At 63.8% G+C, this 55440-nt stretch carries 59 protein-coding genes, 1 tRNA gene and 2 pseudogenes (2 of these 62 only partly in view); 31 read left to right on the forward strand and 31 right to left on the reverse strand.

Translation table 11 applies throughout. The features are described from left to right. Window positions 1-99 carry the 3' portion of a hypothetical protein gene (locus NKI79_RS14555; RefSeq protein WP_352802264.1) on the forward strand. Its footprint begins 87 nt before the window's first position, so only the last 99 of its 186 coding nucleotides appear in the window; its start codon lies off the left edge, out of view; its stop codon occupies window positions 97-99. 59 nt (window positions 100-158) lie between these two features. On the opposite strand, the gene NKI79_RS14560 is transcribed toward NKI79_RS14555, so the two are convergent. From NKI79_RS14560 to tauA, 4 genes are all read right to left on the reverse strand, one after another. Then, a complete protein-coding gene (locus NKI79_RS14560; protein ID WP_352802266.1) occupies window positions 159-350 on the reverse strand; it encodes a hypothetical protein in 192 nt (63 codons plus the stop codon). Then, entirely contained in the window at window positions 347-1213 is an 867-nt protein-coding gene (locus NKI79_RS14565; protein WP_352648568.1) for an ABC transporter permease subunit, read from the reverse strand. The genes NKI79_RS14560 and NKI79_RS14565 overlap by 4 nt, the downstream gene beginning before the upstream one ends. Further along, complete coding sequence (locus NKI79_RS14570) at window positions 1210-1983, reverse strand: taurine ABC transporter ATP-binding protein (RefSeq protein WP_352802267.1); 774 nt, start codon at window positions 1981-1983, stop codon at window positions 1210-1212. Before NKI79_RS14570 ends, NKI79_RS14565 begins: the two co-directional genes overlap by 4 nt. Before the next feature lie 110 nt (window positions 1984-2093). After that, window positions 2094-3107, reverse strand: coding sequence for a taurine ABC transporter substrate-binding protein (gene tauA / locus NKI79_RS14575; RefSeq protein WP_254817967.1), 1014 nt, complete (start codon window positions 3105-3107; stop codon window positions 2094-2096). 345 nt (window positions 3108-3452) lie between these two features. Here tauA and NKI79_RS14580 point away from each other — a divergent pair, with 345 nt between their 5' ends. The 7 genes from NKI79_RS14580 to NKI79_RS14610 all read left to right on the forward strand — a co-directional run bounded on the left by NKI79_RS14580 (window position 3453) and on the right by NKI79_RS14610 (window position 10386). After that, complete coding sequence (locus tag NKI79_RS14580; RefSeq protein ID WP_352802268.1) at window positions 3453-3638, forward strand: hypothetical protein; 186 nt, start codon at window positions 3453-3455, stop codon at window positions 3636-3638. 147 nt (window positions 3639-3785) lie between these two features. Then, window positions 3786-4238, forward strand: coding sequence for an RrF2 family transcriptional regulator (locus tag NKI79_RS14585; RefSeq protein WP_352802269.1), 453 nt, complete (start codon window positions 3786-3788; stop codon window positions 4236-4238). A gap of 49 nt (window positions 4239-4287) precedes the next feature. Further along, a complete protein-coding gene (locus NKI79_RS14590) occupies window positions 4288-5634 on the forward strand; it encodes an FAD/NAD(P)-binding protein (protein WP_352802270.1) in 1347 nt (448 codons plus the stop codon). Window positions 5635-5954: 320 nt separating this feature from the next. Then, the gene (locus NKI79_RS14595) at window positions 5955-6161 is read left to right on the forward strand and encodes a winged helix-turn-helix transcriptional regulator (RefSeq protein ID WP_352701159.1); all 207 of its coding nucleotides are present in this window, start codon (window positions 5955-5957) and stop codon (window positions 6159-6161) included. 319 nt (window positions 6162-6480) lie between these two features. After that, window positions 6481-7905 (forward strand): pyridoxal-phosphate dependent enzyme, encoded by a 1425-nt coding sequence (locus NKI79_RS14600; protein WP_352802271.1) that lies wholly within the window; start codon window positions 6481-6483, stop codon window positions 7903-7905. After that, window positions 7902-9083, forward strand: coding sequence for a cystathionine gamma-synthase (locus NKI79_RS14605; protein ID WP_352802272.1), 1182 nt, complete (start codon window positions 7902-7904; stop codon window positions 9081-9083). The genes NKI79_RS14600 and NKI79_RS14605 overlap by 4 nt, the downstream gene beginning before the upstream one ends. A 325-nt stretch (window positions 9084-9408) precedes the next feature. Beyond that, window positions 9409-10386, forward strand: coding sequence for a GlxA family transcriptional regulator (locus NKI79_RS14610; RefSeq protein WP_352802273.1), 978 nt, complete (start codon window positions 9409-9411; stop codon window positions 10384-10386). A gap of 150 nt (window positions 10387-10536) precedes the next feature. Here the strand turns inward: NKI79_RS14610 and NKI79_RS14615 are convergent, their stop codons facing one another. Further along, window positions 10537-10824: a GIY-YIG nuclease family protein gene (locus tag NKI79_RS14615; RefSeq protein ID WP_352802275.1), complete on the reverse strand. Its 288-nt coding sequence runs from the start codon at window positions 10822-10824 to the stop codon at window positions 10537-10539. A 267-nt stretch (window positions 10825-11091) separates the two neighbouring features. Between NKI79_RS14615 and NKI79_RS14620 the strand changes: the two genes are divergently transcribed. From NKI79_RS14620 to NKI79_RS14635, 4 genes are all read left to right on the forward strand, one after another. Next, window positions 11092-12396, forward strand: a complete 1305-nt coding sequence (locus NKI79_RS14620) for a M24 family metallopeptidase (protein ID WP_352476857.1) — start codon at window positions 11092-11094, stop codon at window positions 12394-12396. Between the two features lie 20 nt (window positions 12397-12416). After that, window positions 12417-13094 carry an isochorismatase family protein gene (locus NKI79_RS14625; RefSeq protein ID WP_352802277.1) on the forward strand — a complete coding sequence of 226 codons (678 nt, stop codon included), beginning with the start codon at window positions 12417-12419 and terminating at the stop codon, window positions 13092-13094. Window positions 13095-13110: 16 nt separating this feature from the next. Continuing rightward, on the forward strand, window positions 13111-14112 hold the full coding sequence (locus NKI79_RS14630; RefSeq protein ID WP_352802279.1) for an alpha/beta hydrolase: 1002 nt from the start codon (window positions 13111-13113) through the stop codon (window positions 14110-14112). A 212-nt stretch (window positions 14113-14324) separates the two neighbouring features. Then, entirely contained in the window at window positions 14325-15965 is a 1641-nt protein-coding gene (locus NKI79_RS14635; protein ID WP_352802281.1) for an ABC transporter substrate-binding protein, read from the forward strand. Between the two features lie 49 nt (window positions 15966-16014). Here NKI79_RS14635 and NKI79_RS14640 read toward each other — a convergent pair whose 3' ends face one another. Together NKI79_RS14640 and NKI79_RS14645 are read right to left on the reverse strand one after the other, a co-directional pair. Continuing rightward, window positions 16015-17502, reverse strand: coding sequence for a pyridoxal phosphate-dependent decarboxylase family protein (locus NKI79_RS14640; protein WP_352802283.1), 1488 nt, complete (start codon window positions 17500-17502; stop codon window positions 16015-16017). A gap of 25 nt (window positions 17503-17527) precedes the next feature. Continuing rightward, entirely contained in the window at window positions 17528-18613 is a 1086-nt protein-coding gene (locus NKI79_RS14645; RefSeq protein WP_352802284.1) for a PLP-dependent cysteine synthase family protein, read from the reverse strand. 246 nt (window positions 18614-18859) lie between these two features. Here NKI79_RS14645 and NKI79_RS14650 point away from each other — a divergent pair, with 246 nt between their 5' ends. The 6 genes and pseudogenes from NKI79_RS14650 to NKI79_RS14675 all read left to right on the forward strand — a co-directional run. Next, a complete protein-coding gene (locus NKI79_RS14650) occupies window positions 18860-20857 on the forward strand; it encodes a transcriptional regulator (RefSeq protein ID WP_352802377.1) in 1998 nt (665 codons plus the stop codon). Window positions 20858-21681: 824 nt separating this feature from the next. Next, on the forward strand, window positions 21682-22032 hold the full coding sequence (locus tag NKI79_RS14655) for a hypothetical protein (protein ID WP_352802286.1): 351 nt from the start codon (window positions 21682-21684) through the stop codon (window positions 22030-22032). A 101-nt stretch (window positions 22033-22133) separates the two neighbouring features. Next, window positions 22134-22499 carry a hypothetical protein gene (locus NKI79_RS14660; protein WP_352802288.1) on the forward strand — a complete coding sequence of 122 codons (366 nt, stop codon included), beginning with the start codon at window positions 22134-22136 and terminating at the stop codon, window positions 22497-22499. Beyond that, window positions 22496-22732, forward strand: a complete 237-nt coding sequence (locus NKI79_RS14665; protein WP_352802289.1) for a hypothetical protein — start codon at window positions 22496-22498, stop codon at window positions 22730-22732. The genes NKI79_RS14660 and NKI79_RS14665 overlap by 4 nt, the downstream gene beginning before the upstream one ends. Beyond that, entirely contained in the window at window positions 22729-23136 is a 408-nt protein-coding gene (locus tag NKI79_RS14670) for a lysozyme inhibitor LprI family protein (RefSeq protein ID WP_352802290.1), read from the forward strand. The genes NKI79_RS14665 and NKI79_RS14670 overlap by 4 nt, the downstream gene beginning before the upstream one ends. A 70-nt stretch (window positions 23137-23206) precedes the next feature. Further along, window positions 23207-23467: pseudogene (locus NKI79_RS14675) on the forward strand (DUF4087 domain-containing protein); the annotation flags it as partial. A gap of 110 nt (window positions 23468-23577) precedes the next feature. Here the strand turns inward: NKI79_RS14675 and NKI79_RS14680 are convergent. The 9 genes from NKI79_RS14680 to NKI79_RS14720 form a co-directional block, all read right to left on the reverse strand. Next, window positions 23578-23662, reverse strand: a tRNA-Leu gene (locus tag NKI79_RS14680). Between the two features lie 73 nt (window positions 23663-23735). After that, window positions 23736-24356, reverse strand: coding sequence for a 2,3-bisphosphoglycerate-dependent phosphoglycerate mutase (locus tag NKI79_RS14685; RefSeq protein ID WP_254817988.1), 621 nt, complete (start codon window positions 24354-24356; stop codon window positions 23736-23738). Between the two features lie 58 nt (window positions 24357-24414). Further along, window positions 24415-25239, reverse strand: a complete 825-nt coding sequence (gene dapB, locus NKI79_RS14690) for a 4-hydroxy-tetrahydrodipicolinate reductase (RefSeq protein WP_352477091.1) — start codon at window positions 25237-25239, stop codon at window positions 24415-24417. A 20-nt stretch (window positions 25240-25259) separates the two neighbouring features. Further along, window positions 25260-27119, reverse strand: coding sequence for an ABC transporter ATP-binding protein (locus NKI79_RS14695; RefSeq protein ID WP_254817989.1), 1860 nt, complete (start codon window positions 27117-27119; stop codon window positions 25260-25262). 119 nt (window positions 27120-27238) lie between these two features. Next, entirely contained in the window at window positions 27239-28264 is a 1026-nt protein-coding gene (locus NKI79_RS14700; RefSeq protein ID WP_352476847.1) for a glucokinase, read from the reverse strand. A gap of 121 nt (window positions 28265-28385) precedes the next feature. Then, window positions 28386-29471 (reverse strand): penicillin-insensitive murein endopeptidase, encoded by a 1086-nt coding sequence (gene mepA, locus NKI79_RS14705; protein WP_352477090.1) that lies wholly within the window; start codon window positions 29469-29471, stop codon window positions 28386-28388. A 65-nt stretch (window positions 29472-29536) separates the two neighbouring features. Next, window positions 29537-30445: an SDR family oxidoreductase gene (locus NKI79_RS14710; protein ID WP_352802293.1), complete on the reverse strand. Its 909-nt coding sequence runs from the start codon at window positions 30443-30445 to the stop codon at window positions 29537-29539. Beyond that, entirely contained in the window at window positions 30442-31602 is a 1161-nt protein-coding gene (gene queG, locus NKI79_RS14715; protein ID WP_352802295.1) for a tRNA epoxyqueuosine(34) reductase QueG, read from the reverse strand. The genes NKI79_RS14710 and queG overlap by 4 nt, the downstream gene beginning before the upstream one ends. After that, window positions 31583-32275, reverse strand: a complete 693-nt coding sequence (locus tag NKI79_RS14720; protein WP_254817994.1) for a glutathione S-transferase family protein — start codon at window positions 32273-32275, stop codon at window positions 31583-31585. The genes queG and NKI79_RS14720 overlap by 20 nt, the downstream gene beginning before the upstream one ends. Before the next feature lie 161 nt (window positions 32276-32436). On the opposite strand from NKI79_RS14720, the gene NKI79_RS14725 reads away from it, so the two are divergent. Then, the gene (locus NKI79_RS14725; RefSeq protein WP_352802297.1) at window positions 32437-33243 is read left to right on the forward strand and encodes an undecaprenyl-diphosphate phosphatase; all 807 of its coding nucleotides are present in this window, start codon (window positions 32437-32439) and stop codon (window positions 33241-33243) included. Window positions 33244-33337: 94 nt separating this feature from the next. Continuing rightward, window positions 33338-34588 (forward strand): flavin-containing monooxygenase, encoded by a 1251-nt coding sequence (locus tag NKI79_RS14730; RefSeq protein ID WP_352802298.1) that lies wholly within the window; start codon window positions 33338-33340, stop codon window positions 34586-34588. 138 nt (window positions 34589-34726) lie between these two features. Here the strand turns inward: NKI79_RS14730 and NKI79_RS14735 are convergent, their stop codons facing one another. From NKI79_RS14735 to rsmI, 4 genes are all read right to left on the reverse strand, one after another. Beyond that, window positions 34727-34963 (reverse strand): metallothionein, encoded by a 237-nt coding sequence (locus NKI79_RS14735; RefSeq protein ID WP_023678971.1) that lies wholly within the window; start codon window positions 34961-34963, stop codon window positions 34727-34729. A gap of 83 nt (window positions 34964-35046) precedes the next feature. After that, window positions 35047-36018 (reverse strand): complex I NDUFA9 subunit family protein, encoded by a 972-nt coding sequence (locus NKI79_RS14740; RefSeq protein ID WP_352802300.1) that lies wholly within the window; start codon window positions 36016-36018, stop codon window positions 35047-35049. Between the two features lie 192 nt (window positions 36019-36210). Continuing rightward, window positions 36211-36588, reverse strand: coding sequence for a YraN family protein (locus tag NKI79_RS14745; RefSeq protein ID WP_023678973.1), 378 nt, complete (start codon window positions 36586-36588; stop codon window positions 36211-36213). Then, entirely contained in the window at window positions 36581-37507 is a 927-nt protein-coding gene (gene rsmI, locus NKI79_RS14750) for a 16S rRNA (cytidine(1402)-2'-O)-methyltransferase (RefSeq protein WP_352802302.1), read from the reverse strand. The genes NKI79_RS14745 and rsmI overlap by 8 nt, the downstream gene beginning before the upstream one ends. Window positions 37508-37683: 176 nt before the next feature. Here rsmI and NKI79_RS14755 point away from each other — a divergent pair, with 176 nt between their 5' ends. Continuing rightward, window positions 37684-37869, forward strand: coding sequence for a hypothetical protein (locus NKI79_RS14755; RefSeq protein WP_352802304.1), 186 nt, complete (start codon window positions 37684-37686; stop codon window positions 37867-37869). Window positions 37870-38128: 259 nt separating this feature from the next. Here NKI79_RS14755 and NKI79_RS14760 read toward each other — a convergent pair. From NKI79_RS14760 to rph, 5 genes and pseudogenes are all read right to left on the reverse strand, one after another. Next, window positions 38129-38435 (reverse strand): annotated as a pseudogene (locus NKI79_RS14760) (low molecular weight protein tyrosine phosphatase family protein). A gap of 4 nt (window positions 38436-38439) precedes the next feature. Then, window positions 38440-39603 carry a radical SAM family heme chaperone HemW gene (hemW, locus tag NKI79_RS14765; protein ID WP_352802306.1) on the reverse strand — a complete coding sequence of 388 codons (1164 nt, stop codon included), beginning with the start codon at window positions 39601-39603 and terminating at the stop codon, window positions 38440-38442. After that, window positions 39600-40277 (reverse strand): RdgB/HAM1 family non-canonical purine NTP pyrophosphatase, encoded by a 678-nt coding sequence (gene rdgB / locus NKI79_RS14770; protein ID WP_352802308.1) that lies wholly within the window; start codon window positions 40275-40277, stop codon window positions 39600-39602. Before rdgB ends, hemW begins: the two co-directional genes overlap by 4 nt. Continuing rightward, a complete protein-coding gene (locus tag NKI79_RS14775) occupies window positions 40277-40687 on the reverse strand; it encodes a VOC family protein (protein ID WP_254818002.1) in 411 nt (136 codons plus the stop codon). The genes rdgB and NKI79_RS14775 overlap by 1 nt, the downstream gene beginning before the upstream one ends. A gap of 32 nt (window positions 40688-40719) precedes the next feature. After that, window positions 40720-41436 carry a ribonuclease PH gene (rph, locus tag NKI79_RS14780; RefSeq protein WP_254818003.1) on the reverse strand — a complete coding sequence of 239 codons (717 nt, stop codon included), beginning with the start codon at window positions 41434-41436 and terminating at the stop codon, window positions 40720-40722. 145 nt (window positions 41437-41581) lie between these two features. On the opposite strand from rph, the gene hrcA reads away from it, so the two are divergent. The 6 genes from hrcA to NKI79_RS14810 all read left to right on the forward strand — a co-directional run bounded on the left by hrcA (window position 41582) and on the right by NKI79_RS14810 (window position 46983). Continuing rightward, window positions 41582-42694, forward strand: coding sequence for a heat-inducible transcriptional repressor HrcA (gene hrcA / locus NKI79_RS14785; protein WP_254818004.1), 1113 nt, complete (start codon window positions 41582-41584; stop codon window positions 42692-42694). 33 nt (window positions 42695-42727) lie between these two features. Then, window positions 42728-42925, forward strand: coding sequence for a hypothetical protein (locus NKI79_RS14790; RefSeq protein WP_254818005.1), 198 nt, complete (start codon window positions 42728-42730; stop codon window positions 42923-42925). 100 nt (window positions 42926-43025) lie between these two features. Beyond that, entirely contained in the window at window positions 43026-44381 is a 1356-nt protein-coding gene (locus NKI79_RS14795; RefSeq protein ID WP_352802311.1) for a PQQ-dependent sugar dehydrogenase, read from the forward strand. An 87-nt stretch (window positions 44382-44468) separates the two neighbouring features. Continuing rightward, window positions 44469-45086 (forward strand): LysE family translocator, encoded by a 618-nt coding sequence (locus NKI79_RS14800; protein ID WP_352802313.1) that lies wholly within the window; start codon window positions 44469-44471, stop codon window positions 45084-45086. A 162-nt stretch (window positions 45087-45248) separates the two neighbouring features. Beyond that, window positions 45249-46229: a cysteine synthase A gene (gene cysK / locus NKI79_RS14805; RefSeq protein WP_254818008.1), complete on the forward strand. Its 981-nt coding sequence runs from the start codon at window positions 45249-45251 to the stop codon at window positions 46227-46229. A 130-nt stretch (window positions 46230-46359) separates the two neighbouring features. After that, window positions 46360-46983 carry a glutathione S-transferase family protein gene (locus NKI79_RS14810; RefSeq protein WP_352648466.1) on the forward strand — a complete coding sequence of 208 codons (624 nt, stop codon included), beginning with the start codon at window positions 46360-46362 and terminating at the stop codon, window positions 46981-46983. A gap of 15 nt (window positions 46984-46998) precedes the next feature. Here NKI79_RS14810 and NKI79_RS14815 read toward each other — a convergent pair whose 3' ends face one another. Next, window positions 46999-48255 (reverse strand): RNA polymerase sigma factor, encoded by a 1257-nt coding sequence (locus tag NKI79_RS14815; protein ID WP_352648464.1) that lies wholly within the window; start codon window positions 48253-48255, stop codon window positions 46999-47001. Window positions 48256-48262: 7 nt separating this feature from the next. Then, entirely contained in the window at window positions 48263-48631 is a 369-nt protein-coding gene (locus NKI79_RS14820; protein ID WP_352648462.1) for a YciI family protein, read from the reverse strand. Window positions 48632-48868: 237 nt separating this feature from the next. On the opposite strand from NKI79_RS14820, the gene NKI79_RS14825 reads away from it, so the two are divergent. The 3 genes from NKI79_RS14825 (at window position 48869) to NKI79_RS14835 (ending at window position 52368) form a co-directional block, all read left to right on the forward strand. After that, a complete protein-coding gene (locus NKI79_RS14825) occupies window positions 48869-49828 on the forward strand; it encodes a TAXI family TRAP transporter solute-binding subunit (protein ID WP_352802316.1) in 960 nt (319 codons plus the stop codon). 63 nt (window positions 49829-49891) lie between these two features. After that, window positions 49892-51988, forward strand: coding sequence for a TRAP transporter permease (locus NKI79_RS14830; RefSeq protein ID WP_352802317.1), 2097 nt, complete (start codon window positions 49892-49894; stop codon window positions 51986-51988). Continuing rightward, window positions 51985-52368, forward strand: coding sequence for a DUF1850 domain-containing protein (locus NKI79_RS14835; RefSeq protein WP_352802319.1), 384 nt, complete (start codon window positions 51985-51987; stop codon window positions 52366-52368). Before NKI79_RS14830 ends, NKI79_RS14835 begins: the two co-directional genes overlap by 4 nt. Here the strand turns inward: NKI79_RS14835 and NKI79_RS14840 are convergent. The 4 genes from NKI79_RS14840 to NKI79_RS14855 all read right to left on the reverse strand — a co-directional run bounded on the left by NKI79_RS14840 (window position 52257) and on the right by NKI79_RS14855 (window position 54842). Then, window positions 52257-53126, reverse strand: coding sequence for a DUF4166 domain-containing protein (locus tag NKI79_RS14840; protein WP_352802321.1), 870 nt, complete (start codon window positions 53124-53126; stop codon window positions 52257-52259). The genes NKI79_RS14835 and NKI79_RS14840 overlap by 112 nt on opposite strands. Then, window positions 53036-54007, reverse strand: coding sequence for a saccharopine dehydrogenase NADP-binding domain-containing protein (locus NKI79_RS14845; RefSeq protein WP_352802323.1), 972 nt, complete (start codon window positions 54005-54007; stop codon window positions 53036-53038). Before NKI79_RS14845 ends, NKI79_RS14840 begins: the two co-directional genes overlap by 91 nt. 50 nt (window positions 54008-54057) lie before the next feature. Further along, window positions 54058-54501: a thiol-disulfide oxidoreductase DCC family protein gene (locus tag NKI79_RS14850; protein WP_352648455.1), complete on the reverse strand. Its 444-nt coding sequence runs from the start codon at window positions 54499-54501 to the stop codon at window positions 54058-54060. A gap of 194 nt (window positions 54502-54695) precedes the next feature. Next, window positions 54696-54842 (reverse strand): hypothetical protein, encoded by a 147-nt coding sequence (locus tag NKI79_RS14855; protein WP_254818015.1) that lies wholly within the window; start codon window positions 54840-54842, stop codon window positions 54696-54698. 408 nt (window positions 54843-55250) lie between these two features. Here NKI79_RS14855 and NKI79_RS14860 point away from each other — a divergent pair, with 408 nt between their 5' ends. Further along, window positions 55251-55440, forward strand: the start of a protein-coding gene (locus tag NKI79_RS14860; protein WP_254818016.1) for a YciE/YciF ferroxidase family protein. 317 nt of this gene lie beyond the right edge of the window; 190 of the gene's 507 nt are visible here — the first part of the coding sequence; its start codon is at window positions 55251-55253; its stop codon lies beyond the right edge, outside the window.

Consider the following 55440-nt stretch of genomic DNA (forward strand, 5'->3'; position numbering starts at 1 on the left):
AGCTTCATGACCGGCCAGTCGCAATGGCTCTATGTCGGCATCGTCACCGCGCTGGTCGGCCTGGCCGGCCTGGCCTGGGCGAACCGTTCACGCGTTTGAGCAGGCGTCGATGCTCAGGCTCCCGCCAGAGCGGCCACAGCGTACCCGTGGTGGCCGGGTCACCGCGACCAGTATTGCCAGCCCCAGTAGAAACTTTCGTCGCGCGGCGGCAGGCGGTTGCGCTCCGCGTCCAGATGCACCGGCGTTTTGCGTTCGCCGTCAGGCGGCTGTTTGTCCCCGCCCTTGATCAGGCGGAGCAAATGGCCGAAATGCGCGAACAATACACGATGGAATGGGGCATTGTCGGTCACTCCCGCCCTGCCCAGGGGACGAGCACCCGCTCGATCCTGCGGATGATGAATTCGAGCACGAAGGCAATGGCCGCGATCACCAGTATGCCCATCACCACCACGTCGGTGACGAGGAACTGGGCAGCGGACTGGATCATGAAACCGAGCCCGCGCGTCGCGGCCACCAGCTCGGCGGCGACCAGCGTCGACCAACCGGCGCCAAGCGCGATGCGCAGACCGGTCAGGATCGAGGGCAGTGCGCTGGGCAGGGTGACGTGCCTGATCACTTGGCGCTGCGTGGCGCCAAGCGAACGCGCTGCATTGATGCGTTCCTGCGAGACGCCGCGAACACCCGATGCCGTCGACAGCGCAACCGGTGCCAGCATGGCAACGGCAATCACCAGGATCTTGGACGGCTCGCCAATGCCGAACCAGATAATGATCAGCGGCAGATAGGCGAGCGGCGGGATCGGCCGCAGGAATTCGAGCAGCGGATCGAAGAGGCCACGCCCGATCGTGCTGACGCCGATCGCCAGCCCGATGGGAACGCCGACGACGATGGCGACGATCAGCGCTGCAAACACGCGCCACAGGCTGGCGGCGATATGCTGGAGCAGCGTCGCGTCGACAAAGCCGTCACGGGCGACGACGACAAATTTGTTCCAGACTGCCACAGGCGACGGCAGGAAAACCGGCGACACCAATTGCAGGCGGGCCGATACCGTCCACACTGCCAGCACCATCAGAATGGTGATCGCGCTAACCACGCGGGCCGAAACGCGGCTGCGTCTCGGCCGCGGCCGCGACCATGGCACCGACAGCGCGTCGGCTCCGTCGTCGACCTTGGAGCGCCGCGGCCGCTCGGTATAGGAGGTAACGGTCATGCTGCCTCCCCTTCGAAGATCGCGTCGGTCAGCTCGCCGCGCGCCGCGGCGAAGGCGGGATCGGCCTTGATGCTGCGAATGGCCTCGCCGGCTGCATAGCGCCGGCTGAAACCGGCCTCGAAACTCCGCACCACCCGGCCAGGGCCGGGAGCGAGCACAATGATGCGGGTGGCGAGCACCAGGGCTTCATCGATGCCGTGCGTGACCATCAGCACGCCGACCTGGCTTGCCGTCCACAGATCGAGCAGCGTTGTCTGCATGCGTTCGCGTGTCAGCGCATCGAGTGCGCCCAGCGGTTCGTCGAGCAGCAGGAATTGCGGCTCGGCTGCCAGCGCCCGGGCCAGGCCGACGCGCTGGCGCATGCCGCCGGAAAGCTCCCAGATGCGCTTGTCGCCGGCGCCGTCGAGCTTCACCAGCGCCAGAAGGTCGTCGGCAGTCCGCCCCCGTTCGGCAGCCCCTACACCGCGCAGCCTGAGAGCAAAGGCAACATTTTCGCGCGCGGTCAGCCACGGAAACAGTGCGTCGTTCTGGAACACGACGGCGCGGTCCGAGCCTGGCGCCGTGATCGGCCTGCCGTCTATCGTGGCGCTGCCGCGCACAGGCTGGACCAGGCCCGCAGCGACGTTGAGCAGCGAGGTCTTGCCGCAGCCGGAGCGGCCGACCAGGACAACGAAGTCATCCTTGGCGATGTCAAGCGACACGCGTTCGACGGCCGGCGCCGGCTGGCCGTCATAATGAACCGAGACTTGGTCAAGCACGAGATGCGTCATGTGGGGTCGCCGATATTGTAAACCTGCCTGCCCCGAAGCCGTTCCTCGTCAGCGGCTCCGGGGCAGGCAACGCGCGTGTCAGGGAAGAGAGGACGCGCGTATTGAGCCGCCTAATTCGAGGCCAGCGCCTCGCCGACATATTTCGACGACACGTATTTCGAATAATCCGGCAAGACGGCATCAATCTTGCCCTGCTCCTTGAGGAAGGCCGATGTCGCCTCGACCGCCTTGACCGTGCCGCCACCGAGGAACTTGTCCGAGGCCTGCTCCTCGAGCGTCGGGAAGACATAGCCTCTCAGCAGTTGCGGCACGTCTTCGAGCTTGGCCCCGGTGATCCTGGCGATCTTGGCCGCTTGCGGCGAGGACACCGACCATTGATCCGGCTTGGCCAGGAAGTCGGCATAGGCAGCGCCCGTCACTTTGACGAAGTCGCGCACCGCTTCCGGGTTCCTTTCGGCGAAGTCGGTACGCACGATCCAGGCGTCGAAGGTCGGCGCGCCCCAGGCTGCGACCTGCGAGGAATCCAGCACGACCTTGCCCGTCGTCTTGATCTGGCCGAGTGCCGGATCCCAGACATAGGCGGCGTCGATGTCGCCGCGCGCCCATGCCGCCGCGATCTCCGGTGGCCGCAGGTTGAGAATATCGACCGACTTCGGGTCGACACCCTCATGCTTCAGCGCGGCAAGCAGGCTGTAATGCGTCGTCGAAACGAAGGGCACCGCCACCTTCTTGCCGGCAAGGTCGGCGGCCTTCTCGATGCCGGCGCCATTGCGGGCGACAAGGGCCTCGGATTCGCCGATCAGCCCGACAATGAAGATTGTCTGGATGGGAAGCTCGCGGCTCGCCGCCGCCGCCAGCGGGCTCGAGCCGACATAACCGATGTCGACCGAACCGGAAGCGATGGCGGCGATCACGTCGGCGCCGGAATCGAATTTCCGCCAGTCGATTGCCGCCTTGGTCGCGCTCTCATAGGCGCCGTCGGCCTGCGGCACCTTCGAGGGTTCGACGACTGTCTGGTAGCCGATAGTGATCTTGAGGTCCTGCGCATCGGCTGGGCCGAGAAAGACGGCACCTGCCAGAGCCGCCGAGGACAAGAGAACGATACGTCGCGAAATGGTGGACATGAAAGGCTCCTTGGAAACGAGAAAACCCGGATTGCGCTTCATAGTCACCAAACTCTATCGTTCTTGTAGAGTTAAATCCTTCCAATCGGCTCGGCCTTGTTAGAAAAAGTCGTCAGGCTAGGGCAGTTGCCCATTCGCACGCTTCTGGGTGATGGCCCGGGTGAGAACCAGCGTCCTTGCCCGGGAACCCCTTCCACGTCGTCCATGCCCGCAACAAGGATTTTCCCGTTTTCACCCCTGCATCGGCAAACCCATGCTGCGAGCAGCCAAGAAATTGGAAACAAGTTCCCTGTGTTAGCGGTTAAGTCTAGTATCCTTATCGACATTGAAGGATTGGAGAGGACGATGAGCGACGCCACCCTCCTTGTTGCCGTGCGCGGCATGCTTTGGCCTTCAAATTCAGGGGCAGACGCTGCCGTCGGCATTCTCGCCGATCGGGACATTCCTGCCGCCGGCCAGTTTGCCGGTGTGCCATCGGCGGCGGCTCCTGTGCTCGCAAGGGCCCCGGCCAAAATGGCCATTGCGGCTTGAAAATGAAGCAAGATCAACGGTTCTCGGCTTGTATATCATGTCACTAGAATTTATCTGTAGTGACAGCTTGGACGCGGCGGGGAGGCACGCCAGGCGTTTCGCAACCGGTGGCCTTGCGCCATCGCATGACAGAGAAACGTTCGGGTTATGCTCACGAAAAAAGGTAAGTACGGCCTCAAGGCGCTCGTCCATCTGGCGCGCCTGCCGGTTGGACAGCTCGCCTTCGTCAACGACATCGCCACAGGAAACAATATTCCGAAGAAGTTCCTTGATGCCATTCTTGGCGAATTGCGCAATGCCGGGTTCGTCCAGAGCCGCAAGGGCAAGGACGGCGGCTATCGGCTGGCGCGTCCGGCGGACGAGATCAAGGTCGGCCACGTCGTGCGCGTGCTCGACGGGCCGCTTGCCCCCATTCCTTGCGCCAGCCGCACCCAATATCAGCGCTGCGAAGACTGCAACGAGGCGACATGCCAAGTCCGACACCTGATGCTGGAGGTCCGGCAGGCCATCGCCGAGGTGCTGGATCGGCGCAGTCTCGCCGAAATGCGCGATATCGTCGGCGACGAAGACTTTTCGGCGGCGTTGAAAATCCAGGCCTGAACCAATCTCTCCTGAGCCGGCGACGATCGCCAGGACAGCTGGTGTGCGTATGACCGGGCGCGCTACGCCAAATTCGATCATCATTGTCGGTGGCGGCGCCAGCGGCGTCGTGCTTGCGGCGCATCTGCTGAAGTCGCCCAATCCCGATCTCCGCGTCAGCCTGATCGAAAAACGCCCGCATTTTGGGCAAGGCATAGCCTATTCAACGCTGCTGTCGGCGCATGTGCTGAATGTCAGCGCGTCGGGCATGAGCGCCTATGCCGACGATCCCGGCAATTTCTCGCGCTGGCTGCTTGAACGCGGCATAGCGACGCCGGAACAGGCGCCAGTCTATGCGCCGCGCAGCGTCTACGCCCGCTACCTCAAGGAGCTGCTCGACGAGCTCGAGGCGCGTGAGCAGCAGACGGGCCGGCTGCGCCTGATCCGCGAGGAGAGCCTGTCGATCTCGCCGACCGCCTCCGGCGTCGAGGTAGCGCTGGCCAACGGCACCAGCGTGGTTGCGCATCTTGCCGTGCTCGCCACCGGGCATGACGAAGAGCCGGGGGCGGGGCAGGGGCATGCTATCAGGATGGGATCCGAGGCGGACACTGCGCTCGACCCCGAAGCCCAAGTCCTGGTGCTGGGCACCGGCTTGAGCATGGTCGATGCCTTCCTGTCGCTCGAGCAGCGCGGCCACAGCGGCGAGATCGTCGCGGTGTCGCGGCGCGGCCTGCTGCCTTCGCCGCATCGCAAGGGCAATCCGATCAAGCTCGACGTTGCCGATATTCCGCTCGGCACCCAGCTTTCCTATTTCGTCGGCTGGTTCCGCGACCTGATTCGGGAAAACCAGAGGGCCGGCATCGACTGGCGCGACGTCGTCGACGGTCTGAGACCCTTCAACCAGAAGATCTGGCAGAACTGGCCGTCCTCGGCCAAGCGCCGCTTTGTCGAGCACACCAAGGCCTGGTGGGACATCCACCGCCATCGCATGGCGCCGGAAGTCTACGCTCGCGTTGCCGAGGCGGTGCAAGCGGGCCGCATCCGCCTTGTCGCCGGGCGCGTCGTCGAGATCGCCGGCGGCGACGGCTTCAGGGTACAGGTCCAGTCGCGCCACACGCAGCAGCTCGAAAGGTTCGACGTTGCTCGCATCTATGATTGCACAGGCATCGCCAGGGACATCTCGACCACCTCGAACAGCGTGGTACGGTCGCTGGTCGACCGTGGGCTGGCACGGCCGGATCCGCTGCGCCTCGGCCTCGACGTGACCGCGAACTGCGAGGTCATCGCCGGCGACGGCACGGTATCCGCCAAGATCCTCGCCGTCGGGCCACTGACGCGCGGCACCTTCTTCGAGATCGACGCCATTCCCGATATTCGTGTGCAGTGCGCGCGGCTGAGCAAGCGCTTGCTCGGATGAGGCTCCCTTTGTCTTGACGCAATTCGGATGCAAGACCGCCGCCGTCGGGTGAAAAGATCTCGACGGCATAACCGCGTTCGCTGAAGGCGAACCAAGGGTGCGGGAGCTCGCTCCACCAGAGCCAAGCCCGTGGTGGTCGAGACAGCTAAGCGATTACGCCACGTTTCGGCCGTCTTGCATTGACCGGATTGGTGTCGCGCACGCTCGTCTTAGGTCTCCTCCATGGATTTTGTAGTCGGCGAGGCCATAAGCCCCGACCCTGGCCAGATGGCCGGGCAAATTCTGCTTTCGTCGTCACTGTGCCTTGCCTACCATGGCGCATGACCCAACACGGAAGACTCTACGGCTGTCCGGTCGAGTTCGCGCTCGACGCGCTCGGCGGCAAATGGAAGACGGTGATCCTGGCGCGCATCAAGGAACAGCCGATGCGCTATTCCGAACTGCGCCGGCTGATCCCTTCGCTTTCCGACAAGATGCTGAAGACCTCGTCAGCCTCTCGGTCTATATCGCCGGCGACCTGGACATAGGGCCGGCCTTCGGAGCCTGGATGGCCTTCTGGGCAAACCGTGGCGCGCCGCCGATCATCAAGGTGCTGCGCGTCGCCGGCCTCGGCAATCCGGATTTTCTGATCGAGATCGAAGCCCAGGCCGCGATCGCCTGAACCCTAAGCAGGTTCTGCAAATCTTTTGCCTTGCCTGGAGCCGGCGAAGCTTTCGCGAAATTCCATTCCCCTGCTGGCGGCCGGATTGGCACGATCTATCTTCTTTCCAACTGCAAACGGCTGGAAAAGACGGTAGGTTGCCGTCTTCCAGGGCGGTTGCTCATTCTGGCAACGGAGCATCTGATATGAGCAAGCACAAGATCGTGGCACAGGACGATGCGTCGTCCCGCCTGCGCCCGCCCTATGCCTCGGTTCTCGACCTGATCGGGCAGACGCCGATCGTCGAGCTGACCAAATTCGACATCGGCAAGTGCCGGCTGTTCATCAAGCTCGAAAGCCAGAATCCCGGCGGCTCGATCAAGGACCGCATCGCGCTGTCGATGATTGCCGCCGCCGAAAAACAGGGCAAACTGAAACGCGGCGGGACGATCGTCGAGGCGACCGCCGGCAACACCGGTCTTGGTCTCGCCCAGGTCGGCATCCCCAAGGGCTACCACATCATCCTTGTCGTGCCTGACAAGATGTCGCGCGAAAAGATCCAGCATCTGCGGGCGCTCGGCGCTGAAGTGCGCATGACGCGTTCCGATGTCGGCAAGGGCCATGCCGAATATTATCAGGACATGGCCGAAAAGATCGCCGCCGAGCTGCCCGGCGCCTTCTATGCCAACCAGTTTGCCAACCCGGCCAATCCGCATGCCCACGAGACCACGACCGGGCCGGAGATATTTCAGCAGCTCGAAGGCGATGTCGATGCGGTGGTCGTCGGCGTCGGCTCCGGCGGCACGCTGACCGGGCTCGGCCGCTATTTTGCGAAAGTCTCGCCGAAGACCGAAATGGTGCTCGCCGATCCGGTCGGCTCGGTGCTGGCGCCGCTGATCAAGACCGGCAAGATGGTAGAGGCCGGAAGCTGGACCGTCGAAGGCATCGGCGAGGATTTCGTGCCGCCCAATGCCGATCTGTCGCTGGTCAGGAAGGCCTATTCCATCCCCGACAAGCAGAGCATGCTTGCGGTGCGCGACCTGCTTTCGAAGGAAGGCATTCTCGCCGGCTCGTCGTCGGGCACGCTGCTTTCGGCAGCACTCCGCTATTGCCGCGAGCAGACCGTGCCGAAGCGCGTCGTCACCTTCGTCTGCGACAGCGGCAACAAGTACCTGTCGAAAGTCTTCGACGATTTCTGGCTGGCTGAGCAGGGCCTTGCCGAGCAGGAGCAGCATGGCGACCTGCGCGACCTGGTGATGCGCACGCTCCGCACCGGCGATGTCGTGTCCGTCGGCCCCGACGAAAGCCTGCTCAACGCCTATGGCCGCATGCGCCGCTCGGATGTCTCGCAACTGCCGGTGCTGGACGAGGGCAAGCTCGTCGGCATCATCGACGAAAGCGATATCCTGGCCAAGGTCGAAGGCCCCTATGACAGCCGCTGGGACCGCTTCAAGGCTCCGGTTAGGACGGCGATGACCACCAATCTGCACACGCTGCAGGCCAGCCAGACGCTGGACGCGCTGCTGCCGGTGTTCGACCGCAACGAGGTCGCCATCGTCTTCGACGGCGACGAGTTCATTGGCCTGATAACCCGCATCGACCTGATCAACCATCTGAGGCGCGCCCGATGACCATAAAAGCCACTGTATCGGGCAAGAACCGCCTCGCCTTCTCGACCCGCACCATCCATGGCGGCCAGAGCCACGACCCGACGACGGGCGCGGTGATGGTACCGATCTACGCCACCTCGACCTATGGCCAGCAGAGCCCGGGCGTGCACAAGGGCTTTGAGTATGCCCGCAGCCAGAACCCGACCCGCTTTGCTTTCGAGCGCGCTGTGGCCGACCTCGAAAGCGGCACAGCCGCCTTCGCCTTCGCTTCGGGGCTGGCGGCGATCGCCACGGTGTTTGAACTGCTCGATTCAGGCGCGCATATCGTCGCCACCGACGACATTTATGGCGGCACGTTCCGATTGCTCGAGCGGGTGCGCAAGCGCTCGGCCAATTTGCAGGTCGACTTCGTCGACTTCACCGATCTTGCCGCGGTCGAAGCCGCGATTCGCCCCGAGACCAAAATGCTCTGGGTCGAGACGCCGACCAATCCGCTGCTGCGTGTCGTCGATCTGGAAGCGGTCGCAGCACTGGCCAGGCGCAAAGGCGTGCTTTCGGTCGCCGACAACACCTTCTGCAGCCCCTATCTGCAGCGGCCGCTGGAGCTCGGCATCGACATATCAGTGCATTCGACTACCAAATACCTCAATGGCCATTCCGACATGGTCGGCGGGATCGCCGTGGTCGGCGACAACAAGGATCTCGCCGACCGGCTGAAATTCCTGCAGAACGCCATCGGTGCCATTTCCGGGCCGTTCGACAGTTTCCTGGCGCTGCGCGGCTTGAAGACGCTGGCGCTCAGGATGGAGCGCCATTCGTCCAACGGCCAGAAGATCGCGCACTGGCTGGAAAGCCGCCCCGACATCCGTCGTGTCATCTATCCCGGCCTGCCCAGCCATCCGCAGCACGCCATCGCCAGGCGGCAGATGCACGCCTTCGGCGGCATGATCACGGTCGAGCTCGACCGCGACCTCGCCGGCACCAAGCGCTTCCTCGAACACACGCAACTGTTCACGCTGGCCGAAAGCCTCGGCGGCGTCGAAAGCCTGATCGAGCACCCGGCGCTGATGACGCACGGCTCGATCCCGGCGAAAAAACGCGCCGCGATCGGGATATCCGATTCGCTGGTGCGCTTATCGGCCGGGATCGAGGATGGTGATGATCTGATTGCGGATCTGGATCAGGCGCTGGCGAGTTGAGCCCGGCAACAAGAACCTTGCGAGACGTCGGCGGGACAATGCCCCCTCTGCCCTACCGGGCATCTCAGCCACGAGGGGGGAGATTGGCCGTCATCTTGCGCTTTCGCCAACCTCCAACGCTGAAACACGGACGTGACGGCGAAGCTGCCGATCTCCCCACTTGTGGGGGAGATGTCCGGCAGGACAGAGGGGGCGTGAAGGATCGCCAACGAGCGGCGCTTGTTCTGCATCCATCCATGTGTCTTACACTCTATTCCGTTGACCTTGGCGCCATCTGGCAGAATTGTAGCTTCCTGATCCACCTTGCTGCTTGGCTCCGGAAGCTATGAACAACCGACAACGCAACCAACGGACGGCAAGCGATACCCCGCTCACATTCGCTATCCTGGTCTTCCCCGGCTTTCCGATGATGGCGTTCAGTTCGGTCATCGAGCCGTTGCGCGCCGCCAACGTGCTGGCCAAGCGGGACTGCTATCGCTGGATCATCGTCGGCGCCGCCGAAGGCCCGGTGGAGGCCTCGAACGGCGTCGTCATCCAGCCCGGTTTTTCCGCCCATGACGCGCCGAAGGTCGATCGCATCGTCGTCTGCTCGGGCGGCGATGCCGATCATCTCGTCGCATACGATGCCGTGAGCTGGATCCGCAAGAGCCTGCGCGGTGGCGCCCATATCGGTGCTGTGGCGGATGCGGCGTTCTTCCTTGCCCGCGCGGGCCTGCTCGACGGCCATGCCTGCACCTTGCACTGGACCAGCCAGGCGGCCTTCACCGAGGCCTTTCCCGACATCGAGCTCAGGCGCGATCTCTACGTCATCGACCGCAAGCGCTTCACCTCGGCCGGCGGTGTCGGCAGCCTCGACATGATGCTGGAGATCATCACCCGCGATTATGGCGCCGAGCTGTCGGCCGGCGTCGCCGAATGGTTCGTGCACAGCCCGCTGCGCTCCAGCGTCGACCGCAAGCTGATGCCGCTGCGCTTACGCACCGGCGTGCAGAACGAACTGGTGCTGTCGGCCATCGCCATCATGGAGGATGCGGTGGAGGAACGGCTCGGCATGGCGGAGCTGGCGAATAGGCTTGGCGTCTCCTCCGACAAGCTCGAACGCAATTTTCGCTCCGAGCTCAGCATTTCGCCCAACGGCTACTACCGCCGGCTGCGGCTGAAGCGTGCCGCCGATCTTTTGGCGCATTCGACGCTGATGGTGCGCGACGTGGCGCTCGCCTGCGGCTTTGCCTCAATGTCGAGCTTTGCCCGCGCCTTCAGGGAAGAGCATGGGCATGCGCCGAAGGTGATGCGCAGGCATTAGGGGCTTCTGCAAGCCGCAAACGTCGGAGATTGGCCGAACACCCCTCCGTTCGTCATCCCAAGGCGGAGCAAGGAGCGAAGCGACGCGGCGCAGACCCTGGGATCCATGCCGTTACCTCGCGGCAGTGCTCCTGCGGACCAGAACCGAATGCTACCACCCCGTCCCGCGAAAAAGCTCGAACCATTCCGGATTGGTCTTCTCGATCAGCTCGATCTTCCATCGGCGTGGCCAGCGCTTCAGCGACTTCTCGCGCTGGATGGCGTCGACAATGTCGAAATGTTCCTCATACCAGACCAGACGCTGCACACCGTAACGGCTGGTGAACCGCGAGCCCTCGCCGGATTTGTGCTCCGGCATGCGGCGGCCGAGGTCGTTGGTGACGCCGATATAGATCGTGCCGCGCTTCTGGCTTGCGGTCATGTAAACGTAGCCCGTCATGGTTTCAGGGTAGCGAGCATCGATGCGCGCACAAGCGCCATTCCGCCGCATTCTACGACCAATGTCACGGCATGGATCCTAGGGTCTGCGCTGCGTCGCTTCGCTCCTTGCTCCGCCCTAGGATGACGAAAACGTTCGGGCTCACAGTCAATCGCCGAGGTAATTGAAGGGGGCTGCCGCCTAGCGGCATCCGGCACAACACCTGCGGGATTCCGCACAGCCTCTGCGCAACGCATGGCTCATCGTCGCCGCTTCCAGGAGGCACCCATGAGCATTGTCGTTTTTGACCCCGACAGCACCGAGGACGTCGACTTCAAGGACCGCATGCGCCATCCGGCGGCGGCCGATCCGGCCGGCGGCATGTGGCTGTCCGATACCGAGCCGTCCTTCATCGACGCCGACGCGCTGCGCAAGGGGCGCCTTGCCAGGCTGCGTGCCTGGATGCGCGAGGCCGGCTATGGCGGCGTCGTCCTGTTCGACCCCTACAACCAGCGTTACGCCACCGGTTCGCGCAACATGTTCGGCTATTTCCTGCGCAACTCGACGCGCTACTTCTTCATCCCCACCGAAGGGCCGATCGTGCTGTTCGAATATCCGCAGAGCTACCATGTCTCGATGGTGCTCGACACGATCGACGAGGCGCGTCCGTCCAAGCTGGTATGGTCTTCAGTGTCGGGCCGCGACGACGAAACCGCGGGTCCCTTCGCCGACGAGATCGCCGATTTGCTCAAGGCGCATGGCGGCGGCTCGATGAAGCTCGGCCTCGACCGCTGCAGCCATCTGCAGGCGCTGGCGCTCGAAAAGCGCGGCTGCGACGTCCGCGATTGCCAGGGCGAGATTTTGGCGGTGCGTGCGGTCAAGACACCCGAGGAAGTAAAATGCCTGCAGGTGTCGATGGCCGGCGCCGAGGCCGCCGTCTATGCCGTGCGCGAGGCGATCAAGCCCGGCGTTTCCGAAAACGAGCTGTTCGCCATCATGTATGGCGAGGTGATCCGCCAAGGCGGCGAGTTCATCGAAACCCGTTTGCTGACCTCGGGCCAGCGCACCAATCCTTGGTTCAACGAAGCGAGCGGCCGCAAGATCAGGCCGGGCGAGCTCTTGGCGCTCGATACCGACACGATCGGCTGCTACGGCTATTATTCGGACTTCTCGCGCACCTTCCGCTGCGGCCCGGGCAGGCCGACGGATTACCAGAAGTCGCTCTACAAGATGGCGCACGACCAGGTTCAGCACAATATCGGGGTCGTCAAGCCGGGCATGGCGTTTCGCGAGATTGCCGAAAAGGCCTGGAAAATTCCTGACCGCTTCGTCGACCAGCGCTACACCTCGGTCATGCACGGCGTCGGCATGCATGGCGAGACGCCGTTCATCGCGCATGCCATGGACTACGAGACCTATGGCCGCGACGGGGTCATCGTGCCCGGCATGGTGGTCAGCGTCGAGAGCTATATCGGCGAGAAGGGCGGTCGCGAGGGCGTCAAGCTGGAGGACGAGATCCTGATCACCGAGACCGGCACCGAGCTTCTGTCGCGGTTCCCTTATGAGGACGAGTTCCTTGACAGGCAAGTTTGAGTGCTGACAGGCAGTTTTGCATGAAAAGCCCGATCTCGATCAAGTCCGGCAAGGCGGCGGCGGTGTTCATCGATCTCCAGGAGGAGCATCGGCGGGACAAGCGCTATCTGGTCGAAGGCTATGGCGATATCCTCGCCAACGTACAGCGCCTGCAGGCAGCGGCACGGGCCAATCATGTGCCGTTGTATCACTGGGCCTATGTCGTCGATGTCGCCACAGCACGGCCGTTCCACCCGGTCGAGACCAACGGCAAGTCGGCCTTTTCCGACAAGGACGATCCGCTGACGGCGATCTGTCCGGAAGTGGCGCCTGCAGCCGGCGAGACGATGATGGTCAAGACGCAGGCCAGCGCCTTTGGTGGAGGGCCTGCCGCCGGGCGGCTCAAGGCCGACGGCATCGAATGGCTGGTCGTTGCCGGCGTCTGGACCGAGGCCTGCATCGATGCCACCGTCAAAGATGCGGTGGCGCTCGGGTTTCGCGTGCTGCTGGTCAAGGATGCTTGCGGCAGCGGCAGCACGGCGATGCACCAGACGGCCATCCTCAACCTCGCCAACCGGCTCTATGGCGGTGCCGTCACCACCACCGCGGCCGCCTGCCGGCTGCTGGCCGGCGAGACGGTCGATGCCTGGCAGGTCGAGGGCTCGGTGCCGCTGCGTTTCAGCTACGAAAACGCCGCCCGGCTCTACGCCGAGCTCTGAGCGGGATCGCGCCGCGATGGTCACCGAAGCCGAGCGACCCGAAACGACAGACCGCGGAAAATACCTGACGCTGCTCGATCCGGAGCTGTGGGCCTATATCGATCGGGTCAACGAGTGGTATCCGCCCGAAATCGTCTACATGCCGATCGACAGGCAGTGGGCGGTCTATGATGCCATGTGCCGGGCGTTTCGCGAGCCCTATCCACCCGGCGTCAAGGCCAGCGACAGCAGCGTCGGCGACCGTGCGATCCCGGTCCGGCGTTACCATATGGCGGGAACGGCGCCGCAGGCGATGGTCGTCTATTATCACGGCGGCGGTTTCGTGCTTGGCGGGCTCGACAGCCATGACGACATCTGCGCCGAGATCTGCGCCGGCACCGGCTTTGCGGTTCTGTCCGCCGACTACCGGCTGGCGCCTGAACATCTGCATCCGGCGGCCTTCGAGGATGCGCTGGCGGTGTTCGAATGGGCTGCGGCGACGACCGGCCTGCCGATCGTGCTCTGCGGCGAGAGCGCCGGCGGCAACCTGGCCGCAGCAGTGGCGCAGGCGACGCGCCGCCATCCTCGCCGCGCGATCGGCCAGGTGCTGATCTATCCCGAATTGGGCGGTGACGAGCTAGACGGCCCAGAGCTGGACGGCAAAGCGCGCACCGGCTCCTATATCGAGCACGCCGAGGCACCGCTGCTGACGTTGCGGGACGTCGAATTCTACCGCCATATCCGGGCAGCGAAGGGGCAGTCGCCGGACGACCCGACATTTTCGCCACTTAACGATAGCGACTTCTCCGGCCTGCCGCCGACGGTCATCGTCACCGCGCAATGCGATCCGCTGTCATCGGACGGCCAGACCTATCGCGACCGCATCCTTGCCGCCGGCGGTAAGGCATGGTGGCGCGAGGAGCCGCGCCTCGTGCACAGTTTCCTGCGCGCCCGCAAGACCGTGCCGCGCGCCAGCGAGGCCTTTGATCGCATCGTCGCGGCTATAGCCGCGCTGGGCGGGGGTAAGTGGCCGGAGTGACGGCGGAGTGCGGCTCTCATGCCGGCCAGGCAAGCGCAGAAATCCTCTCTCCTCAAGCTCCCCACTGCGGAACAGCGCACAACAACTGCGGAAACCCGAACACTTGCCCGCTCAGGCCAGCATTATCATCACCTCACGTAAGGCGCCCCTGCGAAACGCATCCACCCCCGCGGCGCGGTCGGTCGGAGGCGCCCAACAAAGAGGGAACGACGATGAAGTTCATGCTGACCGATCGGAAATTGCATCCGCAGGCCGCGCCCGTCGCCGACGGCTTCAAGAAGGGCCAGATGAACCGGCGCGAATATCTCGCCACCATGGCCGCGTTTGGTGTCAGCGCTGCCGGCGCGCTGGCGCTTGGCGGGCTTGCTCCGTCACCGGCCAGGGCCGAGGAGGCGAAGCGCGGCGGCGTCTTGCGCGTTGCCATGAACGTCAAGGGCTGGAAGGATCCGCGCACCTTCGACGGCGTCGAGATGTCCAACGTCGCCCGCCAGTGTAACGAATATCTGGTGCGCTGGAACCGCGACTTCACCTTCGAGCCATGGCTGCTCGAGAGCTGGGAGACCAGCGACGATGCCCGCGTGCTGACGCTGCATGTCCGCAAAGGCGTCAACTGGTCGAATGGCGACACCTTCAACGCCGACGATGTCATTCACAATCTGACGCGCTGGTGCGATGCGTCCGTCGCCGGCAATTCTGTCGCCGCGCGGATGGGCGCGCTGGTCAACGCGGACACCAAGAAAGCCGTCGACGGCGGCATCGAACGCGTCGACGACTTCACCGTGCGGCTCAATTTGCCCAAGCCCGACATCTCGCTGATTGCCGGCATGGCCGACTATCCGGCGTTGATCATGCACCGCAGCTATGAAGGCGACGGCGACCCGCTGAAGGCATTGGCGATCACCACCGGGCCGTGCGAACTCGTGGCATGGGACGCCGAGGTCGGCGCCGAAGTCCGCCGCAAGGACAAGCCATGGTGGAAGGGCGAATTCTACCTCGACGGCATCAAATGGGTCGACTACGGCTCCGACCCCAACGCCATGCTGTCGGCCTTCGAATCGGGCGAGATCGACACCGACCACGAAACCGCCTCCGACACGGTTGCGCAGACCGACTCGATGGGCCTGAGCAATTCCGAGATCGCCACCGGCTCGACGATCGTCGCGCGTTTCAATGTCGCCAATCCGCCCTATGACGACATCAAGGTGCGCCGCGCCGCCCAGCTCGCCGTCGACAACGCCGCTGTGCTGAAGATCGGCATGGACAACCGCGGCAAGCCGGCCGAGAACCATCATGTCGGGCCGATGCATCCCGAATATGCCGATATCGGCCCAGCCGTGCGCAACATCGATCAAGCCAAGGCCCTGCTCGCCGAGGCCGGCAAGGCCGATCACGAATACGAGCTCATTTCGGTCGACGTCGACTGGCAAAAGACCACCGGCGACGCCATCGCAGCGCAGATGCGCGAGGCTGGGCTGAAGATCAAGCGCACGGTGCTGCCGGCCGCCACCTTCTGGAACGACTGGAGCAAATATCCGTTCTCCTGCACCGAATGGCTCGGCCGGCCGCTGGGCGTGCAGGTGCTGGCGCTGGCCTACAAATCGGGCGCCGCCTGGAACGAGAGCGCCTACGCCAATCCGGAATTCGACAGCCTGCTCGACAAGGCGCTGGCGATGCCCGATGCAGGCGCCCGCAAGGAGATCATGGCAAAGATCGAGCAGAATCTCCGCGATTCCGGCATCATCATCCAGCCCTACTGGCGCTCGGTCTACCGCACCTACCGCAAGGGCGTGCATGGCTGCGAGCAGCACCAGTCGCTCGAGCAGCATTTCGAGAAGGTCTGGCTCGAGGCGTGACTCGTGCCGCCCGACGGAAGGCCGGCGCGCAAGGCAGCGGAAGCCAGCGTCACCCGGCGGTGCCCGCCCTTGAAATCTCCCGCCCGAGGCGCATCGTTTCCCGGACCAGCAGGTCCAGATCGTCACGCCGGGTACGGTGGTTGTTGATCGCCACCCTGAGGCAATGCTGGCCATGCACCGTCGTGTCGGAAATGGCGGCGATGCCTTCCTCCTGCAGCCTCAGCATGATCTCGGTATTGAGCGCTTTCAGGCGCTCAGCGTCCAGCCCATCGGCGCGATAGCGAAAGCAGACGATGTTGATGTTCACCGGCGCCACCAGTTCGAGCGCCGGTTCGGCCGCGATCAGCGCACCGAGATAATGCCCTTGCGCGATGTTCTGGTCGATCAGCCGGCCGAACTTTTCGATGCCATGTTCTCTCAGAGCCATCCACACCTTCAGCGCCCGGAAGCCGCGTGAGGTCTGCAAGCCGTAGTCGTGCAGCCATTGGCCGGAGGCCAGGCCGCGCGGCGTCGATTCCAGATATTCCGGCGTCACCGCGAACGTGCGGCGATGCGCGGAGTCATCCCGGATCAGCGCGCAGCCGACCTCGAAGGGCGCGTGCAGCCATTTATGCGGATCGAGCGCGATTGAGTGGGCGTGCTCGATGCCGGCAACGCGATGCGAATTGTCCGCCGCAATCGCAAGCAAGGCGCCGATGCAGCCATCGACGTGAAACCACAGATCCTCTTTTGCCGCCAGGTCAGCCAGCGCTTGCAGATCGTCGATTGCGCCGGTGTTCACCGTGCCGGCCGTACCGATTACGCAGGCCGGCTTGAAACCGGCGTCACGGTCCTCGGCGATCGCCGCCCGCAACGCAGCGATGTCGATCCGCAGCCCGGCATCGCTCGGGATGCGGCGCAGCGCCCGGTTGCCGAGGCCGAGCGCCTCCATCGCCTTGCGATGACAGGAGTGAAGCTGGTCGGAGCCGTAGAAACGCAGTGGCTTATCGATGCCGGCAACGCCGTGCTCGCGTATGTCGATGCCGGCCTTGGCGTTGCGCGCCACGGTCAGACCGATGATGTTGGCCATCGAGCCGCCGCTGACCAGCGTGCCGCTGGCCGATTGCGGAAAGCCCATCATTTCCTTGCACCAGTCGACGACCTGGTTGTCCATCAGCGCGGCGGCATGGTTGCCGCCGCCGAGGTTGGAGCCCTGGATCGCCGCCAGGAAATCGCCGAGCGCGCCGGTGAAATTGCTCGAGCCCATATACCAGGACCAGAAGCGCGGATGGATGTTGCCCATCGGATAGGGCATCAAGCTCCTGGTGACGTCGCCATAGATTTCTACCAGCGGCGCCGGCGAACGCGGCAGCGGCGATGCGAAGAAGGTCCTCACATCGACCGGCATCTCCTGCCACACCGGACGCTCTCTGACATCGCGCAGGTAAGCGACGGCATCGTCGACGATCCGATGCGACAGGACCTGCACATCGGCCCAGTTCGAGGGGTCAAGCGTTTCCTCGGTGGCCGTGACGGCCAATCCAGGCTTCGTGTCCATGCGGGCCGCTCCCGATGTGCCGCCGTCACGCCGGAAATTGGCAGCCGGGCGTCGACTGCGAAAGCGCGGTCTCCTCGGCGTCCATCTCCGCTTCGATGCCGTCGAACAGCGGCGTGGTCATGTAACGCTCACCGGTGTCGGGAAGCATGCACAGGATCACCGAGCCGGGCACCGCCTTTTCCGCGATCTGCCGCGCCACCGCGAAGGTCGCGCCACCGGAGATGCCGGTGAAAATCCCTTCCTTCTGCGCCAGCGCCTTGGCCCATTTCATGCCCTCGGGCCCGGCAATCGGCACCACCTCGTCATAGAGGCTTGCGTCGATCGCCTCCTGCAGCACGTCCGGAATGAAGTCGGGCGTCCAGCCCTGGATCGGATGCGGCTCGAACGCTGGATGGCTGGCGGCAGGCGCGCCGCCGGCGCCGCGCTGCTGCGGCTTGCCGCTGCCGATAAGCTGCGCATTGGCCGGTTCGGCGAGCACGATCCGGGTCTCCGGCCGTTCGCGGCGCAGCACGCGTCCGACGCCGGCGACGGTGCCGCCCGTGCCATAGCCGGTGACGAAACAGTCGAGCCGCGAGCCGGCGAAATCGTTGATGATCTCGCGCGCCGTCGTCGCTTCGTGAATGGCGGCATTGGCCTTGGTCTCGAACTGGCGGGCAAGGAACCAGCCATTGGCCTCGGCGAGCTCCACCGCCTTCGTGTACATGCCAAAACCCTTCTGGGCGCGCGGCGTCAGTACCACCTTGGCGCCCAGCATGCGCATCAGCTTGCGGCGTTCGATGGAAAAACTGTCAGCCATCGTCACCACCAGCGGATAGCCCTTCTGGGCGCAGACCATGGCAAGGCCGATGCCGGTGTTGCCGCTGGTCGCCTCGATGACGGTCTGGCCCGGCTTCAAGGCGCCGCTGCGCTCGCCCTCCTCGATGATGTTGAGCGCCAGCCTGTCCTTTACCGAGGCGGCGGGATTGAAGAACTCGGCCTTCACATAGATCGTGGCATGGTCCGGTCCGAGATTATTGATGCGGATCACCGGCGTATCGCCGACCGTGTCGAGAATGCTGTCGAACAGACGGCCGCGCCCGGCGGTGGTTCTGATTTTCTGTTGATGCAACATGTCGATCTCCTCGCGTTGTCGTTGTCTCTTGTCGTCACGGGCCGGTTACAGACCGGTGGCTTGGGCGGCGAGGTTTCGAGACCTTGCCGCGCTACATTTGCACCCGGCAATGCCAGCATCCGGCGCGGGAATTCGCTGCCGGATGCACCGTGTCACGTTTGGTGATAAAACAAAGGCCGACTGGCCAGCGTGGGAGCAGGCGTGGAAACTTACGTGGAATCCGCCCGATCGAGCCTCGGCGGCGAGATGGCCGGTCTTTCCGTGCGTCTGCTCGGACCGCTGACGATCGTACGCAACGGCATCATTATCCAGCTCCCAAAATCGCGCAAGCTGCGTGCGCTGCTCGCCTATCTGGCGCTGGCGCCGCATCCGGTCGGCCGCAGCCGCCTCTGCGAGCTTTTGTGGGATGTGCCGAACGACCCGCGCGGCGAGCTTCGCTGGTGCCTGAGCAAGCTTAGAGGCATCCTCGATGAACCGCACCATCGCAGGGTCGAGACACCAGGCGACACGATCGCGCTTGATCTGAAAGGTGCTTCCGTCGACGCTGTCGACATAGCCTCGACCGCCGCCAAGGGCGTTGAGACGCTCGGTCTGGAGCGGCTGCAGGCTCTTTCCGGAATGTTCGCCGGCGATTTTCTCGATGGGTTGGAGATCGACCGCAGCCCGCATTTCAACGGTTGGCTGGTCGCCCAGCGCCGCCGCTTCAGCTCTTGGCACGCCGCAATCCTGGAACACCTCGTCAACAAGCTTCCGGCGGATGCCGACGAAATGTCCTCGCATCTGGACAAATGGCTGGAACTCGCTCCGTTCGACGGGCGCGCGCATATGGCTCTTCTGAAAAGGCTGGCGCAGCGCGGCCAGTTTGGCGCGGGCGAGGAACATCTCGCTTCCGCGGCGCGGCTGTTTGCTTCAGAGGATCTGGATTTCGGAGCCGTTCGTGAGGCATGGCGCACGATTCGCAGCGAACGACCTGCAGCAACGCTCTGGGCGCGACCTTCAGTCGTGCCGGCGGCCCCTCACGCGTCAATTGTGCCTCCCCGTTCCGATACTGCTGCATCGCAGAAGGCTTCGCTCGCCGTGATGCCGTTTGCCGAAGAGGCGGCTGTCGGCGGCCCGCGCGGTGGATTGGCCGACGGCCTCACCCACGACATCATCACCCGCCTGGCCAAGCTCAGGGACTTTTTCGTCATCGCGCGCGGCTCGGTGTTTGCGCTCGCCGAAAAAAACATTGCGCCGGAGGACGCCGGCCGCCGGCTCAACGTCGACTATGTCGCCACCGGCACGGTACGCTGCCAGGCAGCCCGCGTCGTGGTCAGCGTGGAACTTGTCGAGGTGCGCACGGCCAGGATCGTCTGGGCCGAGACGTTCGAGCGCAGACCGGACGACATCTTTACCGTGCTCGACGACATCGGCAACAGCATCGTCTCGTCGATCTCGGCCGAGATCGAAACCGTCGAGCGCAACCGCGCCATGCTGAAGGCGCCCAATTCGCTGAACGCCTGGGAAGCCTACCATCGCGGGCTCTGGCACATGTATCGCTTCACCCGCACGGAAAACGAGCAGGCCCGGCATTTCTTCGACACGGCCTTGAAGCTCGATCCGACCTTCGCCCGCGCCTATGCCGGCCTCTCCTTCACCCATTGGCAAAATGCCTTCCAGCGTTGGGGCGACCGCGACCAGGAAAGCGCCCTGGCCTTCGAGGCAGCCGGCCAGAGCCTGCTCGTCGACGATCACAATCCAGCCGCTCACTGGGCCATGGGGCGGGCGCTGTGGCTGCGCGGCGAACAGGACGGCTCCCTCATCGAGCTCGAACGCGCCGTAGACCTCAGCCCGAATTTCGCGCTCGGCCACTATGCGCTGTCGTTCGTCCATTCGCAGTCCGGCGACCCGCAGGCCGCGATCGGCTCGTCCGACCATTCCAGGCATCTGAGTCCCTTCGATCCGCTGCTGTTCGGCATGTTGGGCGCCAGGGCGATGTCGCATGTCCGGCTTGGCCAGTTCGATGAAGCCGCCGAATGGGCGCTGAAAGCAGCCGCCCGTCCCAACGCCCATGCCATCATCCTGGCGATTGCCGCGCATTGCCTTGCGCTGGCGGGGCGGCTGAGCGAGGCACGAAGTTTCGCCGCTGCGCTGCGCAAGATGCTGCCGAACTACTGCGCCGACGATTTCATCGGCACCTTTCGCTTCGAGCCGGACGCCGAGGCGCTGTTCCGGCAAGGCGCCAAGCGGATCGGGCTGGGGTGAGACAAGGCGTGGTTCGTCCGGCTCTCTAAACCGCTCATCGCGGCTGGCGCCACGAAACATCGTCATGTCCGCAGCCAAGGCGCATCGTCAGGCTGACCTTGAGAATGTTTGCCGTCGCTTGGCCCGACGGCCAGTACGAAAAGTCGGCAAAGGGGCGGCGTTTCTTTTGGCCCTCGCAACGGGTTGGGCTGGGTTCGAAAAAAAATACCATGATAGATCGCGATTAGGGCGATCTTATAAGAAACGGTCTCGTCGCGTTTTTTTCGTAGAGCAGGCGAAAAGTCACAACGCTATGGAGTATACTTGTATCAATGAGAAACAAAGCTAATGGAATGTTCCGTAATCTTGCGGCAGATGCATGTTTCAGCGTCTGCTAAGATAACCGGTGCTGATTCCGAAATATTAAGCATCTGCCAAATTCAATCCTGCGATATTGGGATTTGTCCTTGTCACAGGCGGACTCGGATGCAATTTCTTGGAAGCACAACCGCGTCAGCGGATTGTTGAAACATGCTTGGGCGGACGGGGCACTAAGCATGGAGAGGAATATTGACATTCGCTAATGCGGCGGCCCCCGCCGGGAGCGTTCCCTCCGACGTTAGAGATTGCGGCAACCATCGGCTAAGTCGTCGAATGCGTCGCCGACAGCCTGGCTCTCGTTCGATGGCCGGCGAAGCTTTGCCCTCCTCCGATTGGCGCCAGACTCCGCGGCAAAGGCGGGGATCGCCGCCTGCAACGGTCTTCCGACATCGACGATGTCCGCCAGCCAGTCGGAGGAATGAACCATGAAATTCGTAATCTGTGCGGCCTTGGCCACTGCTGTGATGGCGATCGCCGGTTGTACCACCGACGATTACGATGATTGTCGCGGAAAGGGCTGCCTGGTTGATCCGTCCCACAAAGGCGGCCGAAAGATTGATGACCGGCCGCAGTTCGACAGGAACGGCAATCCCAACTTCGATACCAGGGGCCGTTACATCGGCTGCCATGGGCTCGGATGTAAAGTCGACGATCCTGATGACGGGGATCAAAGCATCGACGACAGACCGCAGTACGACAAGGAGGGCAATCCGAACTTCGATACGCAAGGCAACTACCAAGGCTGCCGCGGCATCGGCTGCGAGGTCGATACACCGGACGATGACAATTCGTCGGGCGATGACGATTCCGAATAAGGGACTCCGGGGCGAAAAAGAGGAAGCCAATTATGTCTGAATTCAGCGGCCTAGTCCGGCGACATGCCAAAATCGTTATGGTTGGCCTCACGGGGCTGGGAATGACGCTGACATCCGCTTTCGCTGCGGGTAGCGCCTGCGACGGCATAAAGGTCGAAGCGACGACGGCGCGCAAGCAGGAATATGCATCTCTCGTCGCCTCGGCGTTGAACAACAAGGTCAAGCCCGCTCGGGTGAAGTTCATCACGATCATGGAGAACGGCAACTGGAGCGCCGCTTACGTCTCCACGCCGGTGAGCGACGACGGTGTGATGTTCTTCCAGACGGTCGATGGAAAAAAGCAGTTCCGCGACGTCTGGGGCGGCTATGCCGAGCCGTCGGAAAAACCTGAACTGGTATCCTGGGCGAAGAAGCTCGGAGCGCCGCAAGATCTGGCAAAGTGTTTTGCCGAGCAAGTTACGGAATGATGGTGATCGGTGGAGATTTGCCGCCGACGCCGTTGGCGCATGAGGAGAACAACTATTCCGGCGTGACGGAAGTCGCGTCACGGTCTCCGAAGGAGACAAAGCTGATCCAACGAAAACCAGATAATCAGGCCATGGGCACGGCTGACCGTGGCAATGACGGACAGCTGAAGAGAACATGGGGCGGGGCTGAGCAACTTAAGAGCTTGACTGCAACCGGAAAGGGAAATCGATGAAAACCGCAATACTGATTGCTGCCGTGGTTCCGGCCATGCCGACTTTCGCCTTCGCCAAGGACAAGTGCGCCGATGCCAAGGATCAGGCCACCATGAACCAGTGCTTCGGTGCCGAGTTTCAGAAATCCGACAAGAAGCTCAATGAGCTTTACAAGCAGATCGAAGCTCGCCTGAAGGACGATGCGGATACCAAGAAGCTGCTTGTTCAGGCACAGCGCGATTGGGGCAAGTTTCGCGACGCGGAGTGCAGTTTCCAGACCGCGGGAGCGGCCGGAGGAAGCATGATGCCAATGCTCATCGCGCAGTGCATGGACGGCCTTACGCAATCCCGTGCCAAAGATTTCGAAGGCTATCTGAAATGCCGGGAGGGCGACATGAGTTGCCCTGTTCCGGCCGCGAACTGACACACGCCACAGCTGATCTGATCACGATGACGCCGGCGACGAGCGTGGCGTCGCCGCCGGGTATGAAAGGATGCGAGGCGCGCAAGGGCAGTGCGGACAATTTGCTCAACGGCGATTTCATCGACGGTCCACTGTGCGATGTCCAAAGGGAGCCTGTGGCGGCATCGACAATGTGCCGGCCTTTGACAAGCGGCAATTCGTCGAGACCAATGTGCCCGGTTCGGGCCATGGCTACGGATGTGCGTGCATGACCGTCGAGACCAACGCCAAACGGCAAAAGACCACCAGAGCAATCTCGGGCGAAATCCTTCCGCTGATGCGCTGTCGCAACGACAGATCGCTGCCTAGCCCGGGCCGACAATTATTGGATACAAAAAAGCCCGGCAAAACCGGGCTTTTCTTGGGGTTTCTGAACCCTATCAAAAGTTCGAAACAGGAATTTGGTGCCCAGAAGAGGACTCGAACCTCCACTCCTTGCGGAACACGGACCTGAACCGTGCGCGTCTACCAATTCCGCCATCTGGGCTGGTGCGCGCTCATTAAGCGGGCGAGGGATGAGTGTCAACGCGCTTTTTTGAAAGCCGCGTTCCTTCTTCGCCTCAGCCTTCCAGCACTTCCTTCGATGCCACCGTCGAATCGGCGTTGAGCGTGTATATGACCGGCACGCCGGTGCCGAGCTCGAGCTTGACGATCTCCTCGCCCGATTTGCCGTCCAGCGCCATGATCAGGGCGCGCAGCGAATTGCCGTGCGCCGCCACCAGCACCGTGCCGCCGCGCAGCACATGCGGCTGCAGATCGTGCAGGTAATAGGGCCAGACGCGCGCGCCGGTGTCTTTCAGGCTTTCACCGCCGGGCGGCGCCACGTCGTAGGAGCGGCGCCATATATGCACCTGCTCCTCGCCCCATTTCTTGCGCGCATCATCCTTGTTGAGGCCAGAGAGATCGCCATAGTCGCGCTCGTTCAGCGCCTGGTCGCGGATGGTCTCGAGCTCGCTCTGGCCAACGGCGTCGAGAATATGCTGGCAGGTCTTCTGCGCCCGGATCAGCGACGACGTGAAGGCGATGTCGAATTTCATGCCGCGCGCCCTGAGCTTGGCGCCGGCCGCCTTGGCCTCGGCATGGCCCAGTTCGGTCAGGTCGACGTCGCGCCAGCCGGTAAACAGGTTCTTCAGGTTCCATTCGCTCTGGCCGTGGCGCACGAGCACGAGAGTTCTCGACATATTTGCTCCTTCAAATTTTGTGAATCGGCTAATCTTGTGGATCAGCCAAGTCTGTGGATCAGCTTGTCAGGCCGAGCACGTCCCGCATCGAATAGAGGCCCGGCTTGCGGCCGCGCGCCCACAGGGCTGCCTTGACCGCGCCGCGGGCAAAGATTGCCCGGTCTTCGGCGTGGTGGGCGAGCGTGATGCGCTCGCCGGTACCGGCCAGCACCACACTGTGATCGCCGACCACCGAGCCGCCACGCAAGCTGGCGAAACCAATCGAGCCGCTCTTGCGCACGCCGGTATGGCCGTCGCGCACGCGAACATCGTTGCCGGCAAGTGCTACCCCGCGCCCGGCAGCGGCGGCTTCGCCGAGCAGCAGCGCCGTGCCCGACGGCGCATCGACCTTGTGCCGGTGGTGCATTTCCAGGATCTCGATGTCGAAATCGTCGGCGTCGAGCGCGCGCGCCGCCTGCTCAACCAGCACTGCCAGCAGATTGACGCCGAGGCTCATATTGCCTGACTTGACGATCGTCGCGTGCCGTGCCGCCGCCGCGATCCTGGCATTGTCTTCGGCCGAGCAGCCGGTTGTGCCGATGATATGGGCGATGCGCGCCTGCGCGGCGTAGCCGGCGAATTCGACGGTCGCCGCCGGCGTGGTGAAATCGAGCACGCCGTCGGCCTTGGCGAAGGCCGGCAGCGGATCGTCGCCGATTGCCACCTCGAGCCTGCCGACGCCGGCCAGCTCGCCGGCATCCTTGCCGATATGGGGCGAGCCGGCCCGCTCGATGGCGCCGGCGACGCGGGCACCCGGTATCGTGTGGATGGCGCGGATCAGCGCCTGGCCCATGCGGCCGGCCGCGCCCACCACCACCAGGCCCATTTCCCCCGTTTCATTGATGTTGACGGTCGGTGTGTCGCTCATGCATGTCTCCCGGCCGCCTGTTTCGCGTGACCATTTTGCGCCGCAGTCTGGATTGGCTTGGCGTCATCGACAAGCCCCAGCCCTTTCCTGCCCTGCACCCGGTGGAACCGCGCATAGACGCTGTGCGGGTCGGCCATCAACGAGGCATGCGTGCCCTGTTCGACCAGCCGGCCCTGCTCCAGCACGATGATATGGTCGGCATTGACCACCGTCGACAGCCGGTGCGCGATGACGATGGTGGTGCGCCCTTCCATGACATGGGTCAGCGCCTCCTGGACGCGGGCCTCGGCCTCGTTGTCGAGCGCCGAGGTGGCTTCATCGAGCAGCAGAATCGGCGCCTGCCGAACGATGGCGCGTGCAATCGATACACGCTGGCGCTGGCCGCCCGACAGCGTCACGCCGTTCTCGCCGACCGGTGTGTCGTAGCCTTGCGGCTGCTGGCGGATGAAATCGTCGGCCGCGGCCTGTTGCGCGGCGCGTTCAATCTCGGCGTCGGTGGCGCTCAGACGTCCGTAGCGGATGTTGTCGCGGATGGTGCCTTCGAACAGATAGGGCTGCTGCGAAACATAAGCGATCGAGCCGCGCAGCGAATGCTTGGTGACCTTTGAAATGTCCTGACCGTCGATTTCGATGCTGCCCGACTCGACGTCGTAGAAGCGCTGCAGCAGCGCAACCAGCGTCGTCTTGCCGGCGCCCGAGGCGCCGACGATGGCGGTCACCTTGCCGGCGGCGGCGACAAAGCTCAAATCCTGCAGGACCGGCGCTTCTTCGACATAGCGAAAGGACACGTTGTTGAAGCGCACTTCGCCAGAGGTGAATTTCGCCTCGGCGGCTCCCGGCACGTCACCCTGCTGCGGCTCGAGGTCGAGAAGCTCATAGATCATGCGCGCATTGACCAGCGACTTTTCCATGCCGACCTGCATGCGCGCCAGCCGCCTGGCGGGGTCATAGGCAAGCAGCAGGGCGGTGATGAAGGCAAACACCGCGCCCGGCGGCTGGCCGCCGACGGTCGCCCGGTAGCCGGAATAGGCGATGACGCCGGCGACGGCGAAGCCGGCCAGCATTTCGGAGATCGGCGTCAGCCGTTCCGAGACGCGGGCGATCTTGTTTGCCCGCTGCTCGGCGCCCGCGACGAGGCCGCCGATGCGGCGCGACAGCTCGTCTTCCAGGGTGAAGGCCTTGACGATGGCGATGCCTTGCGTTGCTTCCTGCATGGCGCCGATCAGCCGCGAGTTGATCTGCACCGATTCACGGGTGATGCGACGCACCCGGCGCATCAGATAGGTGACACTGTAGATCAAAGGCGGGCCGATCAGCAGCGACATCGCGGAGAGCATCGGGTCCTGCCAGATCATGACGCCGACCAGCGCGACAAGCGATACCGCATCGCGCGCCAGCGATGTCAGCGTCATCGACAGGAGATCGCGGATGCCGTTGACGTTCTCGTTGATCTGCGCGGCGAGCCGGCCCGAGCGGGTGTCGTTGAAGAAGCCGACGCCGAGCTTCATCAGGTGGTCGAAGATGCGGCGTTGATAGCGCGCCACCAGATTGTTGCCGATTTTGGCCAGCGTCACCGCCTGGCCGTAGCTGGCCAGCCCGCGCAGCATGAAGGCGGCCAGGATCGAGACGCTGATCAGCGCGATAAGATCGCCGCGCCGTTGGTAGAAGATCTGATCGATGACATCCTTCATGATCCAGGCTGTGAAGGCGGTCGTCGCCGCGATCGTCACCAGGCACAGCACGGCAAGAGCATAGTACCAGCGATAATCGCGGCTGTTCTCGGCGATGATGCGGCGGATAACAGCCACGATCTCGCTGGGACGGACTTTCCCTTTGGTTGGTGCTGGAAGTGTCACGTTTGAGCGCTTTGTGGTTTCGGTTCGGCCGGGCTGCAATTCGGCAACCTCTTAACGCCCCAATGGCGGCTTGCCTATGGCCGGGGACGGCGAAACTTCGTCGCGGCGCAGCTTGTGTCCTAAACCCGCCAGCGTCGCCCCGCCGTCTGCACGCCGAACAGCGACGGATTTCTGGCATAGGCGGCCAGCCCTAAAAGCGCTGCCAGCGGATGGGTGATGACGTAGACCGGCATGCTGCGCATCAAGGCGCTGTGCGGCGCCTTGTCCTCGAAGGCAGCGCGGAAACTGCCGGTCCGCAGCGCCGGCAGGATTTTTTGCGCGATGCCGCCGGTGAGGAAAACACCGCTGCGGCTCATGAACACCAGAGCGAGGTCGCCGGCGGTGCGCCCCAGACAGGTGACGAAGATCGACAGCGCCTCTTCGGCCACCGGATCGTTCTTTGCCAGCGCCGCGGCGGTGATCTCGGCGGGCGTGGTGAAGGGCGACGGCTTGCCGTCCGCTTTGGCCACCGCCCGGTAGGCGTTTACCAGGCCGCGTCCTGACAGGATCTGTTCGCCGGAGATGCGACCCTCGAGCTTCTCGATATGCGGAAACACCTCGAAATCACGCGGCGAGCGCGGCCCGATATCCATATGGCCGCCCTCGCCGGGCACCGGTATCCAGTGATGCAGCGCATAAACCAGCCCGGCGACACCGAGCCCGGTTCCCGGGCCGAGCACCACCCGCCCGGAATTCGGTTCCGGCTCGTCGCCGCCGATCTTTTCCATGTGCTCTTCGCCGAGCGCGACGACAGCCAGCGCCTGCGCCTCGAAGTCGTTGAGCACCACGACGTCGCCGAGACCGAGACTGGCGAACATCTGTCTCGGCTTGACGATCCATGGGCAATTGGTGAGGGGGATCTCGTCGCTCTCGACAGGGCCGGCCACCGCCAGCACAGCTGAATTCGGCCGGACCGACGAGCGGTCGAGCACGGCCGACTGGATCGCCTCGTCGATCGTATTGAAGTTGGCGGTTTGGACGATGGTTGGCTCGCCGGGCTCGGAATTCGCATCAAGTACGATCGAGAAGCGCGCATTGGTGCCGCCTATGTCGCCGATCAGGATCGGAAATCGCAACAGAGTGTCGTCGTCGCTTACGCCTGGCATGCTCTCGTCCGTTCCCGACGCGTATCGCCGTTCTCTCGTTGACTAGCGCATGACCGCAAAAAGGGAAATCGGTTTTCGAAGTGGAGATGCACGGATACAGACAGCGAACACGCTGCCCGCATCAGTGCCCCGGTCGTGGCCGCGGCAGCGGAATGCCGAACTCGGGCGTCGCCATAAAGGCGTTCGCCGAGGCTGGAAGCGCTGCCGCGCCGGCTGCGAGCGTCGGCGGCGGCGAAGGCTCTGCCGCGGGAGCGGGTGCGGCCGCAACCGGCACGCCGTCGCCATAGTAGGTGACTGCTTCCGCCGAGGGCGGAGCCGGCGCGTCGAGCACGAACTGGCATTGCCTGGGCAGGTTCGCCATCGTCATCACGTCGCGTGCCTTCGGCTTATCCGGGTTCTTGTTGGGGCGCCACGGCTCCTCGGTGAACCACCAGGCCAGCGCCTGGTCGCAGCCATCGCCCGGCGCCGTCGCTTCCTGCGCCTTGCAGTCGGGTGACCCAGGCTGGCAGCCGATGCGAATGTGGAAGTGGTAGTCGTGGCCCCAGAACGGCCTGACCTTGCGCAACCAGCTACGGTCGCCTTTGACCGTGTCGCAGAGCTTCTTCTTGATCCCGGGATTGACCAGGATGCGCTCGACTTCGGGATAGCTCGCGGCGCGCCTCAACAGCCGCGTATGCATCGGCGTCCACAGCCCGTCCTTCACCAGATGGGTCTTTTCGTCGACCATCAAGGTAGCGCTGATGTTTTCGCGCTCTTCGGCCGAGAGCTTGCGGTCGGGCATCGGCGTCAGCCAAATGTCGGCGTCGAGGCCGATCTGGTGCGAGGCATGGCCGGTCAGCATCGGACCGCCGCGCGGTTGCGAGATGTCGCCGATCAACAGGCCCGGCCAGCCGTCGGCAGCGGCATCGCGCGACAGCTTCTCGATCAGCGCGATCATTGCCGGATGGCCCCAGCGGCGGTTGCGCGACGGTCGCATCACCTCCCAGTGCCGGCCATCCAGGGGCAGGGCGACGCCGCCGGAAAAACAGCCTTTGGAATAGAAGCCGATCGATTGCGCTGCTGCGAGTGCCGGCAGCTTTTTGGCGCCGAACAGGTCCTTTGCCCGTTGCTCGGCGCTCCCTGGCTGCGTTGCAAGCGCCGCCAAGCTGGCGACGGCCAGTGCTGCCGTCAGCGGCAGCGTTTTGCCGGGCAAGGCTCGCTTCAACATTTTCCCCAAGCTGGACCCCTCCGCGATTTGAACCGCATCATACCATAGCCCGCGCAACGTATCGATCAGGACCGTTTCATCGGGCTGCGCGCCTCACCGTCGCGCCAGTCGCCGCTCGCCCACATGGCATCGAGCGCCGAGCGATAGTCGGGAAAGCGAAAGCCATAACCGGCCGCCTTGATTGCCGCGTTGGCGACACGCTTGTTCTCGCCATAGAAAGACCGCGCCATGGGCGAAAGTTGGGCGGTCTCGAACGGAATTTCGGGCGGCGGCTCGATGCCTATCAATTGGGCGGCATAGGCGACGACGTCCTGCGGCGGCGCCGGCAGGTCGTCGGTGATGTTGAAGATGCCGCCGCGATTGCCTTCGGCCAGATGCCAGAGCGCGCCGGCAATGTCGTCGCAATGGATGCGGTTGAACACCTGGCCCGGCTTGACCAACCGCCGGGCGGTGCCGTTTTCCAGATTGACCATTGCGTTGCGGCCTGGCCCATAAATGCCGGAAAGTCGCAGGATCGCCACCGGCCGGCCGATGTCGTGGCCCAGTTTCAGCCAACCCTGCTCGGCGGCAACCCTCATTGCTGATCGCTTCGATACTGGCCGGCATTCGGCGGCCTCGTCCACCCAATTGCCGCCATGGTCGCCATAGACGCCGACGGTGGAGAGATAGGCGATCCATCCGAGCTCCGGCATGTTGGCCGCGATCTCCTCACGGGCCGCGCCCAGCACCGGGTCGCCGGCCTCGTCCGGCGCGACCGAGACGACGAGATGGGTTGTCTTCCCAAGGGCATCGCCGATTTCGGAGGTCAGCGTGCCATCGAAACGCAGCGGCACGATACCGGCTTGCCGCAGCGCCGCGAATTTTTCCAGCGACCGTGTTGTACCGAAGATCGTTGTGTCGGCATCCCTGTTGGCGCGGGCGAAGGCCTTGCCCGAATAACCGGCGCCGAAGATGAAAATCTGCTTTTTTGTCATGTATGCGCCTCGATCGGCTTTGGCAGGGGCAGAAGCCATTCGCCTCTCACCGCCTCGTCATCTTCTGCCTGCAAAGCGGCTGCGGCACGTTCGGCAAACTCCCGACCCGGCACCAGCCGCGACAGCGCCCATACCGCGGCTCCGCGAACCAGGGGCGAGGCGTCGTCGAGCAGCGCGCGAACGGCGCCGGCCAGCGACAAGTCCTGGGAATTGCCAGCCGCTATCAGCACGTTGCGGATAAAACGGTCGCGGCCGATGCGCTTGATCGGCGAGCCCGAAAAGAGCGTTCGGAAGGCAGTGTCGTCGAGACGCAGCAGCTCGGCGATCGGCGGTTCGCGCAAGTCCGCGCGGGCGGCAAGCTTTGCCTCCGAAGCGGCTTGGGCGAACTTGTTCCACGGGCAGGCGGCCAGGCAGTCGTCGCAGCCATAGATGCGATTGCCGATCTTTTCCCGGAACTCATGCGGGATCGGTCCTTTGTTCTCGATGGTGAGGTATGAAATGCAGCGCCGCGCATCGAGCCGGTAAGGCGCCGGAAAGGCATCGGTCGGGCAGGCGTCGAGGCAGGCCCGGCAGGAGCCGCAATGATCGTTCTCAGGCGCGTCCGGCACCAGCTCGGCCGTCGTGAAGATGGTGCCGAGGAACAGCCACGAGCCATGCGCGCGGCTAACCAGGTTGGTGTGCTTGCCTTGCCAGCCGAGGCCGGCCGCCTCGGCCAGCGGCTTTTCCATCACCGGTGCGGTGTCGACAAACACTTTCACGTTACCGCCGGCGCGCGCCACTATCTTGCCGGCGATCTCCTTCAGCCGGCCTTTCATCACGTCATGATAGTCGCGGTTCTGCGCATAGGCCGAGATCGCGCCGCGGTCGCGCTTCGCCAGCACCTCGCGTGGGTCGTGGTCGGGGCCGTAATTCATCGCCAGCACGATGATCGAGCGGACCTCTGGCCAAAGCGTCCTCGGTTTGCCTCGCCGCTCGAGCGTTTCGGCAATCCAGCCCATCGAGCCGTGAAAGCCGTCGGTAACGAATTCGGCCAGCCGCTCTGGTGCCTGCGGGATCGCATCGGGCGTGGTGACGGCAACGGCGTCGAAGCCGGCGTTCCGCGCCTCGCGGTCGATGAGCGCGCGCAGCTTTGCCGTATCAGAAATCGAGATCCGCATAATGTGACACCGGCGACAGGCCGCGCACCCGGTCGGACAGAAGCGGCCGGAACGAAGGCCGTGATTTCACCCTTGTATACCATTCGCGCGCGGCGCTGTGTTCGCGCCAGTCGATCTCGCCGAGATAGTCGAGCACCGACAGTGCCGCCGCCGCCGCGAGATCGGCATAGGTGACCTTGTTGCCGGCCAGCCAATGACGGGTGCCGGCCAGCCAGTTGGTGTATTTCATATGCTGGCGGATATTGGCGCGGGCGGCGCGGATCGCCGCCGAATCGGGCGACCCGCCGCCTGCCGTTTCCGGCATGACCGGCTTCAGGACGCGCTCGCGCACCAGATGCCGGGTAACCTCGCTTTCCGCCTTGTTGAGGTACCAGTCGGTCAGCCGGCGGATTTCGGCGCGCTCCATCGGATCCTCGGCGAACAGCCGCTTGTCGCGCTTGAGTACGCCGCGCGTCTCGTCGAGATATTCGGCGATGACCATCGCGCCGACGATCGGCACGTCGCCCTCGGCAAGCAGGATCGGCAGCGTGCCGGCCGGGTTCAGTGCCAGGAACTCCTTGCGCCGCGTCCACGGCTTTTCTTCGATCAGCGCCAGTTCCTCGGCATACTCGCCAAAGGCGAGGCGGACGAAGCGGCAGCTGGCGAACATCGGATGGTGGAAAAGCGTCAGCATGGTCCCGCGATAATAGAGCGCACTGGCAAATCGCCGGCTGCGCCGGTAAGTCTTGGCCGCCCGATTCAGGGGCTGTCAGGGTGCTGCGACCTATAGGGGGAGTTCCGCGCCGTGACAAGCAAACCGTTTTCTCAAGCCCGCCCTCCAACGCCGAGGTTGCCATGGAAAGCCAAACCGTAGTCGAAGCGCTGCTGCTCGGCATGCTCGAGGGCCTGACCGAGTTTATTCCGGTGTCTTCGACCGGTCATATCCTGCTCGCCGGCCATTTCCTCGGCTTTCATTCGACCGGCAAGGCCTTCGAGATCCTGATCCAGCTCGGCGCCATATTGGCGATCCTCAGCGTCTATTTCCGCCGTCTCTGGAAGATGCTGCTCGAGCTGCCCTACGATCGGCTGACGCGGCATTTCGTCCTTGGCATTCTCATCGCATTCCTGCCGGCGGCCATTATCGGCGCACTGGCGCATGACTTCATCAAGACGGTGCTGTTCGAATCGCCGCGGCTAATCTGCATCATGCTGATCATCGGCGGTGTCATCCTACTGCTGGTCGATCGCATGACGCCGAAGCCGTATTACCACGATGTCGAGCGGTTTCCGACCAGGCTTTATCTGCAGATCGGGCTGTTCCAGTGCTTGTCGCTAATCCCCGGCACGTCGCGTTCGGGCTCGACCATCGTCGGCGCGCTGCTGCTCGGCGTCGACAAGCGGGCGGCGGCGGAATTCTCCTTCTTTCTTGCCATCCCGACGATGGTCGGCGCCTTCGCCTTCGACCTGTTCAAGAACCGCAATGTGCTGAGCAGCGCCGACTTGCCCATCATCGCAGTCGGCTTCGTTGCCGCCTTCGTCACCGCGCTAATCGTCGTGCGCTTCCTGCTCGACTACGTCTCGCGCCATGGCTACGCGCTGTTCGGCTGGTGGCGGCTGGTCGTCGGCATCGTCGGGTTGATGGGGCTGGCAATCTGGGGGTGAGCCGGCGCGGATAGCGCAATCCCAGCCGGAACTCTATTCTTGCCCGAAGCCGAGCCATACGATCTTGTGGACGTATGGTTGGCAGGGGGAATGCGTGAGCGAAGTTCTTGACGCCCTCGTTATTGGCGCCGGTCCGGCGGGACTCGGCGTCAGCTACTTCTTGACACGGCAGGGCCGCGACCACCGCGTGCTTGATCGAGGCCGGATTGGCGAAACGTGGCGAACGCAGCGATGGAACTCGTTTCGACTGAACTCGCCGACCATCCGCTCCATCTTACCCGGTGATTCCTACGACGGCCCCGAGCCCTGGGGCGCGATAACCCACCATGAGTTCGTCGCATACCTCGAAGGCTATGCCGAGCGGCACCGCTTGCCGGTAAGCACCCAAACTCCGGTGCAAGAGCTGACGAGAGACGATGGGATCTTTCGCATCACCACGGCGGACGGGGCATTTCTGGCGCGCAATGTGGTGATCGCCACCGGCGACCAGAATCGGCAGGTCCGGCCAGCAGGGTCGGCGGATTTGCCAACCGCAATTCGCCAAGTCGATTCCTCGGCTTATCGCAACCCGGCCGAGTTCGAGAGTGGCGCGGTGCTGGTGGTCGGCAGCGGCCAGTCGGGCGGCCAGATCGCCGAGGATCTGGCGTTGGCAGGACGTGTGGTCTTTTTGGCGACCAGCCGCAACGGCCGTTGGGTGCGGCGCTACCGCGGGGGCAACATACTCAAATGGCTGACGCTGTCCGGTTTTCTCGACGTTCCGCGCAAGGAACTCGTCCTCCCCTCCGGCAAGCTGCAGGCCCGCGCGCTGGTCGGCGCGACTCACACGATCAGCCTGCAATCGCTGAGCGCGCAGGGCGTGGTGCTGCTCGGCCGCTTCAGGGGTGTGGAGAACGGCAACCTCGTCTTCGGCGACGAGCTCGACGACCATATGCGATTTGCCGACAAAGTCTCCGCGAATGCCAAGCGCCTGGTTGACGAGTACATCGAGCGCGCCGGCCTCGATGCGCAACTGGCCGAGGATGATCCGGCCGAGACGATTGAACCGCGCTTGCCCGATCCTCCGATCCGCTCCCTCGACTGGACGGCGAGCGGCATCAGATCAGTGATCTGGTGCACGGGCTTCACCGGCGATTTCTCATGGGTTCGGCTTCCCGGCGCGCTCGATGCAGCCGGCCAGCCCGTCCACGAGGATGGCGTCGGCGCTGTTCCAGGTCTGTTTTTCGCCGGCCTCGATTTCGGATCGACGCGGAAGTCGGGCACCATACCGGCCATTCCAGAGGAGGCGGCCGCCATCGTGGAGCGACTTGTCCAAGCGCGAGCCGACTTGCCACGGAACGGCGTCTAAACCAGCCGTCGAACGCGGGTTCTTGAACTGCAAGAACATGACAGCTCTGGCGCGATCAAGACGACGCACGCTGCCTAGCGGACCGAGCCGGCACAGTCGTTCGGAATGGTCGACCTGGAGACGCCAAAAGGAGGTGCGTCAAGGCGCACGATCGGTCAGCGCGCTCGCGCCTTCTTCCGCGGCGCAATGTGCGCAGCAGTAGATGATGTCATCCTGTTCGACGCCATGTCCGATGATCCGGCATCCGCAATGCGGACACGTCGGAGCAAGTTTCTGGACCGCGCATTCGAAGCTGTCGAATGTGTAGGTCTCCTCGGCCATCGTCACGTTGAAAGCCTTGTCGTAGTCATTCCCGCATTGATCGCATCTGGCCATGGTTCTTTTCCTTCTTTCACTGGCTCCAAGCTCGACCAACCTGCCGCGCGGCGATAGGTTCCCGCCAGGATCAGGGGGCCGTCCTAAGGCGGAGACGACCGCGAGCCTGTGCCACGACGCTGTTCGATCGCACGGATCACCTCGTCGATACCCCGCGGCTCGATGTCGAGTTCCTTCAGGCCAGGCACGTCGATTGCTGCCACATTGTCCTGACGCATGAGATCGACCTGGTTGCGCGTTATGGGGGCAGCCGGGAGGAGTTCCGCGACGCCAGCCAAGGCGTTCCATACCGCAAACGGCACCGGCATCAGCTGGACGTGCGTACCGAGCTGTCGGGCGATCTCCCGAAGCAGTTCCTTATAGGTGTAGATGCGCGGGCCACCGAATTCGAATATGGATGAACCCTTGTGGCTTCGCCCGTCGATCAGCCGGCTCACTGCTTCTGCGACGTCTGCCACATGGACCGGCTGAAGCCGTGTGCCTCCATCGCCGAACAGCGGATAGACCGGCAGGAGGCGTATCAGCCTCACAATGGTTGTCAGGAAAGCGTCGTCAGGTCCTGTCATGACGGCGGGACGCACAATGAAAGCGCCGGGAAATGCGCTTTCCACGGCACCTTCTCCGCGCCCACGCGCCCTTATGTAATTCGAATCCGATTGAGGATCGGAGCCGATCCCCGAAATCTGGACGAACTGGTCGATCGCGCGGTCGCGCGACGCGGCAGCGAGATCGCCCGCGGCTTTCACATGCACGCGTTCAAAGGTCTGGACGCCCTGCTCGACGTAAAGACTGACGGCATTCACGACCGCCCGCGATCCGGCAATGGCCGACCGGATCGAGGACGCATCCGTTATATCCGCCTCGACTGCTTCGGGCATCCTTGTAATCGAGGAGAAGACCAGGGCCACGCGAGCCGGATGGCGAGATGCGGCGCGCACCGTGAAACCTCTTTCCAGGAGCCGCTTCACGATCCTGCGCCCGAGAAAGCCAGTTCCGCCGAACACGGTGACGATCCGTTCCGGGTTGAGATCGTCGGGATCCATTTGCCTCGCCATCCCTTTGTCCTCGCATAGCTGCCACGAGGACTGCCCTGGCCGGCATTTGAACCAGCCCGTCGAACATCAGGACGATTGAGGAACAACGCAGGAACGCTTTTGTTCCAGTCAGCGCTGGGCGGATGTTTGACAGATCGGCAAACCATGATCTGAACCGCAGGCGCAGCAAAACGGCCCCACTTCGAGAATGGCCTAGTTTCGCCCGTAAAACACATTCTCGACATGCACCGGCCAGCGCCACGGCAGCACCGCCACCATGTCGAAGCGCACCGATAATTTTCCGTAGTCGGATTGGCGCGACAGCCAGAAATCGGCGGCGCCTTCGATGCGGTGCTCCGATTCGCGACCGACGGCTTCCATTGCCTCCATCAGCGTGCGGCGCGCCTTGACCTCGACGATCAGCACCAGATCGCCACGCCGCGCGATCAGGTCGATCTCGCCGAACCTGGTGCGGTGGCGGCGGGCAAGAATTCGGTAGCCTTTCAGCATCAGCGCCGCCGCCGCCAGCCATTCGCCGTGATGGCCGCGCCGGTAGGCCTTTTGCCGGCTGGCGCTCGGCCGTTCAGCCATCGCCGTCTCCGCCGGCCCCGTCTCTTCCAGCATTCTTGAGGTCGAGCAGCCGACGATAGAGCGCCTGCTTCTGGCCACCCGTCATCTTGGCGGCTTCCGCCGCTGCCTTGGAGGCCGGCATCTCGGCGGCGAGCGAAAGCAGCAGCCGGTCGATGTCTTCTGGCCCATCAGCGACCGCATCGGCCGGGCCGACGCAGATGACGATTTCACCCTTGGGCGTATCGGCTCCCGCATAATGGCCGGCGAGCGATTGCAGGGTGCCGGTCCGCATCTCCTCGAAAGTCTTGGTCAGCTCGCGGCCGACCGCCGCCTTGCGGGCACCGCCCAGCACCTCGACCATGGCACTGAGCGTCTCGGCCAGCCGGCGCGGCGATTCGAAGAAGATCAACGTTGCCGGCACCGCCTTCAGCGCTTCCAGCCGCGTCAGCCGCTGCCCGGTCTTCACCGGCAGGAAGCCGGCAAACAGAAACGCGTCCGAGGGCAGGCCGGATGCCGTCACTGCGGCAAGTGCTGCTGATGGGCCGGGGATCGGCACGACACGAATGCCGCGTTCCAGCGCCTCACCGACCAGCCGGTAGCCGGGGTCGGAGATGAGCGGCGTGCCGGCAGCCGAGATCAGCGCTACGCTTCGGCCGGCCAGCAGCGCCGCGATCAACTTCGGTCCGGCCTCGCCGGCATTGTGCTCGTGGTAGGCGGTGGTGCGGCGGCGGATGCCGTAGCGGTCGAGCAGCACGCGGCTGACGCGTGTGTCCTCGCAAGCGACGATATCGGCGGCGGCGAGCGTTTCCAGCGCGCGCAGCGTGATGTCAGCGAGATTGCCGATAGGCGTCGCCACCAGGTAGAGCGCCGGCTCGAGCGGCCGGGCGGCGATTTCGGTCTGCCCGACCACATAACTGCGTTTGGCCGATTCGCCGGTCACCTGCACAACTCCGTTCGACCCTGTTTGGCACGGCTCACGCTTGCTTGCAAAAGCCTGGGTTGCAAAGGCCCGGGTTCCAAAAGGGATGCCGACGTGAACCAGCCGCCATGCCTTCGCCATAGTAGGGAACGAAACCGTTGCCGGCGAATTTTACACCTGATCTCGGGAGGAGCAGGATGAACAGCCTGACCATACAGGACGTTTTCGAACCCTACTATGCCGGCCGCAAACGCTTCGCCGCGCCATACGACAAGAGCCTGCCTGCCGAAGCCGCAGATCGCAGAGCCAAGAAGCCGCTTGCACGCCAGCGATCGGCCGAGAGCAAGCAAGCAAACGAAACCGACCGCACGATGGAGCACTGACCGGACGATGCCCAATCGCTTCGACATTTTCATCACCCGCCTCGAAACAAAAAGCGCCCGCGATGGCGCAGCGCCACATTCCACAGACGACCAGCACCGTGCCTCGCGCGACAAAAGCGAGATCAAGCCGGCCCGTTCCGGAGAGACCAGCGAAAAAGATCGCGCCAAACACCGCCACAAGCACGAGGCTTGACCCCGCAAACCTTAGCAATCGGTCGAGACAGTTCTCGAAGCGCGGTTGCGAATGCTCCGCGATCTATCATTCACCCAGATACTTCGAGACACGGGCCTCCAGCAGGCCCACCAGAGCCGGGTCTATGAATGCATAGTCGTCGGGAATATCGAGGCAGATTACTCGAGCCTTTTTCAGGCTTGTCTTGAATTTCTGCTGCAGTTTGGCGCGGTGCGTTTTTTCCATCACGAAGGTGATGTCGGCCCGGGCGACGAGTTCATGCGTCATTAGTGCCGGCCGAAGCGACCTCGATGTCCCGCCGCTTGGAAAACACCTGCTCCGCCGTCGGGCTGCGCAAGCGATTCTGGCTGCAGATGAAGAGAACGTTCTTCAACGTGCTATCTGGCCAAATCCGCCACGACCGCATCGAGCACGATCATGCCGGCCGGCGTGGCGCGCAGGCGGGCATTGCCGATCGGTGCCACCAGGCCTTCGTCCTGCAGCACCGACAGCCGTGCCGTCGACAGGCCGCGCCCTGAAAATGCCTCGTAGCGGGAAAGGTCGATGCCTTCCGCCAGCCTCAGCCCCATCAGCAGGAACTCGTCGGCTTCTTCCGATCGCGTCAGGATCTCGCCGCCGGTAACGCCATGGCTCTTGGCCTCGACCAGATTGGCCCAGGTCTCCGGCATTTTCTCGGCGATCGTCACCACGCGGCGGCCATTTTCGACGAACCGGCCATGCGCGCCGGGACCGACGCCGACATATTCGCCATAACGCCAGTAGGTGAGATTGTGCCGGCTTTCGGCGCCGGGCCTGGCGTGGTTGGAAATTTCGTAGGCCGGCAGTCCGCGCGCGGCGGTGATCTCCTGCGTTAACGCGTAGAGATCGGCGGCAAGCTCATTGTCTGGAATGATGAATTTCCTTGCCGCATGCAGTGCATGGAACGGCGTGCCTTCCTCGATGGTCAGCTGATAGAGCGACAGATGGTCTGCGGCGTGGCCGATCGCCTGCTCGAGCTCCGCCTGCCACGCTTCCGGCGTCTGACCGGGTCGCGCGTAGATCAGGTCGAACGACAGCCGTGGGAATATCTCGCGCGCCAGGCCGATCGCATGCAGGGCCTCATCGACATTGTGCAAACGGCCGAGGAAGCGCAGATCCTTGTCGTTCAGCGCCTGCACGCCAAGCGACACCCGGTTGACGCCGGCCGCGCGATAGCCGCGAAAGCGCTCGGCCTCGACCGAGGACGGATTGGCCTCCAGCGTCACCTCGATGCCATCAGGCACCGACCAGTTCTTCGCCACTGCATCCAGCACCGCCGCCACGGTCTGCGGCTTCATCAGCGACGGCGTGCCGCCGCCAAGAAAGATGCTGGTCACCTCGCGCGGCCCGGTGCGGCCGCGCATCGTCGCCAGCTCGGTCTCGAAGGCGCGGGCAAAACGCTCCTGGTCGACCGGCTGGTGGCGGACATGGCTGTTGAAGTCGCAATAGGGGCATTTGGCCGCGCAGAACGGCCAGTGGACGTAGACGCCGAAACCGGGGCTGCGGTCGAGCAGCATGGTCATGCGCCGGCCAATCGGGCTTGGGCGAATTTCTGGAAAGCACGGGCACGGTGCGACAATGCGGTTGGCTGGCCGGGCTTCCAGCCATGCTTTTCCTCCGCGCTCATCTCGCCGAAGGTCCTTTCGAACCCATCGGGCAAGAACACCGGATCGTAGCCGAAGCCGAGCTCGCCGCGCGGCGGCCATACCAGCGTGCCCACGACCTCACCGCGAAAATATTCCGCCTGGCCATCGGGGAAGGCAAGGCAGATGACCGCGACAAAGCGGCCCTTGCGCTGGGCAGGCGTGATCGCGCCAACTTCTTGCAAGGCCACTTCCGTGCGCTGCATGGCCATGCCGAAGTCGCGGGAGCCGTCCGGCGTCTCGGCCCAGTTGGCGGTGTAGACGCCGGGTGCGCCGTCGAGCGCATCGACACACAGGCCGGAATCGTCCGACAGCGCCGGCAATCCAGTTGCCTTGGCGGCGGCCAAGGCCTTTATGAGGGCGTTCTGCTCGAAAGTGGTGCCGGTCTCGTCCGGCTCCGGCAAGCCGTATTCCTTTGCGGACTTCGCTTCTATGCCGAATGGCGCCATCAGATCGGCGAATTCCCGCAATTTGCCGGCGTTATGGCTGGCGACGACGATCTTATGCCCGTCAAGCGAATGAACAGCTGGCGAATGAACAGTCGGCGAATGCATCAGATGCCCCAGATTCTTGGCTCGGCGAACTCGATCGAATTGCCCGAGGGGTCGCGAATATAGATCGAGCGGCCGCCCTGCGGCCATTCGAACTCGCTTTCGATGGCGATTTTCTTCGCCTCAAGATGCGCTTTCCAGCGTGGGATTTCATCCGCGCTTGCGGCGAAGCAAAGATGGCCCTCGCCGACCGTGCCATGCGGCGGCACGGGCAGCTTGGCGTCGGCCCGCGGCGGCACCTTGGTCGCCTCGGCATTGAAGATAAGCAGCACGCCGTCGCCGCAGCGGAAGAAGAGATGCCTGCCATCGACCTTACCGAGCAGATCGAGCCCGAGGACGCCCGAATAGAACCGTTCCGCGGCAGCAAGGTCCGTCACGTAGAGTGCTGATTCCAGGATTGCTGAAGGGGTCACAGGATCGCCAATCTCTTCAATATTGACCGCAGCTAAGCCACGGCCATCTGCTGCAAGCTGACCAGGCGCTGAATGCCTTTTTTGGCGAGCCCCATCAGCGCCGCGAACTGCTCTTCCGAGAACGGCTCGCCCTCGGCTGTGCCCTGGATCTCGACGATACCGCCCTTGCCGGTCATGACGAAATTGGCGTCGGTGCCGGCCGAGGAATCCTCGATATAGTCGAGATCGATGACCGGCTGGCCATCATGGATGCCGCAGGAGATCGCCGCGACGTGATCCTTAAGCACCTTGCCCAGGCTCGCCATCTGGCGGGCTTCCATCCAGCGCAGGCAGTCGTAGAGCGCCACCCAGCCGCCGGTGATCGAAGCGGTGCGCGTGCCGCCGTCGGCCTGGATCACGTCGCAGTCGACGGTGATCTGCTGCTCACCGAGCGCCTGCAGATCGACCACGGCGCGCAGGGAGCGGCCGATCAGCCGCTGGATCTCCAGCGTGCGGCCGCCTTGTTTGCCGGCCGAAGCCTCGCGGCGCATGCGCTCGCCGGTCGAACGCGGCAGCATGCCGTATTCCGCCGTCACCCAGCCCTTGCCGGAGTTGCGCATCCAGCCCGGCACCTTTTCCTCCAGGCTGGCCGTACACAGCACATGCGTGTCGCCGAACTTCACCAGGCACGAGCCTTCCGCATGCTTGGAGACGCCGCGCTCGAAGGAGATGGGGCGCATTTCGTCGAATTGGCGTTTGGAAGGGCGCATTCAGGCTTCTTTCTTTCTTCGGAATCTTGGCCGGGGAATCTTGGCCGGCTTGTAGCCGCACGGGGCGTGAGGCGCAAAGGAAAATGGACCGGTTGCGCCGACGCCGCGGAAGTCTATATCTTCGGACCGGAGGTTTTTGGCTCGAATGACCAAGGTAGTCGATCCCGGTTCGCAGTCGCCAGTGCTCTCGTCGCCGGCACTTCAACCGCCCGCGCTTCAATCGCTCGATATGCGTTCGCGCGACATCTTCCGGCGCATCGTCGATTCCTATTTGAGGGATGGCGAGCCGGTCGGTTCGCGCAGCCTGTCGCGCATCCTGCCGTCATCGCTGTCGCCGGCCACCATCCGCAACGTGATGAGCGACCTCGAGCATCTCGGCCTGATTTACGCGCCGCACATCTCGGCTGGCCGGCTGCCGACCCAGGCCGGCTTGCGCTTCTTCGTCGATGCATTCATGGAACTCGGCGACCTCTCCGACGAGGAGCGCCGCACCATCGAGGCGCAGGTGCGCGCCTCCGGCTCGGGCGCGACACTGGAGCATATGCTGACCGAGGCCAGCCAGATGCTGTCCGGCATGTCGCGCGGCGCCGGCCTCGTGCTCGCCGCCAAAAATGAGGCGGCGCTGAAGCACATCGAATTCATCCAGCTCGAGCCGACCAAGGCGCTGGCCGTGCTGGTCTCGCAGAACGGCGACGTCGAAAATCGCGTCATCGATCTGCCCGCCGGCATCACCGTCTCGCAATTGCACGAAGCCTCCAACTTCCTCAACGCCCATATCCGCGGCCGCACCCTGGCCGAGGCCCGGGTCGAAATCGCCCGCATCAAGGAAGAGACCAGGGCAGCCCTCGACACGCTGTCGCAGGATCTGGTCGAGAAGGGCCTGGCGGTCTGGGCAGGCGCCGAAAGCGGGGTGCCTGGGCGGCTTATCGTGCGCGGCCGCGCCAATCTCCTGGAAAACGTCACCGCCCAGGCCGACATAGAATTGCTGCGGCATCTGTTCGAGGATCTGGAGACGCAGGATGGGCTGATCCAGCTCCTCGACCTCGCCGAGGAAGGCCCGGGGGTGCGCATATTCATCGGTTCGGAAAACAAGCTGTTTTCGCTGTCGGGCTCCTCGCTGGTGGTGGCACCCTATCGCGACAAGGACGCGCGCGTCGTCGGTGCGCTCGGCGTCATCGGGCCGACGCGGCTGAATTATGCGCGCATAGTACCGATGGTCGACTATACCGCGCAGCTGATTTCGCGCATGCTGCGCTAGGAGCCGCCGCGGCCTGCCGCAAGGAGAAAAAGAATGGCGCTGGAATCGTTCAAGGCCCAGATCAGCCTGCTGCTCGAGGAAATGGTCAATCAGCCTGAGGATCAGCACGAGGTGCAAGAGCAGTTGCGTGAGAAGCTGCAAGAGATGCGGGCCATGGGCCTGCCGCTGCCGGCCGATCTGGTCGCGCTGGAAAAGCGCCTCGACGACGACTTCTACGCCTCTGGCAACTGAACGGGGTTCGGCTTCAAATCCTCGTGTGCTGGACCACCGCTTGGAACGACCAATGCCTGATCCCGTTTGCCCTCTTCGAGGCAAACCTCGGAGGACGTTAATGATCCGATCTGGCGGCTTTGCGGCCGTTGCCGCTGCCCTCCTTGTCGCGACACCGGCAGCCGCCCAGCAGGCGGATCAAAAGGTGCTCAAAGGCGAAGCCGCTTTTGGCGATTGGCACGCCGACAGGCCTGGCGTCCGCCGCCTGATCGGGCCGCAAGACATGCCGGCAGCCGACCCCGCTCAATCCGCTTCGAACGGCGGCGGCGTGGCGGAACGGCCCGAAAGCGCCGAGCCAGAATTGCCGCCGGGCTTTTCGGCCGAAATGATCGCCTCCGGACTCTATAATCCGCGCGTCGTTCGCGTCGCTCCGAACGGCGACCTGTTCATCGCAAACGGCCATGCCGACCAAATACGCGTCTACCGTCTGGCCGAGGGCCGCGCCAAACCCATCGAGAAAGCGATTTTCGCCCAAGGCCTCAACTATCCATACGGCATCGCCTTCTATCCGCCAGGCGGCAAGCCGCAATGGGTCTATGTCGCAAACAGCGACAGCATCGTCCGCTTCCCCTATCGCGACGGTGACCTGAAGGCGTCCGGTAAACCAGAAACCATTGTCGCCAAAATCCCGTCGGGCGGTCACTCGACCCGCGACATCGCCTTCTCGCTTGACGGCAAAACGCTTTTTTTATCGGTTGGCTCGGACTCGAATGTCGCCGAGGACATGGACAAGCAGCCGGATGGCGGCCTTGACGCCTGGGCGAAATCAAAGCCGCTCGGGGCGGCCTGGGGCCCCGAGGAAGGCCGTGCCGATGTGCTCGCCTTTGACCCGGACGGGAAAAATCCCCGAACTGTCGCCACCGGCCTGCGCAACTGTACGGGCATGACGGTGCAGCCCGCCAGCGGCGCGTTGTGGTGCGTCGTCAACGAGCGCGACGAGCTCGGCGACAATGTGCCGTTCGAGTTTGCAACTGAAGTCAAGGACGGTGCGTTCTATGGTTGGCCTTGGTACTACATCGGCAACCACGAGGATCCGCGCCATCAGGGCGAGCGGCCAGACCTCGCCGGCAAGGCCACTGTCCCCGACGTGTTGATGCAGGCGCATTCGGCGCCAATGAACATAGCCTTCTACGACGGCAAGAACTTTCCGGCGGATTACCGGGGTGATGCTTTCGTCACCATGCATGGTTCGTGGAACCGTGGCGCCAGGACCGGCTACAAGGTGGTGAGGCTCAAATTCAGGGATGGCAAGCCGACCGGCGAGTATGAGGACTTCATGACCGGCTTCGTCATCTCGAACGACGCCGTCTGGGGCCGCCCGGTCGGTGTCGCCATGGCCAAGGACGGCTCCCTGATCGTCACCGAGGACGGTAACGGCACCATCTGGCGCGTTACCTACGAAGACGGCCGCTCCTGAGCGGCGGCGTCGCCTGCTGCGCTGGCGCAATAGAATTCGGCCCGAGGGAATTCACCCAACTTCAACATTGTGCGACAAGCGCGAACCATGACGCTCACCGGGTTCCTCGCCTATAGCGCCGCCCTCGGCATCGCCGCAGCCATCCCCGGCCCAGGCGTCACCGCGCTTGTTGCGCGTGCGCTGGGTTCCGGCTTCCGCTCGTCGCTGGCCATGTCGTTCGGGCTGATGCTCGGCGACCTGACCTATTTAACTGCCGTGGTGCTCGGCCTGGCTTTCGTCGCACAGACGTTCGGCATGATCTTCCTGGCCATCAAATGGCTGGGCGTCGCCTACCTCGCTTTTCTTGGCTGGCGTTTCTGGACGAGCGGCATCACGCCCGAAACGGTAGAGGCGAAGAACGGCAAAGGCGGCTTGGTATCCAGCTTTGTAGCCGGTCTCGCCGTCACACTCGGCAATCCGAAGACGATGATCTTCTATCTCGCCATCACTCCGACCATCGTCGATCTGAAGACGATCACGCTGGCCGATTACGGCATCCTGGTCGCGCTCACTATCATCGTTCTGCTCGTGGTGCTGGTGCCCTATCTGGCGCTGGCGGCCAAGGCGCGCTGGTTCCTGAAATCGCCGCGGGCGCTGAGGGCACTCAACCGCACCGCCGCCGGCTTCATGGTCGGTGCGGCGGCGGCAATTGCCGCCCGCCAGTAGATCTCTTCGCCAATCCGCCCAACGATTGTCACGCCCTGCAAGGCGCCGGTATTCAGCACGAACGTCACTCGGATATTTTTCGAACGTGCCTATCTTGCGCGGTGGATGGCTCTATCCTATGCCCGCCCGGCTCTTGCCGCTTGACCTCTGGGAGGAAAACCAATGAACAAGCCCGCCACCCACACACACGTGCCCGGCCGCGGCCGCATCTACAATTCGATCACCGAGACGATCGGCGACACGCCGCTGGTGCGGTTGGATAAATTCGCCAGGGAGAAGGGTGTCGTCGCCAATCTGCTGGCCAAGCTCGAATTCTTCAACCCGATCGCCTCGGTCAAGGACCGCATCGGCGTCTCGATGATCGAGGCATTGGAGGCTTCGGGCAGGATTACACCCGGCAAGACCACGCTGATCGAGCCGACCTCGGGCAATACCGGCATCGCGCTCGCCTTTGCCGCCGCCGCCAAGGGCTACAAGCTGATCCTGACCATGCCGGAAACCATGTCCGTCGAACGCCGCAAGATGCTGGCGCTGCTCGGTGCCGAGCTGGTGCTGACCGAAGGGCCGAAAGGAATGAAGGGCGCCATCGCCAAGGCGGACGAGCTGGCGGCAACACTGCCCGACGCCGTCATTCCGCAGCAATTCGAAAACCCCGCCAATCCGGAAATCCATCGCCGCACCACGGCCGAGGAAATCTGGAACGACACCCATGGCGAAGTCGATATCTTCGTTGCCGGCATCGGGACCGGCGGCACCATCACCGGCGTCGGCCAGGTGCTGAAGAAGCGCAAGCCCTCGGTGCATGTCGTCGCCGTCGAACCGGAAGCCTCGCCGGTGCTGTCGGGCGGCCAGCCAGGCCCGCACAAGATCCAGGGCATTGGCGCCGGCTTCGCGCCAAAAATCCTCGACACGACGATCTACGACGAGATCGTCAAGGTCTCGAACGAGGATTCGGTTGCCAATGCACGGCTCGTCGCTCGGCTCGAAGGTGTGCCGGTCGGCATTTCGTCGGGTGCCGCCCTGCAAGCGGCGATCGTCGTCGGCTCGCGGCCCGAAAACAAGGGCAAGACCCTCGTCGTCGTCATCCCCTCCTTCGCCGAGCGCTATCTCTCGACTATCCTGTTCGAGGGATTGGGGACTTAGAGTCTGGACACGAGAGTGTTTGACCGGTTGTAGCGATCCTTCGCGCTGCCCCTCCGGCATCAAACGTTCTGTATCGACGCTTCGGCGTGGAAACCACCAAATCGTCGCTGCCCGGCAGGTGGAGGACTTCATGTACAAGCTCTATACGCGTGCCAATACCGGCGGCTTTGTCGTCGAGGCGGCGCTCGCTTTGGCGGGCGTGCCTTTCCACCAGGTCGACGTTCCGAAGGGCCGCCTCGATCAGGCCTTTCTTGACATCAGCCCCTTGAACCAGGTGCCGGTGCTGATCTTGCCGGACGGACGCTCGATGACCGAATCCGCGGCGATCTGCATCCTGCTGGCCGAGCGCCACCCGGAAGCAGGACTGGCGCCCGCGGCAAGTTCGCCTGACCGTGCGGATTTCCTGCGCTGGATGGTTTTCATGTCGTCGGTCATCTATCCAGCCAACCTGCGGTTCTTCTACGCACATCGCTACACGGCCGACGCCGGCGGCGTGGACGCCCTCAAACAGGCGGCGGTCTCGGAAATGGATCGCAGCTTCGCCATTCTCGATGCCGCTCTCGACGGCCGCGACTGGCTGGCCGGCGACCAACTCTCGCTGGCCGACATCTATCTCGTCATGTTGGTGGCCTGGCATCCGGAGGTCGCGAAGGTTCCAACCGCTTGGCCGAACATCGAACGCCTGTGGGCCAATTTGCGGGAACATCGGGTGATGAAGAGGCTGAATGCTTCCCACGACATGTGGCCGGCCTGAGCACTCCGCCTTGTCTCAGTCTTTTTCCGCGCGGCCGAGCGCGGCCCGTCGTTCCTGCAGGAACCGGCGCACGGCTGGATCGCGTTCGAGGCCGATAGCCCGGTCATAGGCCTCGCTCGCCTGCGGAACTTTGCCGACCCTGGCCAGCAGGCCCGCGCGGGCGGCCCAGTAAGGTTGATAGTCATACAGCCGCTTATCGCCGCTGAGTTGATCAAGGGCGCCCAATCCTGCCGAGGCACCTTCGGCCTCGGCAATGGCCACCGCACGGTTGATCGAAACCACCGGCGAGCCGGCAATCACCGACAGCGCGTCATAGAGCTCCTTGATCGCGACCCAGTCGGTGCCGCCGGTCAGCCGTCTTGTCGCATGGGCGGACTGCACGGCGGCCTCAAGCTGGTAGCGGCCGACAACGCCCTTGGCCGCGGCGCGCCCAAGCAGCGTCTCCGCTTCATCGATCAGTGTATCGTCCCACAGTGCAAGATCCTGCTCGGCCAGCGGCACATAATCGCCCGCCGCATTGCGCCGCGCCGCGCGCCGCGCTTCGGCGAACAGCATCAGCGCCAAAAGCCCGAGCGCCTCCGGCTCGTCCGGCATCAGCGTGGCCATCAGACGGCCGAGCCAGATAGCTTCGGTCGCGAGGTTGCGGCGCCGCGTTTCGGTGCCGGCCGGGTCGGACCAGCCTTCGGCAAACGCCGCGTAGATTGCTTCCAGAACGGTGCCCAGCCGCTCGCCGAGTTCGGCCCGCTCCGGCACGCGGAACGGAATGCCTGTCTCGCGAATTCGTGTCTTGGCGCGCACCAGGCGCTGGCTCATCGTGGCTGGCGAGACAAGGAAAGCCGAGGCGATCGTCGCTGCGTCGAAGCCCAAGACCGTCTGCAGGATCAGCGGCGCGCGGACGCCGGCCTCGATCGCCGGATGGGCGCAGGCAAACATCAGCCGGAGCCGCTCGTCCGGCAGGTCTTCGTCGACCATGCGTGCCTCCATCTCCTCGGCGATCAGCCTAAGGTGGTCGCGGGCCGCCTCGCTTGTCAGTCGCCGTCTGACCGCGTCGACGCGGCGCTTGCGTGCCACCGCCAGCAGCCAGGCGTCCGGCTTGTCGGGCACGCCCGCCTGTGGCCAACGCTCGAGCGCCGCTGCAAAGGCATCTGCCAAGGCGTCCTCGGCAGCGGCCACGTCGCGTGTGCGCGCGGCGAGATACGCGACCAGCTTGCCGTAGCTTTGCCGGGCGGCCGCTTCCGCCGCCGCCCGCGCGATCTCCGGACGACTGTCCATCACACGGTCACTTCTGGGATGGGTACTCGGTCATTTCCCAGATCGGCCGCACCTCGATCGTGCCGGTGCTGGCACCCGGGCAGCGAGCCGCCCAGGCAATTGCTGCGTCGGCGTCCTCAGCCTCGATCATGTAGAAGCCGGCGAGCTGCTCCTTGGTGTCGGCATAGGGACCGTCGAGCACATTGGTCTTGCCGTTGGCCATCCGCACCGTGGTGGCGGTCTGGGTCGGCTTCAACCGGTCGCCGGCCAGCCACGCTCCGGATTTCTTCAACGCCTCGGTATAGGCTCCATAGGCTGCGCTGATTTCGTAGGTCTTCTCCGTCGGCGCGGCCGCCATCGCGGCTTCGTTCGCATAGATCAAAAGCATGTATCGCATGGTCTTCTCCCGTTTTTCTCGAAGGCCGCTCCGTTGCGGGCCGAACGTATGTCGCGCGGCCTCGCCCGATTTCGACAGGCGCTGCAAAAATCTTTCGGCTGCCATGGCATTTCACGCAAGCTCAACCGTTCGTCTAATGGCGACAATTGCGGGTTGGCATTTCCCGTCCGCTCTCTAAACTCGTCCCGGATCGCGCTGACGAGGAGAGTGCGGCAGATACTTCAGGGAGGAAACGGAATGCTCAATTTCAGGACGAAGTTCGTTGCCGCCGGCGCGATAGCGCTGTCGCTTGGCCTTGGCGCGGCATCGGTCAAGGCACAGGAATTCATCAACGTGCTGACCGGCGGCACGTCGGGCGTCTACTATCCGCTCGGCGTGGCGCTGTCGGAAATCTACGGCAAGGGCATCGAAGGCGCGCGCACCCAGGTGCAGGCGACGAAAGCGTCGGTCGAAAACCTCAACCTGCTGCAGCAGGGCAAGGGCGAGATCGCCTTTGCACTCGGCGATTCCGTCAAGCTGGCCGCCGAAGGCAATACCGAAGCAGGCTTCCCAGGCAAGCTCGACAAGCTGCGCGGCATTGCAGCCATCTATCCTAATTATATCCAGATCGTCGCCAGCAAGGAATCCGGCATCAAGACGCTCGCCGATCTCAAGGGCAAGAGCCTTTCGGTCGGCGCGCCGGCCTCAGGCACCGAGCTCAACGCCCGCACCATTTTCGCCGCTGCCGGGCTGAAATACGAAGACCTCGGGCGGATCGAATATCTGCCCTTTGCCGAATCCGTAGAGTTGATCAAGAACCGCCAGCTCGACGCCACGCTGCAGTCGGCGGGCCTTGGGGTCGCATCGATCCGTGACCTCGCCACCTCGGTGCCGGTAAACATCGTTGCCGTGCCGGCGGAGGACGTCGCCAAGATCGGCTCGCCCTATCTTTCTGTGGTCATCCCCAGGGGCACCTATGAGGGCCAGACCGAGGATGTCGCGACCGCCGCCGTCGGCAATTTCCTGATCACCAGCGCCGATGTCCCTGACGAGACCGCCTACCAGATGACCAAATTGCTGTTCGAGCATCTCGACCAGCTCACCGCTGCCCACGCCGCCGCCAAGGCGATCGACCCCGCCAAGGCGCTCGACGGCATGCCGGTGCCGCTGCATCCAGGCGCCGAGAGGTATTACAAGGAAAAGGGATTGGTGAAGTAAGGAGCCTCGCCTCGCTCCGCACCCTCCCTCGAGGAGGGGAGCGCCCCGCCAGGAACCCCGCTAATGACCGCAACCCCGACCGTTCTTTCCCCCACAGCGGAAGCTCCTGTCGAAGGATTACCGCCGGGCTTCGGCGAAGGCATCACCGGCAAGGCGGCTTTTCTCATCGCCATCGCCTTCTCCATCTTCCAGATCTACATCGCCGCCTATGGCAGCCTGCCGAGCCAGGTCGTACGCGCCATGCATGTCGGCTTCCTACTGCTGCTCGGCTTCGCCCTAATCGCCAATCTGCGCGCCAAAAGCGTCCCGGCGAAAGCAGTGTTCTGGACGCTCGGCGTGCTTGGCTTCGCCACCGGTCTGTACAATTGGGTGTTCTATGCCGACCTCATCCGCCGCTCCGGCTTTCTCACCACGCCTGACCTGATCGTCGGCGCGGTGCTGGTCGTGCTGGTCTTCGAGGCGGCGCGGCGATTGATGGGGCTGCCGCTCGCCGTCATTGCCTTCATCTTTCTCGCCTACGCATTTGCCGGCAATCATCTGCCGCCGCCTTTCATCCATCGCGGCTATGATTTCGCCCAGCTCGTCGACACCTTCGCCTACGGCACCGAAGGCATCTACGGCACGCCGATCTATGTTTCGGCCGCCTACATCTTCATCTTCGTCGTCTTCGCCGCCTTTCTTGAACGCGCCGGCATGATCGCGCTGTTCAACGATTTTGCGCTTGGCCTGGTCGGCTCATGGCGCGGCGGCCCGGCGCAGGTCTGTGTGCTGTCCTCGGCGCTGATGGGCACCATTTCCGGCTCCGGCGTCGCCAATGTGGTGGCCAGCGGCCAGTTCACCATCCCGCTGATGAAGCGCTTCGGTTTCCGCTCGGCTTTCGCCGGCGCCGTCGAGGCGACCTCGTCGATGGGCGGCCAGATCATGCCGCCGGTGATGGGAGCGGTTGCCTTCATCATGGCCGAGACCCTGAACATCCCCTATGCCGCGGTGGTCAAGGCGGCGATCATCCCGGCGCTGCTCTATTTCGGCGCCTGTTTCTGGCAGGTGCACCTGGAGGCAGGCAAGGCCGGCCTGCACGGCATGGCCAAGGCCGACCTGCCCAATCCGTGGGATGCGGTGAGACAGCACTGGCCGCTGGTACTGCCGCTCGCAGCACTGATCTACCTGCTGTTTGCCGGCTACACACCGGTGTTCGCCGGCACCATGGGCCTCGCGTTGACCATCGTGCTCATCCTCGGCACGCCGCTTGCTGCATCGATCGGGCCGCTCGCCTTCCGCATCGTCTTCTGGCTGGCGCTCGGGCTTGCCGCGGCTTCCTTCATGAAATTCGGCGTCGACATCCTCAGCCTGGTCATCGCCGTGCTGGTCGTCGCCTGCCTCACGTTCAAGGGCGGGCGCGAGACGCTGCGCATATGCATCGATTCCCTTGCGGAGGGAGCAAAGAACGCGCTGCCGGTCGGCATTGCCTGCGCCATCGTCGGCATCGTCATCGGCACGTTGACGCTTACCGGCATCGCCTCGACCTTCATCGGCTGGATCATCTCGATCGGCGAGAACAATCTGTTCCTGTCGCTGCTTTTGACCATGCTCACCTGCCTGGTGCTCGGCATGGGCATACCGACCATTCCCAATTACATCATCACTTCGTCGCTGGCCGGGCCGGCGCTGCTGTCGCTCGGCGTGCCGTTGGTGGTCAGCCATATGTTCGTCTTCTATTTCGGCATCATGGCCGATCTCACCCCGCCTGTGGCGCTGGCCGCCTTCGCCGCCGCACCCATGGCCAAGGAAAGCGGTCTCAAGATCGGCATCCAGGCCACCAAGCTTGCCATTGCCGGCTTCGTAGTGCCGTTCATGGCGGTCTATACCCCGGCGCTGATGCTGCAGGACCCCGGCCCGATCGCCGCCCAGTTCGGCTATCCCGTCGAGGTCGCCTATATCCTCATCAAAGCCTGCATGGGCATAGTCCTGTGGGGCGCCGCTGCCGTCGGATTTCTGGCCCGGCGCATGGCCTGGTGGGAACGCCTCATCGCCTTCGCCGCCGGCGTGCTGCTGGTTGCGGCGCTGCCGCTTACCGACGAGGCGGGCTGGGCGCTGTCCCTTGCCTGGATCGGCTGGCACTGCTGGCGCGCGCGGCAGGCTTCGCTGGCCAACTCGGCATGAGCCTCTGCATCGTCGCGGCCGGCAAGACGGTGGCGCTCGCGGTCGCTGCCTTCACGCTCTCCTGGGTGCATTCGGTGGAGAAGACCCAGTGGCAGGAAGACTGGAAGGTGCTGCCGTCCGGCCTGCAGCTGGTCGAGGCCCGCATCAAGGGATCGGGCGCCGGGATGGAGCCGCCGCAAGGCTCGGTGCTGAGAAACAGCTGGTGGGTCTATGCGCCCAAGGTCGGGCCACAGCGGCGCCTCGTGCTCGCCGCGTCGGGCGCTACGGGTCAGGGTTGGACGCTGTGCACGGCGCAGGACTGCCGCGAACTGGCTAAGCTGGCAGGCGACACGATCTCGCTGGAGCCGTGCGGGCCGGAGGGCTCCAGCCAGCCGCGGTAGCAGGCGATCATGCCGGCAAGTGGATGCGAGATCTCGACGTGGAAGCGGAAGCGGCCATCCTCCACCGTTTCGTAGGAAGTCGAGCGTGGACCGAGCCACATCGGCAGCGGCAGGCCAAAAAAGCTCCAGCGGCGCAAGACCAGCGCCAGCCGGCCGTCCTCGGCAACCAGCGCCATCGCGAAGGTCAGCGGGCCGAAGCGTTCGCACAGCAGGCGCTGCGATCGACCCCGGCCTGCGAACTGTAGGCTCGAAAAACTGTGCTTGCCGAATGTCCGCGTCCAGGTCTCGCCGTCCTTCTCGGTGTCGAAGCGGACATGAACCGGGATGTCCTCGCTTGCCCCGGGGAAGCCGACCATCCGGGCCATTAGCCAGCCAAGAACATTGCGCCCGCGTTCGACGCGCGCGCGGCCTGCCGCCATTGTTGTGCAATCGTGCATGGCGCGGATTTCCCGGGGCAGGCCATGCCAGGCGTCGCCGAGCAAGACGGCATAAAGCGACTTGTCCCTGTCAGCGGGCTCATTCCTGAACCCGGTGTAGATTGTCTTGCCGGCGAACAGCGCTTCATAATCCCGGAGCTCCAAATCGCGCACCGCCGCCCGTGCGCCCGGCGCGGGCTGATGTCCGGCCAGCGCTTTGCGGACCAGCGCTTCGACCGCCATCGACGGGATCAGCGGCCCATCATTGCCCTCGGCCAAGAGATGCCACGAGCGCTTGACGATGGCGCCCGCCCGGTCAGATCCCTCCACCTCGACGAACATGCCGCCGCGATGCTCGCCCCGCGCAGCCGGTTCGTTGCCTGATGCATCAGCGGCGCCAGCGGCAAAAGCGAACCGGTCAATCCGGCTCGCACCAGCCAGGCGAGGCAGATCAGGGCGCGGTGCAGCAACTCGGGTACCGGCCCGGCTCCCATCCAGATGGTCCTCGCCTCCGGCCAAAGCTCGGCCAAGGCGCGCAGGTCGGGAACGTCGACAAGCGAAAACAGCGTGTATCGAAGCGGCAGCCGGCCCGGCGGCGCGATGGTGTAGCGCAGTTGTTCGGTGAACGGACGGCCTTGTTCCGGACGGCCATTGCGAACAAGCCGCACCGGCTGACCGGCATAACCGGCGATAGCGTGAATGACGTTTCCGCCGACACCGGCAAAGGGCGACGGCGCGATGCCGCCGCGAATGCCGTCGACCCGCGTCAGGTCCGACGACAGGCGGCGCACAACCGCGGCCGTCAGCACCGGAAAGCTCGAGACGCCGGACAGCACGAAAACCCCTGCATTTCGCGCCGCCTCGTCGAACGCAGAGACGCCGGCGACGAAATCCGAGCCGTCGGCTAGATCGAGATAGTTGATGCGCCGGGCGATGCAGGCCTCGATCAGGCGATAGCGTCCCTCGCCATAGGCCTGGAACGGGCCGCTCGCGTCGACTACAATATCAGGCTCAAATGCAGCGAGTTGCGCGGCGAGATCGCCGTCACGGTCGAACAGGGCCGGCTGCAGCCGGGCTGCTGTCGGCGCGCGCCTGTTGCAATAAGCGTCAGCCTTGGCAAGCGAGCGCCCGGCGACGAAGAGGATCAGACGCGGTTCGCCCTCCAAAAGCTCGACGGTGCGACCGCCAAAGGTGCCATAGCCGCCGACGACAAGAACCTTCATCCGCAGTTCCCCCAAAATGCCCCGCGCCGCTCCCGGCCACGGCGGTGAGCCTAGCCGATCAACCTTGCCCTCACCTCGGCGGAAGGGATTTCACAATTGTCCTTCTTGCCGAACAGAGCGTAGCGGTTCTTTGCGATGCGGTCGTAGAGCCAGTCGCGAAGCGGGCGCGGCAACAGCAGCAGGATCCGCGCTGCCCGCCACGGCCAGCCGAGTTCGGCCATGACGGCAACGAAACTGTCCAGGCGGGTGAAAGCGGCGCCATCGACGATGACGAGATTGGTCTCGTAGCGATCCGTTCGCAGCCCGGATTTCTTGAACAGCATCTCGCCGAAGGGCGACTGCGCGGTTGCGAAATGGAAGCGGCCCTTGCGGTCGAGCTTCACCACCATGCGCACAAAGCCCGAGCACAACACGCAAATACCGTCGAACACGATCAACGGGCGACGTGATTCGAATTCTGGCGGCTCAGGAGAATGGTTCGGCTTGACGATCACGTGACGCCCCGCAGCTGGTGTCAGGCGACACTAGACCTGCCGGCGGCTGGATCAAAGCCCGGACTGCTGAAGGCTTGGCATTGTCGCACGCCGTCTGTCGGTCAGCGCAGGGCGCTCGGCGCGATAGGTCGTTGACCGATTGTCGGCGTCGGGCCGGCATATCCGGCTGTCGTGACGGCTCTCCATGCTCATCATCAGTGCACGCTGATCCCAAGTGTGTTGCCACGGCGCGCGCAGGCGGGGCCTGGGCCGCGCATGTAATACCGCTCGGGCCGATAGGTCGGTGCGACGAATTCGCGGATGGCGGCAGCATAGCCGGCGATGTGATTCCAGAAGCTCATTTTACTCGGTCCCTGTCCCGTTTCGGATGTCCCTTCCGAATTGCGGGGATCATAGCGTCCAGGCGTGAATAGTCGGTGAACGCGATGTTAATCTCTGGTCGAAAATGCCTTCGTTCATGGCTGGAATGCGGCTGATTCGCGGTGTTTCCATGCAGTCCGTCGGCATTTCGCCCAGTGTGACTTTTGCATCACATATGTTTCGCCTGAATGTCGCTGAGGCGCGGTTTTGTTTCAGCTTTTTGCTGGACCGCGAAATTTCCGTGCACGCGGCCGGAAAACCAGGAACCCGCCCGTCAGCCGCACGTTGATTTCCCAGTGCCGGGACGAACCGGTTCCGCAGGCTGTGGTGCTCGGGTTGGGCCGCAGCCAAAAATCCGAAACTGCAAGAGCAATAGAAGGGCAAAGGCCATGGGCTTCTTTTCGAAGGATATCAAAACACTCGATGACCTGTTCGTGCACACGCTGCGCGACATCTATTACGCTGAAAAACAGATCGAGAAATCGCTGCCGAAGATGATCGACAAGGCGAGTGATCCGCAGCTGAAAGCCGGCTTTGAGAAACATCTCGCCCAGACCAAGGGTCATATCCAGCGTGTCG

The organism is Mesorhizobium sp. M0340, from assembly GCF_040321535.1.
Classification (GTDB): Bacteria; Pseudomonadota; Alphaproteobacteria; order Rhizobiales; family Rhizobiaceae; genus Mesorhizobium.

Bases quoted from the DNA above. Each gene is read 5' to 3' on its own strand.
- NKI79_RS14815 (WP_352648464.1), bottom strand. From the start codon at position 48,255: ATGGACAGTCGTCCGGAGATCGCGCGGGCGGCGGCGGAAGCGGCCGCC.
- NKI79_RS14645 (WP_352802284.1), bottom strand. From the start codon at position 18,613: ATGTTGCATCAACAGAAAATCAGAACCACCGCCGGGCGCGGCCGTCTG.
- NKI79_RS14795 (WP_352802311.1), top strand. From the start codon at position 43,026: ATGATCCGATCTGGCGGCTTTGCGGCCGTTGCCGCTGCCCTCCTTGTC.
- tauA (WP_254817967.1), bottom strand. From the start codon at position 3,107: ATGTCCACCATTTCGCGACGTATCGTTCTCTTGTCCTCGGCGGCTCTG.
- NKI79_RS14710 (WP_352802293.1), bottom strand. From the start codon at position 30,445: ATGACAAAAAAGCAGATTTTCATCTTCGGCGCCGGTTATTCGGGCAAG.
- NKI79_RS14590 (WP_352802270.1), top strand. From the start codon at position 4,288: ATGACCGGGCGCGCTACGCCAAATTCGATCATCATTGTCGGTGGCGGC.
- NKI79_RS14810 (WP_352648466.1), top strand. From the start codon at position 46,360: ATGTACAAGCTCTATACGCGTGCCAATACCGGCGGCTTTGTCGTCGAG.
- NKI79_RS14640 (WP_352802283.1), bottom strand. From the start codon at position 17,502: ATGGACACGAAGCCTGGATTGGCCGTCACGGCCACCGAGGAAACGCTT.
- NKI79_RS14825 (WP_352802316.1), top strand. From the start codon at position 48,869: ATGCTCAATTTCAGGACGAAGTTCGTTGCCGCCGGCGCGATAGCGCTG.
- cysK (WP_254818008.1), top strand. From the start codon at position 45,249: ATGAACAAGCCCGCCACCCACACACACGTGCCCGGCCGCGGCCGCATC.
- NKI79_RS14840 (WP_352802321.1), bottom strand. From the start codon at position 53,126: ATGTTCGTCGAGGTGGAGGGATCTGACCGGGCGGGCGCCATCGTCAAG.
- hemW (WP_352802306.1), bottom strand. From the start codon at position 39,603: ATGACCATGCTGCTCGACCGCAGCCCCGGTTTCGGCGTCTACGTCCAC.
- NKI79_RS14630 (WP_352802279.1), top strand. From the start codon at position 13,111: ATGGTCACCGAAGCCGAGCGACCCGAAACGACAGACCGCGGAAAATAC.
- rph (WP_254818003.1), bottom strand. From the start codon at position 41,436: ATGCGCCCTTCCAAACGCCAATTCGACGAAATGCGCCCCATCTCCTTC.
- NKI79_RS14720 (WP_254817994.1), bottom strand. From the start codon at position 32,275: ATGCTGACGCTTTTCCACCATCCGATGTTCGCCAGCTGCCGCTTCGTC.
- NKI79_RS14565 (WP_352648568.1), bottom strand. From the start codon at position 1,213: ATGACCGTTACCTCCTATACCGAGCGGCCGCGGCGCTCCAAGGTCGAC.
- NKI79_RS14800 (WP_352802313.1), top strand. From the start codon at position 44,469: ATGACGCTCACCGGGTTCCTCGCCTATAGCGCCGCCCTCGGCATCGCC.
- NKI79_RS14660 (WP_352802288.1), top strand. From the start codon at position 22,134: ATGACGCTGACATCCGCTTTCGCTGCGGGTAGCGCCTGCGACGGCATA.
- NKI79_RS14595 (WP_352701159.1), top strand. From the start codon at position 5,955: ATGACCCAACACGGAAGACTCTACGGCTGTCCGGTCGAGTTCGCGCTC.
- NKI79_RS14740 (WP_352802300.1), bottom strand. From the start codon at position 36,018: ATGGCGAGGCAAATGGATCCCGACGATCTCAACCCGGAACGGATCGTC.
- NKI79_RS14610 (WP_352802273.1), top strand. From the start codon at position 9,409: ATGAACAACCGACAACGCAACCAACGGACGGCAAGCGATACCCCGCTC.
- NKI79_RS14635 (WP_352802281.1), top strand. From the start codon at position 14,325: ATGAAGTTCATGCTGACCGATCGGAAATTGCATCCGCAGGCCGCGCCC.
- NKI79_RS14650 (WP_352802377.1), top strand. From the start codon at position 18,860: ATGGCCGGTCTTTCCGTGCGTCTGCTCGGACCGCTGACGATCGTACGC.
- NKI79_RS14735 (WP_023678971.1), bottom strand. From the start codon at position 34,963: ATGGCCAGATGCGATCAATGCGGGAATGACTACGACAAGGCTTTCAAC.
- NKI79_RS14835 (WP_352802319.1), top strand. From the start codon at position 51,985: ATGAGCCTCTGCATCGTCGCGGCCGGCAAGACGGTGGCGCTCGCGGTC.
- NKI79_RS14755 (WP_352802304.1), top strand. From the start codon at position 37,684: ATGAACAGCCTGACCATACAGGACGTTTTCGAACCCTACTATGCCGGC.
- mepA (WP_352477090.1), bottom strand. From the start codon at position 29,471: ATGTTGAAGCGAGCCTTGCCCGGCAAAACGCTGCCGCTGACGGCAGCA.
- NKI79_RS14855 (WP_254818015.1), bottom strand. From the start codon at position 54,842: ATGAGCTTCTGGAATCACATCGCCGGCTATGCTGCCGCCATCCGCGAA.
- NKI79_RS14605 (WP_352802272.1), top strand. From the start codon at position 7,902: ATGACCATAAAAGCCACTGTATCGGGCAAGAACCGCCTCGCCTTCTCG.
- NKI79_RS14570 (WP_352802267.1), bottom strand. From the start codon at position 1,983: ATGACGCATCTCGTGCTTGACCAAGTCTCGGTTCATTATGACGGCCAG.
- NKI79_RS14600 (WP_352802271.1), top strand. From the start codon at position 6,481: ATGAGCAAGCACAAGATCGTGGCACAGGACGATGCGTCGTCCCGCCTG.
- NKI79_RS14585 (WP_352802269.1), top strand. From the start codon at position 3,786: ATGCTCACGAAAAAAGGTAAGTACGGCCTCAAGGCGCTCGTCCATCTG.
- NKI79_RS14670 (WP_352802290.1), top strand. From the start codon at position 22,729: ATGAAAACCGCAATACTGATTGCTGCCGTGGTTCCGGCCATGCCGACT.
- NKI79_RS14580 (WP_352802268.1), top strand. From the start codon at position 3,453: ATGAGCGACGCCACCCTCCTTGTTGCCGTGCGCGGCATGCTTTGGCCT.
- NKI79_RS14625 (WP_352802277.1), top strand. From the start codon at position 12,417: ATGAAAAGCCCGATCTCGATCAAGTCCGGCAAGGCGGCGGCGGTGTTC.
- NKI79_RS14620 (WP_352476857.1), top strand. From the start codon at position 11,092: ATGAGCATTGTCGTTTTTGACCCCGACAGCACCGAGGACGTCGACTTC.
- NKI79_RS14845 (WP_352802323.1), bottom strand. From the start codon at position 54,007: ATGAAGGTTCTTGTCGTCGGCGGCTATGGCACCTTTGGCGGTCGCACC.
- queG (WP_352802295.1), bottom strand. From the start codon at position 31,602: ATGCGGATCTCGATTTCTGATACGGCAAAGCTGCGCGCGCTCATCGAC.
- NKI79_RS14655 (WP_352802286.1), top strand. From the start codon at position 21,682: ATGGCGATCGCCGGTTGTACCACCGACGATTACGATGATTGTCGCGGA.
- NKI79_RS14725 (WP_352802297.1), top strand. From the start codon at position 32,437: ATGGAAAGCCAAACCGTAGTCGAAGCGCTGCTGCTCGGCATGCTCGAG.
- NKI79_RS14745 (WP_023678973.1), bottom strand. From the start codon at position 36,588: ATGGCTGAACGGCCGAGCGCCAGCCGGCAAAAGGCCTACCGGCGCGGC.
- NKI79_RS14830 (WP_352802317.1), top strand. From the start codon at position 49,892: ATGACCGCAACCCCGACCGTTCTTTCCCCCACAGCGGAAGCTCCTGTC.
- NKI79_RS14615 (WP_352802275.1), bottom strand. From the start codon at position 10,824: ATGACGGGCTACGTTTACATGACCGCAAGCCAGAAGCGCGGCACGATC.
- NKI79_RS14820 (WP_352648462.1), bottom strand. From the start codon at position 48,631: ATGCGATACATGCTTTTGATCTATGCGAACGAAGCCGCGATGGCGGCC.
- NKI79_RS14685 (WP_254817988.1), bottom strand. From the start codon at position 24,356: ATGTCGAGAACTCTCGTGCTCGTGCGCCACGGCCAGAGCGAATGGAAC.
- rdgB (WP_352802308.1), bottom strand. From the start codon at position 40,277: ATGCATTCGCCGACTGTTCATTCGCCAGCTGTTCATTCGCTTGACGGG.
- NKI79_RS14700 (WP_352476847.1), bottom strand. From the start codon at position 28,264: ATGCCAGGCGTAAGCGACGACGACACTCTGTTGCGATTTCCGATCCTG.
- NKI79_RS14790 (WP_254818005.1), top strand. From the start codon at position 42,728: ATGGCGCTGGAATCGTTCAAGGCCCAGATCAGCCTGCTGCTCGAGGAA.
- hrcA (WP_254818004.1), top strand. From the start codon at position 41,582: ATGACCAAGGTAGTCGATCCCGGTTCGCAGTCGCCAGTGCTCTCGTCG.
- NKI79_RS14665 (WP_352802289.1), top strand. From the start codon at position 22,496: ATGATGGTGATCGGTGGAGATTTGCCGCCGACGCCGTTGGCGCATGAG.